This window comes from Stutzerimonas nosocomialis, from assembly GCF_005876855.1.
GTDB lineage: Bacteria > Pseudomonadota > Gammaproteobacteria > Pseudomonadales > Pseudomonadaceae > Stutzerimonas > Stutzerimonas nosocomialis.
This window is the reverse complement of sequence record NZ_QLAE01000008.1, coordinates 112320-160761: the sequence shown is the minus strand read 5'-3', so window position 1 is coordinate 160761 and position 48442 is coordinate 112320. Positions and strand designations below refer to the sequence as shown.

At 66.2% G+C, this 48442-nt stretch carries 41 protein-coding genes (1 of these 41 running past the window's edge); 17 read left to right on the top strand and 24 right to left on the bottom strand.

Annotated features, from left to right (window positions below):
• Positions 1-107: 107 nt before the first annotated feature.
• The 10 genes from DN824_RS07450 to DN824_RS07405 all read right to left on the bottom strand — a co-directional run bounded on the left by DN824_RS07450 (position 108) and on the right by DN824_RS07405 (position 12907).
• Entirely contained in the window at positions 108-437 is a 330-nt protein-coding gene (locus tag DN824_RS07450; RefSeq protein ID WP_138407716.1) for a PA3694 family proteiin, read from the bottom strand.
• Positions 438-476: 39 nt separating this feature from the next.
• On the bottom strand, positions 477-1772 hold the full coding sequence (locus DN824_RS07445) for a flavohemoglobin expression-modulating QEGLA motif protein (RefSeq protein ID WP_138407715.1): 1296 nt from the start codon (positions 1770-1772) through the stop codon (positions 477-479).
• A gap of 116 nt (positions 1773-1888) precedes the next feature.
• Positions 1889-3388, bottom strand: coding sequence for a lysine--tRNA ligase (gene lysS, locus DN824_RS07440; RefSeq protein WP_138407714.1), 1500 nt, complete (start codon positions 3386-3388; stop codon positions 1889-1891).
• A gap of 115 nt (positions 3389-3503) precedes the next feature.
• Positions 3504-4599 (bottom strand): peptide chain release factor 2 gene (gene prfB, locus DN824_RS07435; RefSeq protein WP_138407713.1). Its coding sequence is split into 2 segments (ribosomal slippage): positions 3504-4526 and positions 4528-4599, totalling 1095 coding nucleotides; the frame shifts between segments, so codons are not numbered across the junction.
• A gap of 94 nt (positions 4600-4693) precedes the next feature.
• Positions 4694-6352, bottom strand: coding sequence for a GMC family oxidoreductase (locus DN824_RS07430; RefSeq protein ID WP_138407712.1), 1659 nt, complete (start codon positions 6350-6352; stop codon positions 4694-4696).
• A 56-nt stretch (positions 6353-6408) separates the two neighbouring features.
• The gene (locus tag DN824_RS07425) at positions 6409-7140 is read right to left on the bottom strand and encodes a tellurite resistance TerB family protein (RefSeq protein ID WP_138407711.1); all 732 of its coding nucleotides are present in this window, start codon (positions 7138-7140) and stop codon (positions 6409-6411) included.
• Positions 7141-7167: 27 nt separating this feature from the next.
• On the bottom strand, positions 7168-8277 hold the full coding sequence (locus DN824_RS07420) for an NADH:flavin oxidoreductase/NADH oxidase (RefSeq protein WP_138407710.1): 1110 nt from the start codon (positions 8275-8277) through the stop codon (positions 7168-7170).
• Between the two features lie 125 nt (positions 8278-8402).
• Positions 8403-10499 (bottom strand): molybdopterin oxidoreductase family protein, encoded by a 2097-nt coding sequence (locus DN824_RS07415; protein WP_138407709.1) that lies wholly within the window; start codon positions 10497-10499, stop codon positions 8403-8405.
• Between the two features lie 133 nt (positions 10500-10632).
• A complete protein-coding gene (gene recJ, locus DN824_RS07410; RefSeq protein WP_138407708.1) occupies positions 10633-12348 on the bottom strand; it encodes a single-stranded-DNA-specific exonuclease RecJ in 1716 nt (571 codons plus the stop codon).
• Between the two features lie 31 nt (positions 12349-12379).
• The gene (locus DN824_RS07405; RefSeq protein WP_138407707.1) at positions 12380-12907 is read right to left on the bottom strand and encodes a winged helix DNA-binding protein; all 528 of its coding nucleotides are present in this window, start codon (positions 12905-12907) and stop codon (positions 12380-12382) included.
• A 192-nt stretch (positions 12908-13099) separates the two neighbouring features.
• Here DN824_RS07405 and DN824_RS07400 point away from each other — a divergent pair, with 192 nt between their 5' ends.
• The 5 genes from DN824_RS07400 (at position 13100) to DN824_RS07380 (ending at position 17607) form a co-directional block, all read left to right on the top strand.
• Positions 13100-13846, top strand: coding sequence for a 5-oxoprolinase subunit PxpA (locus DN824_RS07400; protein ID WP_138407706.1), 747 nt, complete (start codon positions 13100-13102; stop codon positions 13844-13846).
• Entirely contained in the window at positions 13843-14547 is a 705-nt protein-coding gene (pxpB, locus tag DN824_RS07395) for a 5-oxoprolinase subunit PxpB (RefSeq protein WP_138407705.1), read from the top strand. Before DN824_RS07400 ends, pxpB begins: the two co-directional genes overlap by 4 nt.
• The gene (locus DN824_RS07390; protein ID WP_138407704.1) at positions 14544-15476 is read left to right on the top strand and encodes a 5-oxoprolinase subunit C family protein; all 933 of its coding nucleotides are present in this window, start codon (positions 14544-14546) and stop codon (positions 15474-15476) included. Before pxpB ends, DN824_RS07390 begins: the two co-directional genes overlap by 4 nt.
• A gap of 2 nt (positions 15477-15478) precedes the next feature.
• On the top strand, positions 15479-16276 hold the full coding sequence (locus DN824_RS07385; RefSeq protein WP_138407703.1) for a putative hydro-lyase: 798 nt from the start codon (positions 15479-15481) through the stop codon (positions 16274-16276).
• Positions 16277-16383: 107 nt separating this feature from the next.
• Complete coding sequence (locus tag DN824_RS07380) at positions 16384-17607, top strand: NRAMP family divalent metal transporter (RefSeq protein ID WP_138407702.1); 1224 nt, start codon at positions 16384-16386, stop codon at positions 17605-17607.
• Between the two features lie 30 nt (positions 17608-17637).
• Here the strand turns inward: DN824_RS07380 and DN824_RS07375 are convergent, their stop codons facing one another.
• Positions 17638-18180, bottom strand: a complete 543-nt coding sequence (locus DN824_RS07375) for a YaeQ family protein (protein ID WP_138407701.1) — start codon at positions 18178-18180, stop codon at positions 17638-17640.
• A gap of 148 nt (positions 18181-18328) precedes the next feature.
• Between DN824_RS07375 and DN824_RS07370 the strand changes: the two genes are divergently transcribed.
• Positions 18329-18547: a bacterioferritin-associated ferredoxin gene (locus DN824_RS07370; protein WP_138407700.1), complete on the top strand. Its 219-nt coding sequence runs from the start codon at positions 18329-18331 to the stop codon at positions 18545-18547.
• A gap of 199 nt (positions 18548-18746) precedes the next feature.
• Positions 18747-19217 (top strand): bacterioferritin, encoded by a 471-nt coding sequence (gene bfr, locus DN824_RS07365; protein ID WP_138407699.1) that lies wholly within the window; start codon positions 18747-18749, stop codon positions 19215-19217.
• A gap of 60 nt (positions 19218-19277) precedes the next feature.
• On the opposite strand, the gene grxD is transcribed toward bfr, so the two are convergent.
• Positions 19278-19604 (bottom strand): Grx4 family monothiol glutaredoxin, encoded by a 327-nt coding sequence (grxD, locus tag DN824_RS07360; protein WP_138407698.1) that lies wholly within the window; start codon positions 19602-19604, stop codon positions 19278-19280.
• Positions 19605-19923: 319 nt separating this feature from the next.
• On the opposite strand from grxD, the gene argF reads away from it, so the two are divergent.
• Both argF and DN824_RS07350 read left to right on the top strand, forming a co-directional pair.
• Entirely contained in the window at positions 19924-20844 is a 921-nt protein-coding gene (gene argF / locus DN824_RS07355) for an ornithine carbamoyltransferase (RefSeq protein WP_138407697.1), read from the top strand.
• Complete coding sequence (locus DN824_RS07350; RefSeq protein ID WP_138407696.1) at positions 20841-21947, top strand: ABC transporter ATP-binding protein; 1107 nt, start codon at positions 20841-20843, stop codon at positions 21945-21947. Before argF ends, DN824_RS07350 begins: the two co-directional genes overlap by 4 nt.
• Positions 21948-21951: 4 nt before the next feature.
• On the opposite strand, the gene tadA is transcribed toward DN824_RS07350, so the two are convergent.
• The 5 genes from tadA to guaB all read right to left on the bottom strand — a co-directional run bounded on the left by tadA (position 21952) and on the right by guaB (position 29442).
• The gene (gene tadA, locus DN824_RS07345) at positions 21952-22437 is read right to left on the bottom strand and encodes a tRNA adenosine(34) deaminase TadA (RefSeq protein ID WP_138407695.1); all 486 of its coding nucleotides are present in this window, start codon (positions 22435-22437) and stop codon (positions 21952-21954) included.
• A 37-nt stretch (positions 22438-22474) separates the two neighbouring features.
• Positions 22475-23842, bottom strand: a complete 1368-nt coding sequence (locus tag DN824_RS07340) for a multicopper oxidase family protein (RefSeq protein WP_138407694.1) — start codon at positions 23840-23842, stop codon at positions 22475-22477.
• 190 nt (positions 23843-24032) lie between these two features.
• Positions 24033-25997, bottom strand: a complete 1965-nt coding sequence (gene betT / locus DN824_RS07335) for a choline BCCT transporter BetT (protein WP_138407693.1) — start codon at positions 25995-25997, stop codon at positions 24033-24035.
• Positions 25998-26274: 277 nt separating this feature from the next.
• Positions 26275-27855: a glutamine-hydrolyzing GMP synthase gene (gene guaA, locus DN824_RS07330; RefSeq protein ID WP_138407692.1), complete on the bottom strand. Its 1581-nt coding sequence runs from the start codon at positions 27853-27855 to the stop codon at positions 26275-26277.
• A gap of 117 nt (positions 27856-27972) precedes the next feature.
• Complete coding sequence (gene guaB, locus DN824_RS07325) at positions 27973-29442, bottom strand: IMP dehydrogenase (RefSeq protein WP_138407691.1); 1470 nt, start codon at positions 29440-29442, stop codon at positions 27973-27975.
• Positions 29443-29654: 212 nt separating this feature from the next.
• On the opposite strand from guaB, the gene xseA reads away from it, so the two are divergent.
• The 3 genes from xseA (at position 29655) to DN824_RS07310 (ending at position 33447) form a co-directional block, all read left to right on the top strand.
• Positions 29655-31031 (top strand): exodeoxyribonuclease VII large subunit, encoded by a 1377-nt coding sequence (xseA, locus tag DN824_RS07320; RefSeq protein WP_138407690.1) that lies wholly within the window; start codon positions 29655-29657, stop codon positions 31029-31031.
• Positions 31032-31130: 99 nt separating this feature from the next.
• Positions 31131-31958: a M23 family metallopeptidase gene (locus tag DN824_RS07315; RefSeq protein ID WP_138407689.1), complete on the top strand. Its 828-nt coding sequence runs from the start codon at positions 31131-31133 to the stop codon at positions 31956-31958.
• A gap of 199 nt (positions 31959-32157) precedes the next feature.
• On the top strand, positions 32158-33447 hold the full coding sequence (locus DN824_RS07310; protein ID WP_138407688.1) for a mechanosensitive ion channel family protein: 1290 nt from the start codon (positions 32158-32160) through the stop codon (positions 33445-33447).
• 44 nt (positions 33448-33491) lie between these two features.
• Here the strand turns inward: DN824_RS07310 and DN824_RS07305 are convergent, their stop codons facing one another.
• Together DN824_RS07305 and DN824_RS07300 are read right to left on the bottom strand one after the other, a co-directional pair.
• Positions 33492-35639 carry a TonB-dependent copper receptor gene (locus tag DN824_RS07305; RefSeq protein WP_138407687.1) on the bottom strand — a complete coding sequence of 716 codons (2148 nt, stop codon included), beginning with the start codon at positions 35637-35639 and terminating at the stop codon, positions 33492-33494.
• 55 nt (positions 35640-35694) lie between these two features.
• Positions 35695-36063, bottom strand: coding sequence for a DUF2946 domain-containing protein (locus tag DN824_RS07300; protein WP_138407686.1), 369 nt, complete (start codon positions 36061-36063; stop codon positions 35695-35697).
• 317 nt (positions 36064-36380) lie between these two features.
• Between DN824_RS07300 and leuA the strand changes: the two genes are divergently transcribed.
• The 4 genes from leuA (at position 36381) to DN824_RS07280 (ending at position 41768) form a co-directional block, all read left to right on the top strand.
• Positions 36381-38051: a 2-isopropylmalate synthase gene (leuA, locus tag DN824_RS07295; protein ID WP_138407685.1), complete on the top strand. Its 1671-nt coding sequence runs from the start codon at positions 36381-36383 to the stop codon at positions 38049-38051.
• Positions 38052-38364: 313 nt separating this feature from the next.
• Positions 38365-39408, top strand: a complete 1044-nt coding sequence (locus tag DN824_RS07290) for a methyl-accepting chemotaxis protein (RefSeq protein WP_138407684.1) — start codon at positions 38365-38367, stop codon at positions 39406-39408.
• A 201-nt stretch (positions 39409-39609) separates the two neighbouring features.
• On the top strand, positions 39610-40413 hold the full coding sequence (locus DN824_RS07285) for a 50S ribosomal protein L11 methyltransferase (RefSeq protein ID WP_138407683.1): 804 nt from the start codon (positions 39610-39612) through the stop codon (positions 40411-40413).
• Positions 40410-41768: an APC family permease gene (locus DN824_RS07280; protein WP_138407682.1), complete on the top strand. Its 1359-nt coding sequence runs from the start codon at positions 40410-40412 to the stop codon at positions 41766-41768. The genes DN824_RS07285 and DN824_RS07280 overlap by 4 nt, the downstream gene beginning before the upstream one ends.
• Positions 41769-41772: 4 nt before the next feature.
• Here DN824_RS07280 and DN824_RS07275 read toward each other — a convergent pair whose 3' ends face one another.
• Positions 41773-42558: an amidohydrolase gene (locus DN824_RS07275; protein WP_138407681.1), complete on the bottom strand. Its 786-nt coding sequence runs from the start codon at positions 42556-42558 to the stop codon at positions 41773-41775.
• Positions 42555-43703 (bottom strand): pyridoxal phosphate-dependent aminotransferase, encoded by a 1149-nt coding sequence (locus DN824_RS07270; protein ID WP_138407680.1) that lies wholly within the window; start codon positions 43701-43703, stop codon positions 42555-42557. Before DN824_RS07270 ends, DN824_RS07275 begins: the two co-directional genes overlap by 4 nt.
• A 184-nt stretch (positions 43704-43887) precedes the next feature.
• On the opposite strand from DN824_RS07270, the gene cysE reads away from it, so the two are divergent.
• Positions 43888-44682, top strand: a complete 795-nt coding sequence (gene cysE, locus DN824_RS07265) for a serine O-acetyltransferase (RefSeq protein WP_138407679.1) — start codon at positions 43888-43890, stop codon at positions 44680-44682.
• 742 nt (positions 44683-45424) lie between these two features.
• Here the strand turns inward: cysE and der are convergent.
• The 3 genes from der to DN824_RS07250 all read right to left on the bottom strand — a co-directional run.
• On the bottom strand, positions 45425-46906 hold the full coding sequence (der, locus tag DN824_RS07260) for a ribosome biogenesis GTPase Der (protein WP_138407678.1): 1482 nt from the start codon (positions 46904-46906) through the stop codon (positions 45425-45427).
• A 95-nt stretch (positions 46907-47001) separates the two neighbouring features.
• Positions 47002-48147 (bottom strand): outer membrane protein assembly factor BamB, encoded by a 1146-nt coding sequence (gene bamB / locus DN824_RS07255; RefSeq protein WP_138407677.1) that lies wholly within the window; start codon positions 48145-48147, stop codon positions 47002-47004.
• Positions 48148-48151: 4 nt separating this feature from the next.
• Positions 48152-48442, bottom strand: partial view of a YfgM family protein gene (locus DN824_RS07250; RefSeq protein ID WP_138407676.1) — the 3' portion only. 351 nt of this gene lie beyond the right edge of the window; only the last 291 of its 642 coding nucleotides appear in the window; its start codon lies beyond the right edge, outside the window; it ends in the stop codon at positions 48152-48154.

Genomic DNA, 48442 nt, shown 5'->3' with positions numbered 1-48442 from the left:
TCTTGACCACGAGCTTTTGATCGCAGGGCTACCCGATCACCCGTCCAGCAACCGGAGTCCGATCCAGTCCGCCCTGCACGGGCACGACCCCGCGCGTTCGATCAGCGTCAGGGCTGCTCGGCTGCCGCCGGAATTCCTTGCTCTATGCAACGAACCGCACGCTTGCGCTTGTCCACCAGCACGCCGGTCAGGCCCTTCTGCTCGGTGTCGAACAGCACCAGGACGCCGTCGATGCACTGCGCCACCTGCGGCGACGGATTCAGCGACACCCGGTAGTCCTCCCCCGGCACCGTCTTGAGCATCGTGTAGTCGTTGAGCAGCAACGCATCTTCCGGACGCGACAGGTACAGGTAGCCGTAGTACCAGAGCACCATGACGGTGCCGATGACGGTGCCGACGGCGGTGAGGATCAGGGGGATGGGGCTTCGTTCGCTCATGCGGGGTTCCGGTTGCGGGTCGGCCATGGGCCGGTCGGATCAGAGAATGTTGGAGTAGTCGGCCTCGATGCGGTCGAGACTCAGGTGATTGAGGAAGTTGGAAAAGCACATCCAGGCCGACAGCGCGTTGAGGTCCTGGAACTGCTGGGGCAGGTACTTGGGCGGCACCACCATGCCTTCGTCCACCAGCTGGCGCAGCGTGCGCATGTCCTCGAGGGTGGTCTTGCCGCAGAACAGCAGCGGAATCTGTTCCAGCCTTCCCTTGCGCACGGCCAGCTGGATGTAGTTGTAGACCATGATGAAACCCTTCAGGTAGGACAGGTCCTTGGTGAAGGGCAGGCCATCGGGTATCGAGCCACGGAATACACGGCTGGCGTTGCCATAGCTGTCGTCGTCCGAATAGCCCTGCTCACGGAAGAAGCCGAACACGTCGAGGAAGTCGGCGCCCTCCTCGGCCATGTGGATCGCCCGCGTGCGATTGGTGAGCTTGCGCAGGCGCGTCGGGTAGGACGCGAAGGCGATCACCTCCATCAGGATCGCCAGGCCTTCCTGGGTCACGGTCGACGACGGCGGCCCCTTGGCCAGGAAGGTGCAGATCGGCTGGTTCTGCCCGTTGAGGGTGGTGCCGACGTGCACCAGCCCCTCATGAACTTCCAGGGCCCGGACGTCGCGCGGGTTGAACATCGCATCGCTGCGGATCTTGATGTAGTCGGCGCCGGCAGCGGCATCGGCAAGAATGCCGTCGGACTCGAACACCCGGATCACGCCCTCGCCTTCGCCGAACACCGCATCGAGGCGCGACTGCAGCAGCACCACGGCTTGCTTGGCGGTCACCGTCTTGGGTTCGTCCTTGAGGTCGCTGCGATCGGCGATGTTGTTCAGGTAGTCCGACAGCATCAGCCCGAGGTCGGCCAGGGTCGGATCGCCGGCATGGAAGGCATCGGAGGCCGCGCCGTAAAGCTCCTGGGAGATCATGCCGAAGTCGGCCGTGCCGCGCGCCTCGAGCATGCGGATCACCATGCGGTATTCCTTGCACATGCGCCGCATGATCTGCCCCACCGGACTGAACTGGCCGAGCTGACGGGTGATGTCCCGCTCGATGTCCTGGAATTCCTGCTTTTTCGCGCCGGAATCGAATGCCAGCGGTCGCCCGTTGTAATAGTCGCGGTCGACCTGGGGAAGCTCCCGGCATCCGCTGTCGAAGAAACGCTGGCGAACGCCCTCGTCCCACTTGACCGCATCGAGGACCCGCACGGGCGTCTGGGCCTCGACGATGCGATCGGACAGCGCACGCACGATGCTCTGGTATTCGTCCAGGTTGTTACGGGTGTTCATCCAAACCTCGCCAGCGATGAGCCGTACCTGTCAGGTTACACGAGCGACCCGCTCGCGTCGGGGAGCAGTTCGCCATTGACGATGCGCGCCCGGACCTGAGTCCGGGCGCGACGCCGTCACTCGGGGCGCATGTGCGGGAAGAGGATCACGTCGCGAATCGAGGGAGAGTTGGTCAGCAGCATCACCAGGCGGTCGATACCGATGCCCTCGCCCGCGGTGGGCGGCATGCCGTATTCCAGCGCGCGCACGAAGTCGGCATCGAAGTGCATGGCCTCGTCGTCGCCGGCGTCCTTTTCACGAACCTGGGCGTGGAAGCGCTCGGCCTGGTCTTCGGCATCGTTCAGCTCGGAGTAGGCGTTGGCGATCTCGCGGCCGCCGATGAACAGCTCGAAGCGGTCGGTCACGCTCGGATCGTCGTCGCTGCGACGGGCCAGCGGCGAGACCTCGAACGGGTAACGGGTGATGAAGGTCGGCTGCTCCAGCTTGTGCTCGACCAGCTCCTCGAAAATCATCACCTGCAGCTTGCCCAGGCCTTCGTGACCGAGCACCTTGGCGCCCGCCTTCTTGGCGATGGCACGGGAGGTCTCGACATCCTGCAGGTCGGCGGCGCTGATCTCGAGGTTGAACTTCAGGATCGCGTCGAACACCGACAGGCGCGCGAAGGGCTCGCCAAAATGGAAGACCTTGTCGCCATAGGGCACGTCGGTGGTCCCGAGCACCAGCTGCGCGAGCTCGCGGAACAGCTCCTCGGTCAGGTCCATGTTGTCTTCGTAGTCGGCGTAGGCCTGGTAGAACTCGAGCATGGTGAACTCGGGGTTGTGCCGGGTCGAAACGCCTTCGTTACGGAAGTTGCGGTTGATCTCGAAGACTTTCTCGAAGCCGCCGACCACCAGGCGCTTGAGGTAGAGCTCGGGCGCGATGCGCAGGAACATCGGCAGGTCCAGCGCGTTGTGATGGGTCTCGAACGGCTTGGCCGCGGCGCCGCCGGGAATGGTCTGCAGCATCGGCGTCTCGACTTCGAGGAAGTCGCGCTCGTTGAGGAACTTGCGGATGTGAGCGATCACCTGGGAGCGCACACGGAAGGTGTGGCGGGTTTCCTCGTTGACGATCAGGTCGACGTAGCGCTGGCGGTAGCGCTGCTCGGTATCGGTCAGGCCGTGGTGCTTGTCCGGCAGCGGGCGCAGCGACTTGGTCAGCAGGCGCACGTCGGTCATCTCGACGTAGAGGTCGCCCTTGCCCGAACGCGCCAGGGTGCCTTCGGCGGCGATGATGTCGCCCAGGTCCCAGTGCTTGATGGCTTCCAGGGTTTCGGCCGGCAGCGTCTTGCGGTTGACGTAGACCTGGATGCGCCCGGTCATGTCCTGCAGGACCATGAAGGCGCCGCGGTTGAGCATGATGCGCCCGGCGACCTTCACCGGGATTGCCGCTTCAGCCAGCTCTTCCTTGGTCTTGTCCGCGTATTTCTGCTGCAGGTCGTTGCAGTAGCTGTCGCGGCGGAAGTCATTGGGGAAGGCATTGCCCTGCTCGCGCGCGGCAGCAAGTTTTTCCTTGCGCTGGGCGATCAGCTTGTTTTCTTCCTCTTGGATGGCGTGCTGGTTCAGCGGTTGTTCGCTCATATCGGGTCGTCCCGGTCAAATCATCTTCGTAAAGGATTGCACAAGCCCCGGGCGGCACGCCTCGGGGATGAGGCTACCGCGCGCGTGGCTTGCAGCTTGAGGCTTGCCGCTGCGCTCAAAGTCCCTGTTTCAGGCTGGCTTCGAGGTACTCGTCGATGTCCCCGTCCAGCACCTTGTCGCAATCGCTGCGTTCGACGCCGGTACGCAGGTCCTTGATGCGCGACTGGTCGAGCACGTAGGAACGGATCTGGTGACCCCAGCCGATATCCGACTTGGAGTCTTCCAGCGCCTGGGACGCGGCGTTGCGCTTCTGCATCTCCAGCTCGTACAACTTGGCCCGCAGCATCTTCATCGCGGTGTCCTTGTTGGCGTGCTGGGAGCGCTCGTTCTGGCAGGCCACCACGGTGTTGGTCGGCACGTGGGTGATACGCACCGCCGAGTCGGTGGTGTTGACGTGCTGGCCACCGGCGCCCGAGGAGCGGTAGGTGTCGATGCGCAGATCGGACGGGTTGATCTCGATCTCGATGTTGTCGTCGATTTCCGGCGACACGAACACCGCGGTGAACGAGGTGTGACGGCGGTTGCCGGAATCGAACGGGCTCTTGCGGACCAGGCGGTGCACGCCGATCTCGGTGCGCAGCCAGCCGAAGGCGTATTCGCCCTTGATGTGCAGGGTCGCGCCCTTGATGCCGGCGACCTCGCCTTCGGACAACTCGATGATGGTGGCGTCGAAGCCGTGCTTGTCGGCCCAGCGCAGGTACATGCGCAGCAGCATGTTGGCCCAGTCCTGGGCCTCGGTGCCGCCGGAACCGGCCTGGATGTCGAGGTAGGCGTTGTTGGGGTCCATCTCGCCGCTGAACATGCGGCGGAATTCCAGCCCTTCGAGGATGCCGCGCAAGCGGTCGAGTTCGGCGGCCACGTCGTCCACCGCGCTCTGGTCGTTTTCCTCGACGGCCATCTCCAGCAGATCGCGCGAATCGGCCAGGCTGCCGGTGAGGTCGTCGATGGTTTCGACGATCTGCGCCAGGGTGGCGCGCTCACGGCCCAGGTTCTGGGCGTAGTCAGGATTGTTCCAGACGTTGGGGTCTTCGAGTTCGCGGTTTACTTCGACGAGACGATCATGCTTCTGATCGTAGTCAAAGATACCCCCGAATTGACTGGGTGCGGTCGGAGAGGTCCTTGATGCTGTTGAGGATCGGGTTGATTTCCATAGGTGGGCAGCTCTCAATCGGACGTTGCGAAAAGCCGACGATTATAGCGCAGCAGAAAGCCCCTGACAGCCCGCCAGGGACGATCCGAGGGGCGTCAGTGCGCCGCTGCCGTTTCCTTCTGCGGGACCGACTCGACCGCGGAGGCAGCGGCCTTGGCCCGCTGAGTACCGAGAATCAGGTCGGCGGCCTTCTCGGCGATCATCAGCACCGGCGAGCAGGTATTGCCCGAGACGATGTTCGGCATGATCGAGGCATCCACCACGCGCAGCCCGGCGATGCCATGGACCCGCAGCTCGGCATCCACCACGGCGTCGGCGCCCTGCCCCATCTTGCAGGTGCCGGCGGGATGGAAGATGGTCGTGCCGATCTCGCGCGCGGCCTCGTGCAGTTCAGCCTCGCTCTGGTAGTCGGGCCCCGGCTTGTATTCCTCGGGCCGGTAGCGCGCCAGGGCCGGCGCGGCGACGATCCGACGCGTCAGGCGGATGGCATCGGCCGCGACCTGCAGATCGCGCTCGTCGCTCAGGTAGTTGGGCTGGATCGACGGCGCGACCTGCGGATCGGCCGAGCGGATTTCCACGCGGCCACGGCTGTACGGCCGCAGGTTGCAGACCGAGGCGGTGAAGGCCGGGAAGCTGTGCAGTGGGTCGCCGAACTTGTCCAGCGACAGCGGCTGCACGTGGTATTGCAGGTTCGCCGAGGGCTGCGACGGATCGGAGCGGGCGAAGGCGCCGAGCTGGCTGGGCGCCATGGCGAGCGGCCCGCTGCGGCTGGCCAGGTAGCGCACCCCCATGCCCATCTTGCCCCACAGCGTCGAGGCCAGCTGGTTGAGGGTCGAGACGCCGCTGATCTTGTACACCAGGCGCAGCTGCAGGTGATCCTGCAGGTTGCCGCCGACACCGTTCAGCTCGTGACGCACCCCGATCCCGAGCCGTTCCAGCAGGGGCCTGGGACCGATGCCCGAGCGCTGCAGGAGCGTCGGCGAGCCTATCGAGCCTGCGCACAGCAGCACTTCGCGGCGCGCCCGCACCTCCTGCAGCACGCCATCGCGCCGCAGCGACAGCCCGACCGCCCGATCATCCTCCAGCAGAACCCGCTCCACCTCGGCATGGGTCCAGACCACCAGGTTGCCGCGCTTGCTCACCGGTCGCAGAAAGGCCTTGGAAGCGTTCCAGCGGATGCCGCTGCGCTGGTTGACCTGAAAGTAGCCGCAGCCTTCGTTGTCGCCGCCGTTGAAGTCGTCGACGCTGGCGATGCCGCTCTCACGCGCGGCGTCGCGAAAGGCATCGAGGATGTCCCACGACAGGCGCTGCTGCTCGACGCGCCACTCGCCCTCGCCGCCATGGAATTCGCTGCCGCCGCCATGATGGTTCTGGGTGCGCTTGAACAGCGGCAGCACGTCCTTCCAGGCCCAGCCGGGGTTGCCCGCCTCGGCCCAGAGGTCGTAATCGCGGGCCTGCCCGCGCATGTAGATCATGCCGTTGATCGACGAACAGCCGCCCAGCACCTTGCCGCGCGGATACCTGAGCGCGCGCCCGTTCAGGCCGGGCTCGCTTTCGGTGTTGAAACACCAGTCGGTACGCGGATTGCCGATGCAGTAGAGGTACCCCACCGGAATGTGGATCCAGGGATAGTTGTCGCGCCCGCCCGCCTCCAGCAGCAGTACCCGCACTCCCGGGTCGGCCGACAGCCGGTTGGCCAACAGACAGCCCGCCGGGCCGGCCCCAACGATCAGGTAATCGAACTGCTCCACCATGTGCGGGTACTCCACGTCTTGTTGTTATCGTCCTGCGTAGCGACCTCAGCTGCCGGTCAGGCGCCGTCCGTCCGGGCCTGGCTCTCCAGCTCGGCCTTCAGGCCCGGCTCCAGCTTGAGCGCGCGCGCCAGCTCGTCGAGATAGGCGCGCTCCATGAACTGCTCCTCGTCCACCGCCAGCAGGCTGGCCAGGTACATTTCGGCGGCAAGCTCCGGCGTGGTCGCCGCGCTGGCCACCTCCTGGGGGCTGAGCGGCTTGTTCAACTCGCCTTCGAGCCACCGGCGCAACTCGGCGTCGTCGGTCAGCTTGGCCATCTCCGCCTCGATCAGCTGACGCTCGCGATCGTCGACGTGGCCGTCGGCCTTGGCCGCTGCCACCAGGGCCTTGAGGATCGCCTGGCTGTGTCCTTCCACCTCGTCCGGCGGAAGGCGGTCGAGGGTCCGGGGCTCGGGAGCAGCCGTGTTGCCCTGCTGCGCCTGCCAGTTGTTATAGGCCTTGTAGGCCAATACCCCGAGCGCCGCCAGCCCGCCATAGGTCGTAGCCTTGCCGCCGAAACGGCGCGCCTTGCGGTTGCCCAGCAGCAGGCCCATGGCGCCGGCCGCAAGCGCACTGTTGCCACCACCGGACAGCAGGCTGCCGAGCCCTCCGCCACCGGCTCCGGACAGCATGTCGCCCAGCGTGCCGCCTCCGGAAACGCCCCCGCCGCCGGGGACCTGCTGCTTCTGTTTCTGCTGCAGCATCGACTGGCCGGATTTGAGGAGCTGATCGAGTAAGCCGCTCGTTTTCATGAGGAATCTCGCTTTGGCAGGTGGATGTCAGTCCTGCTGCGCCATGACCTGGCGAACAGGCGTATCGCGATGCGCGGCCCGCACGTACTGCGCCGGCCAGGGCACCGAGCGCTCGCCCAGGTACTCCGCCGCATGCAGCGGCCAGTACGGGTCGCGCAGCAGTTCGCGGGCGAGCAGGATCAGGTCGGCCTGGCCGGTGCGCAGGATGTGCTCGGCCTGCACCGCCTCGGTGATCATGCCCACGGTGCCGGTCGCGATGTCCGCCTCGCGCCGCACCCGCTCGGCGAACTGCGTCTGGTAGCCGGGGCCGACGGGAATCTCGGCATTGGCCGCGGTGCCGCCGGAGGACACGTCGATGAGGTCCACGCCCAGCTGCCTGAGGCGGCGCGCCAGCTCCACCGTCTCGTCAGGGTTCCAGCCATCGGCGACCCAGTCGGTCGCCGAGAGCCGCACGAACAGGGGCAACTCCTCGGGCCACACGCCGCGCACCGCTTCGGTGACTTCCAGCAGCAGGCGGATGCGGTTGTCGAACGAGCCGCCGTAGCGGTCCTGGCGCTGGTTGGAAAGTGGCGACAGGAACTGGTGCAGCAGGTAGCCATGGGCGGCATGCACTTCCGCGACCTTGAACCCGGCGGCCAGCGAACGCTCGGCAGCCCGCACGAAGGCCTGGACGATCGCCCCGATCCCCGCCTCGTCGAGCGCCGTGGGCAGCGCATGTTCGGGATCGAAGGCGATCGACGACGGCCCGACCGGCGTCCAGCCGCCGGCGGCCACCGGAACGCTGCCGTGCTTGCGCAGCCAGGGCTGCCAGGTGCTCGCCTTGCGCCCGGCGTGGGCCAGCTGCACGCCGGCGAACGCGCCCTGATGCTCGATGAAACGGGTGATGCGGCGCAGCGGCTCGACGTGATCGTCGGACCAGATGCCCAGGTCCTCCGGCGAAATCCGCCCCTCCGCCGTGACCGCCGTCGCCTCGACGATGACCAGCCCGGCGCCTCCCACCGCGCGGCTGCCCAGGTGGACCAGGTGCCAGTCGTTGGCCATGCCCGCCTTGGCCGAGTACTGGCACATCGGCGAAACGGCGATGCGGTTGGGCAAGGTGAGCTGGCGCAGGGTCAGGGGCTGGAAAAGCAGGGACATGGCGAACCTCGACTGCAATGAATGCCGGTTGGACACCCTTGAGTACAGACTGTTTCGCCAAACCCGCCATCCAACCCGCACCGTGGCGCCGACGGAAGGGCGCTATCGGCCGCCAGCGGCCGGGCTCAGGCCGCCTCGACCTGCACCGGTACGCCGTTGAGCGCGGCATTGCCCGACAGGGCGTCGAGCTGGCGCTCGTCGGTCAGGTCGTTGGCGCTGGCACCGGGCTGGGCCCGGGCGATCGCCAGTTGCACCCCGGGCCGCCCGTGGCCCCAGCCGTGCGGCAGGCTGACCACGCCGGGCATCATGTCCTCGCTGGCCAGCACCTCGACCTCGATCTCCCCGACCCGCGAGCGGACCTTGACCCGCTGGCCGTCCAGCAGGCCGCGCCGGCTCAGGTCCTGCGGATGCATCAGCAGCTGGTGGCGGGGCTTTCCCTTCACCAGGCGGTGATAGTTGTGCATCCAGGAGTTGTTGCTGCGCACGTGCCGCCGCCCGATCAGCAGCAGCTGGTCCGCCGGGGCCGGGGTCGCCTCGGCAAAACGCGGCAGGTCGGCGAGCAGCTGCGCGGGCGCGGCGTCTATCTGCCGGTCGGCGGTTTTCAGGCGCGCCTCGAGGTTGGGACGAAGCGGCCCCAGGTCGAGGCCGTGGGGATGGTCGCGAAGCACGGCGAGGCTCAGCCGGCGCTCGGAGCGCTCGCCGTGGGGCCCCTGGCGCAGGGCGAAGTCGATCATCTGCTCCGGCGGCAGGGTCGGCTTGAGCTCGACGCCCGTCCGCGCCGCGAACGCCCTGGCCAGCCCGACGAAGATCTCCCAGTCGTGCAGCGCGCCCTCGGGCCGGGCGAATACCGGCGGGTTGAAGCGGGTGACGTTGCGCACCGCCAGCAGGTTGAAGGTGCTGTCGTAGTGATCGTGCTCCAGCGGCGCGGTCGGCGGCAGGATCAGGTCGGCGTGGCGGGTCGTTTCGTTTATGTAGAAATCCACGCTGAGCATGAACTCGAGGCCGGCGAGCGCCTGCTCCAGACGCTGCCCGTTGGGCGTCGACAGCACCGGGTTGCCGGCCACGGTCACCAGCGCCCTCACCTGCCCCTCGCCCGGGGTGAGCATCTCCTCGGCCAGTGCCGAGACCGGCAGCTCGCCGCCGTACTCCGGCAGCCCGGACACCCGGCTTTTCCAGCGATCGAAATGACCGCCCGAGGTGGCCTCGACCAGATCCACCGCAGGTTCGGTGCAGAGCGCCCCGCCGACCCGGTCGAGGTTGCCGGTGACCAGATTGATCAGCTGCACCAACCACTGGCAGAGGGTGCCGAACGCCTGGGTCGAGACGCCCATGCGCCCGTAGCAGACGGCCTTGTCGGCGGCGGCGAAATCGCGTGCCAGCTGGCGGATGACGGCCGCGTCGATGCCGCAACGCGAACTCATCGCCTCGGCGCTGAACGGTGCGATGGCGTCGCGCACCGCCTCCAGCCCGGTGACCGGCAGCGGGCTGGCCCGGGTCAGGCCCTCCTCGAACAGTGTATTGAGCAGCCCGAACAGCAGCGCCGCATCCTGGCCGGGACGGACGAACAGATGCTGGTCGGCGATCGCCGCCGTCTCGCTGCGCCGCGGGTCGACCACCACCAGCTTGCCGCCGCGCCCCTGGATGGCCCTGAGGCGCTTTTCGACGTCCGGCACGGTCATAATGCTGCCGTTGGAGGCCAGGGGGTTGCCGCCCAGGATCAGCATGAAATCGGTGTGGTCGATGTCCGGGATCGGGATCAGCAGCCCGTGGCCGTACATCAGGTGACTGGTCAGGTGATGGGGCAACTGGTCGACCGAGGTCGCCGAATAGCGGTTGCGCGTTTTCAGCAGGCCGAGAAAGTAGTTGCTGTGGGTCATCAACCCGTAGTTGTGAACGCTCGGGTTGCCCTGATAGACGGCCACAGCATTGTTGCCGTGGCGCTCGCGGATTCCGGCCAGCCGCTCGGCGACCAGCGCGAAGGCTTCGTCCCAGCCGATCGCCTGCCACTGCTCGCCGTCGCGCCGCATGGGTTGGCGCAGGCGGTCCGGATCGTTCTGGATGTCCTGCAGGGCGACCGCCTTGGGGCAGATGTGGCCACGGCTGAAGCTGTCCAGCGCATCGCCCTTGATCGAGAGAATCGCCTCGCCGCGGGTTTCGATGGCCAGTCCGCAGATCGCTTCGCACAGGTGACAGGCGCGGTAGTGAGTGGTCGTGTCGTTCATCACGGGGTCCGCCGATCGTTCTTGTAGTCCCGCCACTCTAGGCCTGCGGCGGAGGACTCACAATCGAAGACGGCGCGGGCAAATGCCCGCCGATTCAGCGCGCCGATGGTGCATCGCCGGCGCCGCGCCGGACTCAGCGCGCGGCGATGTGGGCGACCAGCAACTGCACGCTTTCGCGGCCGCGGTACTCGTTGACGTCGAGCTTGTAGGCGAGCTCGACCCAGCGTACCGACGCGTTGGGCCAGATGTCCCGGTCGATGTTGAAAGCGATGCCGTCGAGGCTCAGCGAACCGCATTCGCTCTTGAGCACCAGCTTCAGGTGCTTGTCCCCGACCAGACGCTGCTGGACCAACTGGAACACGCCATGGAACAGCGGCTCGGGGAAGTGCTGCCCCCAGGGGCCGGCGTGACGCAGCGCCCTGGCCAGCTCCAGGTGGAATTCCTCCACGCTGAGCTGCCCATCGGTGAGCAGGCGCCCGGTCAGGTCGTCTTCGCACAGCTGGCGACGGACCTCGGCGTCGAAGGCTGCGGCAAAGGCGCCGAAGTTGGCCTGGGGCAGCGACAGCCCGGCGGCCATGGCATGCCCGCCGAACTTGCTGATCAGCCCCGGATGACGCGCCGCGACGGCATCGAGCGCATCGCGAATGTGAAACCCCGGCACCGAGCGGGCCGAGCCCTTGAGCACGCCGTCACCGGCATCGGCGAAGGCGATGGTCGGACGGTGGTAGCGCTCCTTCAGGCGCGAGGCGAGGATGCCGATCACGCCCTGGTGCCACTCGGCGTCGAACAGGCACAGGCCGAACGGCAGGTCTTCGAGCGGCAGGTCCTTGAGCTGGGCGAGCGCCTCGCGCTGCATGCCCTGCTCGATGGCCTTGCGGTCCTGGTTGAGCTGGTCGAGCTGAACGGCCATGTCGCGCGCCAGCGCCTCGTCCTCGCAAAGCAGGCATTCGATGCCCAGGGACATGTCGTCCAGACGGCCCGCCGCGTTCAGGCGCGGCCCGATGATGAAGCCAAGGTCGGTGGAGGTGATGCGCTGATGATCGCGACCGGCCACTTCGAGAATCGCCCGCAGGCCGGCGCGCGCGCGCCCAGCCCGAATGCGCGCCAGGCCCTGGTGGACGAGGATGCGGTTGTTGGCATCGAGCGGCACCACGTCGGCCACGCTGCCCAGCGCGACCAGGTCGAGCAGCCCGGCGAGGTTCGGCTCGGTCCAGCCGTTGCGGCTGAACCAGCCGCGTTCGCGCAGGCGCGCCCGCAGCGCCAGCAACACGTAGAAGATCACCCCGACGCCGGCGATGCACTTGCTCGGAAAGCGGCATTCGGGCTGGTTCGGGTTGACGATGGCGTCGGCGGCCGGCAGCTCCGGGCCAGGCAGGTGATGGTCGGTGACCAGCACCTTGAGCCCCGCCGCCTTGGCCGCCGCCACGCCCTCGACGCTGGAAATGCCGTTGTCCACCGTCACCAGCAGGCCCGGCTGGCGCTCCAGGGCGACGGCGACGATTTCCGGCGTCAGCCCGTAGCCGTATTCGAAACGGTTGGGCACCAGGTAATCGACATGGGCCGCGCCGAGTTGGCGAAGCCCCAGCACGCCCACCGCGCTGGCCGTCGCGCCATCGGCGTCGAAGTCGCCAACGAAGAGAATCCGCTGGCGGCTCTCCAGCGCCTCGGCCAGCAATTCGACCGCCGCGTCGATGCCCTTGAGCTGGCCGTACGGGATCAGCCGCGCCAGCCCCTTGTCCAGCTCTTGCGCCGAGCGGACCCCGCGGGCGGCATACAGCCGTTGCAACAGCGGCGGCAGGTCACCCAGATCCGGCAGGGTTTCGGGTAACGGGCGGGGTTCGATACGCATGGTCGGTTCCGGTGGCTAGCGGTACAGCGGTTCAGAGCGAGGTGGCGGCGCGCGCGGCCTGGTCGTAGAGGCCCGACATCGCGCGCAACAGTCCGGCGAGACGATGGACCTCGTCGGGATCGACGTTGAGGTTCTCGAACGAGGCGATCAGGCATTCACGGCGGATGTCGGCGTATTCCTTGCAGAGCTCCCGACCCTTGTCGGTGGTGCGGTAATACATTTCCTTGCCCTGCTTCTCACCCTCCACCAGGCCGAGCTTGGCAAGTTTCTTCAGCGCATAGGTCACGGTGTGGGTGTCTTCTATATTGAGGACGAGGCAGATGTCCGCCTGGCGCTTGGCACGCCCGCGACTGGTCAGGTTATGCAGCACCATCACGTCGAGTGCGTTCATTTCCACTGCGCCGGAGGCTTTCATGCAGCGCTCCATCCAGCGCATCAGCGCGTTGCTGGCGACGATGATGCCGTATTCGAGCTCGGACAGTTCCTGGGATTGTTCGGCGAGATGCGCCGACGCGACGATCGGCGAGCGCAATGGGCGGGGAGTTTTCACATCGACCATGAGCGGTTCCATGACGTGGGGGCGATGGCGCGACCTGAGCCGCACGCTGGAATGGGCGCCAAGCATACCGCAATGCACCCCTGCGGTGCGCCGCGACGACTCATCAGAAAATCATCAATAAATCGTTGATATTTTATTATCGTCCACGCATTCTCCGCCGCAACGTGCGACGAATAAAAGAGAGGATCCGCCATGAACCTGCTCCTGAACTGCGACATCGGCGAAAGCTTCGGTGCCTGGACGATGGGCCTGGACGCCGAAGTGATGCCCTTCATCGACTGCGCCAACGTCGCCTGTGGCTTCCACGCGTCCGACCCGCAGATCATGCGCCGCACCGTGGCGCTGGCCGCGCAGCACAACGTTCGCATCGGCGCACACCCCGCCTATCCGGACCTGGTCGGCTTCGGTCGCCGCTCGATGGCCTGCAGCCCGTCGGAAGTGGAGAACATGCTGCTCTACCAGATCGGCGCGCTCGACGGCATCTGCCGCGCCGAGGGCACCCGCGTCAGCTACGTCAAACCCCACGGCGCGCTCTACAACGACATGATGCGCCAGCCCGACCTGCTGCGCGCGGTGATGCGCGCCATCAAGGCCTATGACGCGACCCTGCCGCTGATGCTGATGTCCACGCGGGACAATGGCGCCAGCCAGGCACTGGCGGCGGAACTGGGCATCACCCTGTGGTTCGAGGTCTTCGCCGACCGCGCCTACGACGCCGCCGGCATGCTGGTGTCGCGCAGCCTGCCCGGCGCCGTGCACCACGACGCCGAGACAGTGGCCGCCCAGGCCCTGACGCTGGCCAAGGGCGAGCCGCTCACCGCCAGCGACGGCAGCGCCCTGGTGCTGCAGGCCGACACCCTGTGCGTCCACGGCGACAACGCCGGTTCCATCGCCGCCGTGCAGCGCATCCGTCAGGCGTTGCAGGAGCTGGCTGCGTGACGCCGCGCATCGAAGTGGTCGGCGTCGACAGCCTGATGCTGCGTCTGTTCGACCAGATCGACGAAGGCAACATGCCCTGGATGCTGGCTGCGACCCTGCGCGTGCGCGAGGCCTTCGGGCCGGCCCTGCGCGACCTCGTGCCCTCCTACACCACGCTGCTGCTGCACTACGACCTGACGCTGATGGACGACCGCCAGGCCCGCCAGCGCATCACTGACGCCTTCGAAGGCTTGCAACCGAGCGCCGGAACCAGCGCCCGCCAGCATGAGATCCCGGTCTGGTACGACCCGAGCGTCGGCCCCGAACTCGAACCGCTGGGCAAGCGCAGCGGGCTGGGCGCGGCCGGCGTGATCGAGCGCCACAGTTCGCACACCTACCAGGTCTTCGCCCTGGGCTTCGCGCCCGGCTTCGCCTTCATGGGGCTGGTCGACGAGATCCTCGCCAGCCCGCGCCTGCAGACGCCACGCAAGCAGGTGCCTGCCGGCAGCCTGGGCATCGCCGATCGCCAGACCGCCATCTACCCGCTGGTTTCGCCGGGCGGCTGGAACCTGATCGGCCGCAGCCCGACCCGGCTGTTCGACCGTGAGCTCGACGGCTACAGCCTCTGGCAACCGGGCGATCGGGTACGCTTCATCCCCATCGACCGCGCCGAGTTCCTCCGCCTGGGCGGCGACGACACGCCCTTCGAGGTGACCCCATGAGCCTTGTGATCGAACGCGCCGGCGCCATGGCCAGCCTTCAGGACGGCGGCCGCAGCGGCGTGCGCCACCTGGGCGTGACCCAGGGCGGCGCGGCCGACTGGGTTTCCCAGGCCTGGGCCAATTGGCTGCTCGGCAACCCGCTGCAGGCCGCGACCATCGAAATCACCCTGGGCAACTTCAGCGTTCGCGCCGAAACCGACAGCTGTCTGGCGATCTGCGGCGCCGACCTCAAGGCGACCCTGGACGATCGGCCGATCGCCCCGGGACGCAGCTTCGCCATCCGCAAGGGCCAGCTGTTGAGCTTCGCCCAGCCCCGCGAAGGCGTTCGAGCCTATCTCGCGGCGCCCGGCGGCTTTCTGGCCACAGCCGTGCTGGGCAGTTGCGCCACCGTTCGCCGTGAGCAGCTCGGCGGCCTGCACGGCGATGGCCGCCCGCTCGAAACCGGCGATCGTCTGCGCTGGAGTGGCGCGCCCCCGGCGCCGCGCGAACTGCCGCCAGGGCAGCTGCGCTCGCTGTCTCCGAGCGGCCCGCTGGCGGTGGTGCTGGGCGCGCAGATCGGCGATTTCAGCGGCCAGAGCCTGTTCGATGTCTTCAACGCCGACTGGACCGTGGACCAGCGCGCCGACCGCATGGGCGTCCGCCTGCTCGGCCCGGTGCTGCGCAGCGCGCGGGAGTCGATGATTTCCGAAGGCGTTCCGCTCGGTGCCATCCAGGTGCCGCCCGACGGTCAGCCCATCGTGCTGCTCAACGACCGACAGACCATCGGCGGCTACCCCCGCCTCGGCGCCCTCACGCCGCTGGCCGTCGCCCAACTGGCCCAGTGCATGCCTGGCACCGTGCTGCGGCTCAAGCCCATGGCCCTGGAAAGCGCCCAGCGCGAGCAGCGTCGGCTGCTGGCCACCTGGCAACAGACCACAGCGGAGCGATGAGCATGGACCTGACACCCTACCGAGACCTGCCCCCGGCCGCGCTGCGCGAGCGGATTCGCCGCGGCGAATTCGACGGCCCGACCGCCGGGCTGGCCAACGGCTACGCCCAGGCCAACCTGATGATCGTGCGCCGCGAACTGGCCTACGACTTCCTGCTGTTCTGCCAGCGCAACCCCAAGCCCTGCCCGCTGCTGGACGTCACCGACCCGGGCAGTTTCGAGCCTCGGCATGCCGCGCCAGGCGCCGATATCCGCACGGACTTTCCGCGCTATCGCCTCTACCGCAACGGCGAACTCGAGCAGGAGGTGCAGGACATCACGCCCTTCTGGGAAGACGACATGGTGGCCTTCCTCATCGGCTGCAGCTTCAGCTTCGAAGGCGCGCTGATGGCCAACGGCGTGCCGGTCAGGCACATCGAGGACGGCCACAACGTCCCGATGTACCGCACCAACATCGCCTGCCAGCCCGCCGGTCGCCTGAGCGGGCCGATGGTGGTGAGCATGCGCCCGATGCCGGCCGACAAGGTGGTGCGCGCCGTGCAGGTCACCTCGCGCTTTCCTTCGGTGCACGGCGCGCCGGTGCATGTCGGCGACCCGCGGCTGCTGGGGATCGAGGATCTGGCCAAGCCGGATTTCGGCGACCCCTCCCGCCTGCGCGAAGGCGAAGTCCCGGTGTTCTGGGCCTGCGGCGTGACCCCTCAGGCCGTGGCGATGCAGGCCAGGCCCGAGCTGGTCATCACCCACGCGCCAGGGCACATGTTCATTACCGACCTGAGGGACGAACAGCTGGGCGTGATCTGACCCGGCACGGTTTCACGCGTTACCAACAAGAACGATCTTTGCCGGGCATCCACTGCGCGGCTGCATTTCCCTACCTGCCCCAACGCCAAGAAAAAAGAAGGTATCCAATGCAACCCACACACACCGCAAGCGCCACACCGGCGTCGCAACGCAATGTCCTGCGCGGCGCGATATTCATCATGGCGACGTCCTCGATCGGGCCCGCCTTTCTGACCCAGACGTCGCTGTTCACCGAGAAGTATCTGGCCAGCTTCGCCTTCGCCATCGTCATTTCGCTGCTCATCGACATCGGCGCCCAGCTCAACATCTGGCGCGTCATCACCGTGGCCAACCTGCGCGGCCAGGATGTCGCCAACCGGGTACTGCCGGGCGTCGGCCATCTGATCTCGGGGTTCATCGTGCTCGGCGGCATCGCCTTCAACATCGGCAACATCGGGGGCGCGGGCCTGGCGATGAACGTGATCTTCGGCGTGCCGCCGGTGATCGGCTCGCTGATCGCCGCCGTGCTGATCATCGGCATCTTCCTGCTGCGCAACGCCAAGGGCGTGATGGATTCGGTGATGCAGGTGCTCGGCCTGATCATGCTGTGCATGATCGGCTACGCCATGCTGCAGTCGAGCCCGCCGCTGCTCGAAGCCGTCAACCGCAGCTTCAACCCCGACGATCCGCTGATCCTGCTGCTGCCCATCGTGACGCTGGTCGGCGGTACCGTCGGCGGCTACATCTCCTTTTCCGGCGGGCATCGTCTGGTGGAGGCCGGCATCACCGGCGTGCAGAACGTCGGCGCCGTGACCCGCGCCGCGGTCACCGGCATCGCCACCACCGGCGTGGTGCGCATCTGCCTGTTCCTCGCCGCGCTCGGCGTGGTCAGCCAGGGGCTCGCGCTGGATGCCGGCAACCCGGCCGCCTCGGTGTTCTCCCATTCGATGGGCACCATCGGCTACAAGATGTTCGGCGTGGTGCTGCTGGCCGCGTCGGTGTCGTCGGTGATCGGCGCCGCCTATACCAGCGTGACCTTCATGTACTCGCTGCATGAAGCCATCCAGCGCAACAACCAGCGCATGGTGATCGCCTTCATCGTCTGCTCGACGCTGATCTACAGCCTGGTCGGCCAGCCGGTGAAGGTGCTCGTCGTGGCGGGGACCCTGAACGCCCTGGTGCTGCCGCTGGCGCTGGCGTGCATCCTCTGGGCATCCCGGAAGCCGAGCATCGTCGGCAACGAGTACCGTCATCCGACCTGGATGCTGGTCTTCGGCCTGCTGGCCATGGCGGCCACGGCGGTGGGCGTGGTGATGTCGTTCAACGCCTTCGTGCAGTTCTGGCAGTCCTGACGCCGGCCCTTCCCTGCCCTTCGGCGGGCGCTAGCCGCGCTCGCCGATCAGCCACTCCAGCGGCACTTCGTGCTGGCCGCGCTCATCGGTGATAAACAGTGCGCCGTCGCTGATCATCACACTCCAGCTGACCGACCGTGGCAGGTCCTGCGCCACGGTTTCCAGCGCCTCCTGCTGCACCGCCACCACGTTGATCTTCTTCAGGCTGCGCACGCTGTCCAGCACCTTGGTCTGCCAGACCCGCAGATTGCCGTAGGCCACCAGGCTGAAGCGCTCGGCGCGCCGCGAACACCAGGTGATCCGCTCGGCATCGGGCTGCCCGACCTCGATCCAGTGCAGCACGCGGTCATCCAGGCTCTTTTCCCACAGCGCCGGCTCGTCGACGTCCGACAGGCCGCGCCCGAAGGCCAGCTGCTCGTCGTACCAGAGGACATAGGCGATCAACCGCGCCACCAACCGCTCCTCGGTCTCCGACGGATGCCGGGCGACGGTGAAACGCAGGTCCTGGTAGACGTTGCGATCGATGTCGGTGAGGTTGATCTCGACTTTATAAGGCGTGGCTTGCAGAGCCATGGCGGGCATCCCGGCGAAGAAAGGCGCAGAGTCTACAGAAATAATCGCCCCGCCGGAGCGGCTCGAAAACAGACCAAACGGAGTTTTGACAATCATTCTCATTCTGATTAGTATCCCTCGCATCCAGCAAACGTAGCGAGTGCCCTGAATGTACGTCTGTCTTTGCCAAGGTGTTACCGACCGTCAGATCAGGGAAGCGATCTACGAAGGATGTTGCAGCTACAAGGAGGTTCGGGCCGCTACCGGCGTAGCCTCCCAGTGCGGAAAATGCGCATGCGTCGCGAAGGAAGTGGTTCGCTCCACCCTGAGCGCGACCCAGACCGCCAACGCAGCCCTTGGCTATGCCGCGACCTTCGTGCCCGCCTGAGCTGAAAGATTTTTGAAGAACCGGACCCCAGAGTCCGGTTTTTTTATGCCGTCAATTCAAGGGCTTAGCCTGCAAGTGCAGAGGCGAAACATTCTTATTCGGTTTAACTGCTTTAAATTCAAGGACTTAGGTTTGACAGACGTTGTTCGTATAGCCAGACTTCGCCCATGAACCCACCCATCGACACAGGGGCCCGAACATGAAAGGCGACAAGTTGGTTATCCAGCATCTCAACAAGATCCTCGGCAACGAGCTGGTCGCGATCAACCAGTACTTCCTGCATGCACGCATGTACGAGGACTGGGGGCTCACCAAGCTCGGCAAGCACGAATACGACGAATCCATCGACGAGATGAAGCATGCCGACAAGCTGATCAAGCGCATCCTCTTCCTCGAGGGCCTGCCCAACCTGCAGGAACTGGGCAAGCTGCTGATCGGCGAGCACACCCGCGAGATGCTCGAGTGCGACCTGCAACTGGAGCAGAAAGGCATCCCGGACCTCAAGGTGGCCATCGCCTACTGCGAAAGCGTTGGCGACTACGGTAGCCGCGAACTGCTCGAAGACATCCTCGAATCCGAGGAAGAGCACATCGACTGGCTGGAGACCCAGCTGGGACTGATCGACAAGGTGGGCCTGGAAAACTACCTGCAGTCGCAGATGGATGCCTGACATCCGGCACCCGCGATAAAAAAAGCCCCGCTTCTGCGGGGCTTTTTCATGGCTGACCGATCAGGCGTCGGCCTTGTTCACGGCGGCCTTGATCAGGGGCTGCAGCTCACCTTTTTCGAACATCTCGGTGAGGATGTCGCTGCCGCCGACCAGCTCGCCGTCGACCCACAGCTGCGGGAAGGTCGGCCAGTTGGCGTACTTGGGCAGGTTCGCGCGGATCTCGGGGTTCTGCAGGATGTCGACATAGGCGAACTTCTCGCCACAGCCCATCACCACCTGGGAAGCACGTGCGGAAAAGCCGCACTGCGGGGCGTTCGGCGAACCTTTCATGTACAGCAGCACCGGGTTGTTGGCGATCTGCTCTTTGATGGTTTCGATGATATCCATGGGGGGGCACCTCGGCTAGATACGGTTGCCGGCCATTGTACCGAAAGCGCCCGCAAAAGCCGAGTCAGAGGGTCGGCCATTACCGCGACGGATGGACGCCCAAGCGCCTGTTTTCACGCCGATCACGCCCTTTCCGAGCGCCCGAATCCCCGTCAACGCTGGGCTTTGGGGCCTATTTGCGCCGCTTGCGTGTTTACCGATAAGATCTCGGGCTTTCCCCGCTTAGTCGCTGACCCGCGCGACCTTCTGTCGCCGGTCTCGCCCGTTTTTCCCGGAAAAACCCAACGGGCCCGCGACGATGGCAACAAAGGTAGTCGATATGAGCGCAAGGCACTTTCTTTCACTGATGGACTGCACGCCGCAGGAGTTGTCCAGCCTGATTCGTCGCGGCATCGAGCTGAAGGAGCTGCGCGAGCGCGGCGTGTTGTTCGAACCCTTGAAGAACCGTGTGCTGGGGATGATCTTCGAGAAAGCCTCGACCCGCACCCGCCTCTCCTTCGAAGCCGGCATGATCCAGCTCGGCGGCCAGGCCATCTTCCTCTCCCCGCGCGACACCCAGCTCGGCCGCGGCGAGCCGATCAGCGACTCGGCGATCGTCATGTCGAGCATGCTCGATGCGGTGATGATCCGCACCTTCGCCCACAGCAACCTGACCGAATTCGCCGCCCACTCCCGCGTTTCGGTGATCAACGGACTGTCCGACGACCTCCACCCCTGCCAGCTGATGGCCGACATGCAGACCTTCCATGAACACCGCGGCAGCATCGCCGGCAAGACGGTGGCCTGGATCGGCGACGGCAACAACATGTGCAACACCTATATAGAAGCGGCGATGCAGTTCGACTTCCAGCTGCGCATCGCCTGCCCTGAAGGGTACGAGCCCGACGCGACCCTGCTCGAGGCGGCCGGCGAGCGCCTCACGCTGCTGCGCGATCCGCGCGAAGCGGTTGCCGGTGCCCACCTGGTGAGCACCGACGTCTGGGCATCGATGGGCCAGGAAGAGGAAGCCCAGGCGCGCCTGGCGCTGTTCCGTCCGTACCAGGTCACCCGGGCGCTGCTCGACCTTGCGGCCGAGAACGTCCTGTTCATGCACTGCCTGCCGGCCCACCGTGGCGAAGAAGTCAGCCACGACCTGCTGGACGACCCCCGCTCGGTCGCCTGGGACCAGGCCGAGAACCGGCTGCACGTGCAGAAGGCGCTGCTCGAGTTTCTGGTCGAGCCGGCCTACCACCACGCATGAATGCACAACCGCTCCTCAGCCTGCGCCAGCTCGCCTGCGGCTACGGCGGCCAGCGGGTCGTGGAGCAGCTGAATCTCCAGCTCGAGCGCGGCGACATCGGCTGCCTGCTGGGGCCGTCGGGATGCGGCAAGACCACCACCCTGCGAGCCATCGCCGGGTTCGAGCCGGTCCACGAAGGTGAAATCCAGCTCGCCGACCGGGTCATCTCGCGCAGCGGCTTCACGCTGGCGCCGGAGCGGCGGCGCGTCGGTATGGTCTTTCAGGACTACGCGCTGTTTCCCCACCTCAACGTCGCCGACAACGTCGCGTTCGGCATTCGCAAGCATCCCCACGCCCGGCGCATCGTCACCGAACTGCTGGACCTGGTGCACCTCGCGCCCCTGAGCAAGCGCTACCCCCACGAGCTCTCCGGCGGCCAGCAGCAGCGCGTGGCGCTGGCCCGGGCGCTGGCCCCGGAACCGGACCTGCTGCTGCTCGACGAGCCCTTCTCCAACCTCGATGGCGAACTGCGCCGGCGCCTGAGCCACGAAGTGCGGGACATCCTCAAGCTCCGGGGCACCAGCGCCATTCTCGTGACCCATGATCAGGAAGAGGCGTTTTCCGTGAGCGACCAGGTCGGGGTCTTCCGCGACGGGCGCCTCGAGCAGTGGGATACGCCCTACAACCTCTACCACGAACCGGCGACCCCCTTCGTCGCGAGCTTCGTCGGTCAGGGTTACTTCATCCGCGGTCAGTTGATCGCCCCGCAGAAGGTGCAGACCGAGCTCGGCGTGATCCAGGGCAATCGTGCCTTCGACTGGCCGACCGGCAGCTCGGTGGACGTGCTGTTGCGCCCGGACGACATCGTCTACGCACCGGAAAGCCCGCTGAAGGCGGCCATCGTCGGCAAGACCTTCCTCGGCGCCTCCACCCTCTACCGCCTGCAACTCCCAACCGGCAACCAGCTGGAGGGGATCTTCCCCAGCCATGCCGACTACCGGACGGGCGAGCACGTCGGCATAAGGGTCGCCGCGGATCATCTGGTGGTGTTCCCCGCGATGGGCAGCGTAGCCGCCCACGAGACGCTGCCCGACGCCGGCTTGCGCCGCTTCAGCAGCATCTGAACGATTAACCCTTCTCCAGCCGCCGCTGGCGGAAGAAGTCGCTGAGCAGCGCACCGCACGCCTCCCCCAGCACGCCACCCTCGACCATGACCCGGTGATTGAGATGGGTCTGTTCGAAGAAACGGCCCCGGCTGATCGCCGCGCCGGCCTTCGGTTCGACCGCGCCGAACACCACCCGCCCGATGCGCGCATGCACGATCAGCCCGGCGCACATACTGCAGGGTTCCAGGGTCACGTACAGCGTGCTGCCGGGAAGCCGGTAGTTCTGTGCCGACTCGGCGGCGGCCCGGATCGCGACCATCTCGGCATGGGCGCTGGGATCGTGGCGCAGGATCGGGCAATTGAACCCCCGCCCGATGACGACACCGTCGCGCACGACCACCGCCCCCACCGGCACCTCGCCGAAGGACGCCCCCTCGGCGGCGAGCGCCATGGCTTCGCGCATGAAGTCTTCGTCGCGGCTTCGGTCGATGATCTGGAGCTTCTTCATGGATGCGTTTCGGTCGGAGAGTGAGGAACAGCGGCGTTCAGGCCACTTCGATGGCGGCCATCAGGCCGGTTTCCATGTGGTCGATGACGTGACAGTGCAGCATCCAGACGCCGGGGTTGTCCGCCACCAGCGCCACCCGGGCCGTCTCGTTCTTGCCAAGCAGGAAGGTATCGGTGAAATACGGCTCGATCTGGCGCCGGTTGGAGCCGATCACCTTGAAGCTCATGCCGTGCAGATGGATGGGATGCTGATACTGGCTCAGGTTGCGAAACTCGAGGATGTAATGCCCGTCCTTCTTCAGCCTCGCGATCGGCCGGTCGGCGCAGGTCTTGTCGTTGATGTCCCAGGCCTCGCCATTGATCTGCCAGAACTGGTGTGCACCGCCCTGCTCGACGTTGCTGGAGACCGCGCCGGACCACTCGAAATTGAAGCGCAGCATCTCGGCACGCTGCAGATCAGGCTCGGCGACCGGATTGGCCGGCAGCGGTGCAGGCCACTCGCCCGGGGCATCCTCGCTGGCGACCGAACGGAGCGAGGCCAGGCGCATCGGACCGTTGCGCAGCGATAGCGACTGCCCGGCAGGCGGCACCCTGAGCGCCAGGTCCAGGCGCATGCCGGGGCCGAGCCAGTACTCCTTGCCCAACGGGCGAGGCGCGACCGGGTTGCCATCCAGTGCGTAGATGCGCGCCTCGCCGCCTGGCAGGTTGAGGCGGTAGGTCATGGTGTTGTCGACGTTGATCAGTCGCAGGCGGACCACCTGCCCGGCCGGCAGCTCGATGTCCGGCAGGTGGTGACCGTTGATGCTCGACAACAGGCCCAGGGTGCCCACGCGGGCCGCCTCGCGCGCAATGCTGAAGTCGGTGAAGGCGCCTTGCTTATCGACGTGCCAGTTCTTCAGGCACAGCGTGCGTTCATGGCGAAAGCCGCTGCCGTCGCGTTCCTCGACGATCAGCGGGCCGACCAGACCCCGGCCGAGCTGCTCGGCGCTGGTCGTATGGGGGTGATACCAGAAGCTGCCGGCGTCATGGACCCGGAAGCGATAGTCGAAGTGCTCCCCGGGCAACACCGGCAACTGCGAAACGTACGGCACCCCGTCCATCTCCAGCGGCAGACGAATCCCGTGCCAGTGGATGGTGGTCGGCTCAGGCAGCTGGTTGACGAACCTCACCCGCAACCAGTCGCCCTGGCGCGCGCGCAGTTCCAGGCCCGGGGCCTGGCCGCCGTAGGCCCAGGCGGGCGTGACATGCCCGGCCACCAGCTCGACATCCAGCGGCGCGGCGATCAGCTCGTAATCGTGGGTCACGCTCGACCCGGTGCGGCCCAGCCAGTAGCGCGCGCCGCCGGCAAGCCCGACCACGCCGAGCCCTGCCAGGCCGGCCAACAACTGTCTACGCGAGAAATTCATGGGTCAGCTCCTGCATGGCTTCACTGCCCCATCAGGCGTGTGCGCCGCCCTCTCTGGCGGAGAGCTGCCGCAGCGTTTTCGAAGCCGGGCATTTTCCCATGTCGGGCCGGCTTTGTGGAGCGCTGCGGCAAATGGCCCTGCCGCAGGCGCGAGGTCGGCCCCTGCGGCGGCGTTCAGGCGCGCTCCGGACTCAGCGCACCATGTGCAGGTAGTGGCGATGGCGTTCGTACTGGTCGAGTATGTCGCCGATCACGCCGTCGCGGCTCCAGCCCATGATGTCGTAGTCCTGCCCGCCTTCGCGGAGGTACACCTCGGCGCGGAAGTACTTGCGCTCTTCCTGGTCGGCTTCGGTATCGCGCATCACGAAACTGGGCTGCACGAAGGCGCGCGGGCGCACCTCGTAAAGGAAATCCAGGTGATCGCCGTGGGCGACCTCCAGGCTCGCGCGCCCGTCCTCGCCTTCGCTCAGGCGCACGTCGAACCCCTGCTTGCGCAGCTCCTCGGCGACCGCCTCGAAGGCAGGCTGCACCACCTCGCCAATGAAGCGGGTGACGTGGGCGCGGCGCGGCATCATCACCATGCTGCGCAGACGCCGCTGCCAGCCCTCGGCGCTGCGCCCTTCGGGCCGCGACAGGGCGATGGACTGGTAGCGGATCCCACGCTTGGTGGCGTCCAGCTTGAGCGCCTTGAACAACCCCCAGATCGACATCAGCAGGATCACCGAGAACGGCAGCGCACTGGCGATGGTCGCGGTCTGCAGCGCGGTCAGCCCATCGGCGAGCAGCAGCGCGATGGCGACCACCCCCATCAGGGACGACCAGAAGATGCGCTGCCAGACCGGCGTGTGGCTCTGCCCGCCGGAGGCCAGCAGGTCGACCACCAGGGCGCCGGAGTCGGCGGACGTGACGAAGAACACCACCACCATCGCGATGGCGACCATCGAGATGACACCACTCAAGGGGAACTGCTCGAGAAACGCGAACAACGCCAGCGAGCTGTCCTGATCCACGGTTTCGGCAAGGCTCTGCAGCCCCTCGACCAGAATCAGATGCAGCGCGGTGTCGCCGAAAACCGTCATCCACAGCAAGGTGAACCCGGCGGGCACCAGCAGCACGCCGCTGACGAATTCGCGAATGGTGCGGCCACGGGAGATGCGCGCGATGAACATGCCCACGAACGGCGACCAGGCGATCCACCAGCCCCAGTAGAACAGCGTCCAGCCGCCGATCCAGTCGGTCGGCTCGTAGGCGTAAAGGTTGAACGTCTTGTTGACGATCTCCGACAGGTAGGCACCGGTGTTCTGCACGTAGGCCTGCAGCAGGAACACCGTCGGCCCCAGCACCAGCACGAACACCAAGAGGATCAGCGCGAGGATCAGATTGCCTTCCGACAGCAGGCGGATGCCCTTGTCCAGCCCGCTCGCCACCGAGATGGTCGCCAGCAGACAGGTCGCGACGATCAGCCCGACCTGCACCGTGACGCCCACCGGCAAGCCGAACAGGTGGTTCAGGCCGCTGTTGATCTGCGAGACGCCCAGCCCCAGCGAGGTCGCGACGCCCAGCACGGTGCCGATGATCGCGAAGATGTCCACCGCGTGGCCGATCGGGCCGTGGATACGATCCCCTATCAGCGGATAGAGCGCCGAGCGCAGCGTCAGCGGCAACCCGTGGCGATAGCTGAAAAAGGCCAGCACCAGCGCCACGATGGCGTAGATCGACCAGGCGTGCAGACCCCAGTGGAAGAAAGTGATCTTCATCGCCTCCCGGGCCGCTGACACGGTTTCCGGCGTGCCCACCGGCGGCGAGACGAAGTGCATGACCGGCTCGGCCACGCCGAAGAACATCAGCCCGATCCCCATACCGGCCGAGAACAGCATGGCGAACCAGGTGTAGTTGCGGTAATCCGGCTCGCTGTGGTCCGGCCCGAGCTTGATGTCGCCGTAGCGGCTGACGGCGAGAAACACCACCGACACCAGAATGATGGCCACGGTGAGGATGTAGAACCAGCTGACGTTGGCGATGATCCAGGCCTGGATGACCCCGAAGACACTCTGGGCGATCTCCGGTGCGATCACGGCGAACAGCACCAGCGCGAGGATCAGCGCGCCCGAAGTGTAGAAGACCGGTGGATTGATGGTACGAGGCGACGGCGCCATACGAGAAGGCTCCTTTGCAGAGTTCTAGCGGGGTACGAAACCCTCGGGAATTCTAGTCCGACCGCCCGACGGGCTGAGGATTCAGCCACGAAGCGATCGACCAGAGCGTGCGATCCGCGGATGCAGGCATCGGAATCGGAGACGTCGGGCATGCGCGTATGCATGTCCGGCGGGGCTGAGAGGTCAGCCGAAGGCATCGCCACGGCGATGCCGGAGAGGGCCCGTGGCCCTCAAGCAGGCAGGCCGCCCCTGGAGGGCGACCTGTTGAGTGACGGGGTCACTCCCACTCGATCGTTGCCGGCGGCTTGCTCGAGACGTCGTAGGTGACGCGCGAGATGCCTTCGATCTCGTTGATGATGCGGTTGGAGACCTTTTCCAGCAGCTCGTACGGCAGATGTGCCCAGCGTGCGGTCATGAAGTCGATGGTCTCGACCGCGCGCAGCGCGACGACCCAGGCGTAGCGGCGGCCATCGCCCACCACGCCGACGGATTTCACCGGCTGGAACACCACGAACGCCTGGCTCACCTTGTGGTACCAGTCCGCCTTGCGCAGCTCGCTGATGAAGATGTCGTCGGCGCGGCGCAGCAGGTCCGCGTATTCCTTCTTCACTTCGCCGAGGATCCGCACGCCCAGGCCCGGGCCCGGGAAGGGGTGGCGGTAGACCATGTCGTAGGGCAGGCCCAGTTCGAGGCCGATCTTGCGCACCTCGTCCTTGAACAGCTCGCGCAGCGGCTCGACCAGCTTGAGGTTCATCTCCTCCGGCAGGCCGCCGACGTTGTGGTGCGACTTGATCACGTGGGCCTTGCCGCTCTTGGCACCGGCCGACTCGATGACGTCGGGGTAGATGGTGCCCTGGGCCAGGTACTTGATGTTGTGCAGCTTGCTCGCCTCGGCATCGAACACGTCGATGAAGGTGCGGCCGATGATCTTGCGCTTCTTTTCCGGGTCCGCCTCGCCTTCGAGGTTGTTCAGGAACTGGGCTTCGGCATCGGCGCGGATCACCTTGACGCCCATGTTCTCGGCGAACATGGCCATCACCTGGTCGCCCTCGTGCAGGCGCAGCAGGCCGTTGTCGACGAATACGCAGGTCAGCTGATCGCCGATGGCCTTGTGCAGCAGCGCGGCGACGACCGACGAGTCCACGCCGCCGGAGAGCCCCAGCAGCACGTTGTCGCTGCCGACCTGCTCGCGCACCTGGCGCACGGCATCGTCGACGATGTTGGACGGCGTCCACAAGGCTTCGCAGCCGCAGATCTCGAGAATGAAGCGCGACAGGATGCGCCCGCCCTGGCGCGTATGGGTCACTTCCGGGTGGAACTGCACGCCGTAGTAGCCGCGCTCGTCGTCGCCCATCGCGGCGATCGGGCAGCTCGGGGTGCTGGCCAGGATGTGGAAGCCTGCCGGGATGTCGGTGACCTTGTCGCCGTGGCTCATCCACACGTCGAGGCCGAACATGCCGTCGTCGTCCATGTGGTCTTCGATACCGTCGAACAGGCGCGACTTGCCGACCAGATCGACGCGGGCATAACCGAATTCACGCACATCCGAGCCCTGCACACGTCCGCCGAGCTGTTCGGACATGGTCTGCATGCCGTAGCAGATGCCGAACAGCGGGACCCCGAGGTCGAACACCGCCTGCCGCGCGCGCGGGCTGTTGGCCTCATGGACGGACTCCGGACCGCCGGCGAGGATGATCCCGCGCGGGTTGAACGCACGGATGTCCTCGTCGCTCATGTCGAACGGATGCAGCTCGCAATACACGCCGATTTCGCGCACGCGGCGGGCGATCAGCTGGGTGTACTGGGAACCGAAATCCAGAATCAGGATGCGGTGAGCGTGAATGTCTTGCTGGGACATGGAGCTTTCCTTCGGAAAGAGCTTGAAGCTGAAAGCCAGAAGCTGGAAGCAGAGGCCCGAAGTCTCGACTTCAGGCTTCCAGCTTCCAGCTTCCAGCCGCTGTTGGCTTAGGCTAGATCAACCGACCCGGTAGTTCGGCGCTTCCTTGGTGATCTGCACGTCATGCACGTGAGACTCGGCCATGCCGGCGCCAGTGATGCGGACGAACTGAGGACGGGTACGCATGTCGTCGATGGTGGCGCTGCCGGTGTAGCCCATGGAGGCCCGCAGGCCGCCCATCAGCTGGTGAATGATCGCCGACAGAGCGCCCTTGTAAGGCACGCGACCTTCGATGCCCTCGGGAACCAGCTTCTCGGCACCGGCGGAAGAGTCCTGGAAATAACGATCGGAGGAACCCTGCGCCTGGGACATCGCGCCGAGCGAACCCATGCCGCGGTAGGCCTTGTAGGAGCGCCCCTGGAACAGCTCGACCTCGCCCGGCGCCTCTTCGGTACCGGCGAACATGGAGCCCATCATCACCGCGTTGGCGCCCGCGACGATGGCCTTGGACAGGTCACCGGAGAAGCGGATGCCGCCGTCGGCGATCATCGGGACACCGGTGCCTTCCAGCGCCGCGGAGACATTGGCGATGGCGGAGATCTGCGGAACGCCGACACCGGCGACGATGCGGGTGGTGCAGATGGAGCCCGGGCCGATGCCGACCTTGACCGCGTCGGCGCCGGCCTTCACCAGGTCCAGCGCGGCTTCGGCCGTGGCGATGTTGCCGCCGATGACCTGCACCTGCGGGAAGTTTTCCTTGACCCAGCGAACGCGGTCGAGGACGCCCTTGGAGTGGCCGTGGGCGGTGTCGACGACGATCACGTCAACGCCCGCCGCGGCCAGTGCGGCGACGCGGTCTTCGGTATCGGCACCGGTTCCGACCGCCGCGCCGACGCGCAGGCGGCCCTGCTCGTCCTTGGATGCCAGCGGATAGGTCTTGGCTTTTTCGATGTCGCGGAAGGTGACCAGCCCGCGCAGGTGGAAGTTGCCGTCGACCACCAGCATCTTCTCGATGCGGTGCTCGTAGAGCTTGGCCTTGATCTGTTCCAGACCGGTGCCTTCCTCGACGGTGACCAGCTCTTCGCGGGGCGTCATGATCGCCGCGACGGAATCGCCGGTGTTCGGCGTGAAGCGAAGGTCACGGCCGGTGACGATGCCGACCAGCTCCTTGCCGGACACCACCGGGAAGCCGGAGAAGCCCAGTTCCTGCGCCTTGCGCAGCAGATCGCTGATCTTGGTTTCGGGTGTCACGGTGACCGGATCATGAACGATGGCCGTTTCGTGGCGCTTGACCTTGCGCACCTCGGCGGCCTGCTGCTCGACGTTCATGTTCTTGTGGATGATGCCGATGCCGCCTTCCTGCGCCATGGCGATGGCCAGACGCGCCTCGGTGACGGTGTCCATCGCTGCGGAGACCAGCGGAATGTTGAGTTCGATGCCACGGGTCAGGCGGGTCTTGAGGCTGACATCCTTCGGCAGGACCTCGGAATATCCCGGGATCAGGAGAACATCGTCAAAAGTCAGGGCTTCTTGGCTGATACGCAGCATGGCGGGGGCTCCCAGGCGGGAAAAAGGAAGCGCGGCATTATACCGAGCAGGGCCGTCGGCCTCAATGCAGTTTTCCGAACACGCTTTCGGCGCCCTGGCAACAGCCGGCTCGCCCGCTCGATGCCAGGGCGCCGAAAGCGCTCGATACCCCGTCCGGCCGGCAGACCTCGAGGACGCTGCGCGCGGCCTGTGGTTTCCCTTATCATGCGCCCATGCTCAACGATCCCTTCCAGCGCCTGAATCTCGACCGCGAGGTCCTCACCGTCAGCCAACTCAACGGGCGCGCCCGCGTGCTGCTCGAGGACGTGTTCGCCCAGGTCTGGGTCGAGGGCGAGCTGTCCAACCTGGCCAAGCCGGCGTCGGGCCACGTCTATTTCACCCTCAAGGACGGCCAGGCCCAGGTTCGCTGCGCGCTGTTCCGCCAGAACGCCTTGCGGGTGCGCCAGGCCCTGCGCGATGGGCTCGCGGTGCGGGTACGCGGCAAGGTCTCGCTGTTCGAGGGCCGCGGCGATTACCAGCTGATCCTCGACAGCGTCGAGCCGGCCGGCGATGGCGCGCTGCGCCTGGCGTTCGAAGCGCTCAAGACCAAGCTCGCCGCCGAGGGTCTGTTCGCCAGCGAACGCAAGCTGCCCCTGCCCGCTCACCCGCAACGCATCGGCATCGTCAGCTCGCCCACCGGCGCGGTGATACGCGACATCATCTCGGTGTTTCGCCGGAGGGCGCCCCAGGTCGCGCTCACCCTGATTCCCACCGCGGTGCAGGGGCGCGAGGCCACCTCGCAGATCGTCCGCGCGCTGGCCCTGGCCGACGCGCAGGGTTTCGACGCACTGATCCTCGCCCGCGGCGGCGGATCGCTGGAAGACCTCTGGTGCTTCAATGAGGAAGCGGTCGCACGCGCGGTCGATGCCTGCGTGACGCCGATCGTCAGCGCCGTCGGCCACGAGACCGATGTGTCGATCGCCGACTTCGTCGCCGACGTGCGCGCGCCCACGCCTTCGGCGGCCGCTGAACTGCTCGCGCCACACAGCGCCGACCTGCGCCAGCGCCTGGAAGGCCTGCGTCAACGCCTGCTGCTGCGCATGCGCGACCGTCTGCAGCGCGAAGCCGCCTGCCTGGAAAGCCTGACGCGACGCCTGCGCCACCCCGGCGAACGCCTGCTGCAGCAGTCCCAGCGCGTCGATGACCTGGAGCAGCGCCTGGCCCGCGCTATCGATCGCCGGCTGTGCGTCGGACACGAGCGGCTCGCACGCCTGGAGACGCGACTGGCCGCCCAGCACCCGGGGCGCACGCTGAATTTGCTGCGCCAGCGCCTGGAGCATCTGGCCAACCGCCTGCCACGGGCCATGAACGACTCGCTCAAGGGCCGCCGCCAGCGCCTCGCAGGCCTGGGCCAGACGCTCAACGTGGTCAGCCCGCTGGCCACCCTCGGACGCGGCTACAGCATCCTGCTCGACGAGCACGGCCATGCGATCCGCAGCGCCAGCCAGACGCATCCCGGGCAGCGGCTGCAGGCCAGGCTCGGAGAGGGCCGGCTCCAGGTGCGCGTCGAAGACAACCACCTCGAACCGGTCACGCTGCCCCTGCTGTGAACCGGCAGCACCCGTCGCGAGCCACGCTGCGACGCAGTGTCCTTCCCCGTCGGGGCCGTTTTGCGCGAGGATAGCCGCTCACCCATTGCGGATGATCCCATGCTGCGCGCCCTGACCCTCTCGCTTGCCCTGCTCCTCGCCCTGCCCGCCCACGCCGAGGGCTTCATCACCCGCCTGCTGAACAAGCCCTTTCCCGGCGGCGTCGCGGTGATCGGCGTCGGTGACGCCGACAGCAGCGCACCCTCGGTCTATTTCGACGGACGTCCGGTGCTGGTGGTCAAGGAGGAAGGCAAACGCTGGATCGCGATCGTCGGCCTGCCGCTCAAGACCAAGCCGGGCGAGCACTTCATCGACACGCCGCAGGGACGCACCGCGTTCCAGGTCGGCAGCCGCGATTATCACGAGCAACACATCACCCTCAAGGATCAGCGCAAGGTCACGCCGAACCCGGACGATCTCAAGCGCATCGAGCGGGAACTGGACGAGCAGACCCGCGCCTATCGCCAGTTCAGCAAGACGCAGCCGAGCAATCTGCTGTTCGACAAGCCGGTGAACGGCCCGCTGACCAGCCCGTTCGGCCTGCGCCGGTTCTTCAACGGCGAGGAGCGCAATCCGCATTCCGGCCTGGATTTCTCCGCCAAGACCGGCACGCCGATCAAGGCGCCCGCCAACGGCAAGGTGATTCTGGTCGGCGACTACTTCTTCAACGGCAAGACGGTCTTTCTCGACCATGGGCAGGGGCTGATCAGCATGTTCTGCCACCTCTCGGCGATCGACGTGAAGGTCGGCGACCGCATCGCGCGCGGTGGCGTGGTCGGCAAGGTCGGCGCCACCGGCCGCGCCACCGGCCCGCACCTGCACTGGAACGTCAGCCTCAACGACGCACGGGTCGACCCGTCGATCTTCATCGGGAAGTTCGAACGCTAGGCGCCAACGGCGCATCCGCGGCCCACGCGCGCCATTCGGACCGCCCGCCCCATCGGCGGCAGAACGGCACGCCTTGGGCAATCGCCTTTGAAAGGATGAAAGCGCACCCCTACCATGGGCGGACATTTCGCCGGCCCGCCGACAACCGAGGCGCTGCCGGTGCCCCTCGACCGACATGGAGAATCTCGTGCAGGAACAGATGACACCCTGGCTTGAGTGGCTCAGGACCTACCCCGAACTTCAGACCCTGGTGGCCTGCGTCGCGCTGATCGCGACCGCCTGGCTGGCCAACTGGATCGTCAAGCGGATCCTGGTGCGGGGGCTGTACCGGATCCTTCGCCATACGCGTGAGACGGGCCTGCAGGATTTCGGCATCATCCGCCGCCTTTCGAACATCGTGCCGGCGCTGGTGCTGTCGGTCGGGGTCACCGCCGTGCCAGGCCTGCCCGATGCGGCCGTGACCGTCGTACGCAACGTCTGCGGCGGCTTCATCGTGCTGACCATCGCCCTGGCGCTCGGGGCGCTGCTGGACATCATCAACCTGGTCTACCAGCGTCGCACGGACGCCCACCTGCATCCGATCAAGGGCTACCTGCAGGTCATCAAGATCGTGCTGTATGTGATCGCGACCATTCTCATCATCGCCACCCTGATCGACCGCTCGCCGCTGATCCTGCTCTCCGGCCTGGGTGCGATGGCCGCCGTGCTGATGCTGATCTTTCAGGACACCATCCTGTCGCTGGTCGCCAGCGTGCAGATTTCGTCCAACGACATCGTTCGTGTCGGCGACTGGATCGAGATGCCGCAGCTGAACGCCGACGGCGACGTCATCGACATCGCGCTGCACACGGTGAAGGTGCAGAACTGGGACAAGACCATCACCAACATCCCGACCAAGCGATTCATCAGCGACTCGTTCAAGAACTGGCGCGGCATGCAGCAAAGTGGCGGGCGCCGCATCAAGCGCAGCCTGTACCTCGATCAGCACAGCGTGCATTTTCTCGATGCCGAGGAGCGCAAGCGGTTGCATCGCTTCAGCCTGCTGGAGGATTACCTGGTCACCAAGAGCCAGGAGATCGACGACTGGAACGCCAGGCTCGCCGAACGCGGCCGGGAGCCGGTCAATACCCGTCGAGTGACCAACATCGGCACCTTCAGGGCCTATGTCGAGCATTACCTGCGCAACCATCAGGGCATCCACCAGGGCATGACGCTGATGGTCAGGCAATTGAGCCCGACCGCCGACGGGCTGCCGCTGGAAATCTACTGCTTCACCAACACGGTAGCCTGGACGCAGTACGAGGCGATCCAGTCGGACATCTTCGACCACCTGCTGGCGATCCTGCCGGAGTTCGGTTTGCGCGTGTTCCAGCACCCGAGCGGGGCCGACATGCGTCACTGGGGCGAGTCGATCACGCAGCGCGGTGCGCCGGCATTGGCGCATGAGCAGGAACGTCCGTTCGAAGCAGGCCCCGATCGAACCGCCTGATTCGAAAGGAGCGGGGTGCCCCGCTCCTGCTACCGCTGCTCCACTCAGAAGCTCATATCGACCCGCGCCCAGTAGGTGCGGCCGGGCTCGTCGATGCGGGTGTCGGCGGGGAAACCGAAGCCTGCGTCGCCAGCCAGGTTCAGGTGCTCGCTGTAGTGCTTGTCGAACAGGTTGTCGACACCGGCACTGAGCTTGACCTGCCTGGTCACCTGATAGGCGCTGTTGAGCGAGAACACGCCGAAGCCGGCGCTGTCATCCAGATCCTGGCCCACCACGTTGCCGCGCCCTTCGGCGATGCGGCTCTGCTCATCGACCAGGCGCCATAACGCACCCACGCTCCAGTCATCACGCTGATAGGACAGGCCCAGACGTGCTTCCAGCGGCGGCATCTGTGGCAAGGCCTCGCCATCGGAACTGTTCTTGCCCCAGGCGTAGGCCAGGCTGGCATCCGCCTTCCAGTTGTCGGTGAAGGCATAGCCCATCCCCAGCTCACCGCCCATGATGCGCGCGTCCACATTGTCGGCACGGGTGCCCATGCCACGGTAGTCGAACAGGATGTAGTCGCGGATCTGGCCGGCATAGGCCGAAGCCCAGGCCTGCAGGGCTTCGCCCTGGTACTGGATGCCGATATCGAGCTGAGTGGTCTTTTCCGGCCTGATGCCGTCGAAGGCGTTATCCGAACCCGCGGGACCGTTGAGGCCGGCAGAGAACAGCTCCCAGTAATCGGGGAAACGCTGCACATGGCCGATACCGGCATAGACGGTGGTCGGCGGGCCATCGAGGTCATGCTCGTACCGCACGAAGCCGCTGGGCAGCGTCTCTGCACGGGTCTTGCCGGCGGTCGGATTGGGAATCGGCATGCCCATGCCCATCATGCTGCTGAAGCTGGGTCGGAAGTCCTTGGCCGAGGCGCGATCCAGACGCGCACCTAAGATCAGCCGATCACGCTCGGCCAGGCTCCAGGTCGCCTCGGCGAAAGCGCCGTAGCTGTGCATCACGGCGTCCTTGTCCCAGGAGTAGCGGTCGGCGTCGATGTAGGGCATCCCCATCATGCCGCCCGTGGAGCTGCGCTGGCGGTGCTCGCTACGCTGGGCATCGATTCCCGTGATCAGCTCGACCTCCTCCCACGTCCAGGTCGCGGCCAGGCGGGCGCCGAGGGTACGGCGATCGACCTGCGCCGCCATCGGCCCACTCATCATGCTGGTCGGGTCCGGTACGCGCAGGCGGAAGTTGTCCATGATGTGGTCGGCGTAGTTGTAGTAAACCTTGGCCTCCACCTTGTCGAGCACGCCGCCCAGGTTGCTGCGTTCGATGCGCAACCCAAGGCTTTCCCGCGCGAACTGCGAGCCATCCATGCCGCGGCCGCCATAACGGGCCTCACCATCGCCACGACCGGCGGTGAGTTCGATCAGCGTATCCGCATCCGGCGTCCAGCCCAGCGCCACGTCACCGTTCCATTTGTCCCAGCGCGAGGGGATGGTACGGCCGTCACCATTTTCGTAGTCGTCCGAACGCGAGCGGTTGCCGATCACCCGCAGGTAGCCCTGCTGATCGCCAACCGCACCGTCGATCACCCGGTCGAAGCGACCATTGGAGCCAACCAGCACGCTGGCATGCAGACGCGCCCCGAGTTCGCCGAAACGCTCCGGCTCACGGTCGAAGCGCACCACCCCAGCCGAGGCACCCGGCCCCCAGATCACCGTCTGCGGGCCTTTGGTCACGGTCAGCACATCATAGGTTTCCGGGGAAATGTAGGAGCTGGGGGCATCCATCCGCCCCGGGCAGGCGCCGATCATCTGGCCGCCGTCGGTGAGCAACATCAGACGCGAACCAAACAGCCCGCGCAGCACGGGGTCGCCATTGCTGCCACCGCTGCGAATGGCGGAGAACCCGGGGATGGTCTTGAGGTAATCGGCCGCATCGCTGGCCGGCACGGGCTGGCGCGGGATCTTCGGGTCGGTCACCACCGTCAGTGGCGACTGCTGGGCGACGCCGGTGATGACCATCGGCGTCAGCTCGAGGGCGTCGGCGTGCCCGGAATGGTGGCCGGCATGGTCGTCCGCCAGCGCAGGGCCGGCGAGCATGCCCAGTAGCGCGGCGTGGGCGAGCTGCCAGCGCAGGCGGGACGGTTGCAGCGAAAAGCGATCGGCCAGGCACGAACGCGCCTGATAGACAGGTGTATTGCTGGACATAGGTCATTCCATTTCTGATTTTCGTACAGCCACGCTCGGGTGGCTGGCCCTGGGATCAGCAATGGATAAGTGGGGGCGCGCGCGGGTGGCCACTGCTGCGACGCGGGACCGGCGGCAGGGGGCTTTCGGGCAACGGCAGGAAAACGACCGGCGTGTGCCGCGGCAGGGCCAGATCGAGGGAAAGCGTGAGCGGCGGGTTGAGCGTCAGCAGCTCGCAATAGCCACAGAGTTCCAGGGCGGCCAGCCAGGCCGGCTCGCCGGCCGGCGCGTGCCGGTGCTGATGCTGGTCGTGCGCGGACGACGCATGCGCATGATGCCCCTCGGTCACCACCGCGGAAGCTGGCGTCCGGGCGACCTGCAACGCCGAATACAACGGACCGACATGGATCATCAGCATGGCGAACAGGCCAAGCCAGATGCTCATCGTCGATAGCCGTTTACCTGTCACCTATGCGTCCTTCAGCAAACCCGGGCGGCTCCTGCGCAAGTCCCGGAATGATCGCATGACCCGCTCGACCGTCACGCCGTGACATGAGGCCGCAATACGGGCCGAGCAAGCAAGCCTCAGTTTTTGCCCGCCTGGCAGCACGTCCTATCGCTTACGGAAGGATATTGGCACCATTCACCATTTTTTTATCGACTCTTGCACGAGCCAACCGGAAAGCAATAACTTCGCACCATAAATCATTGATTCAGGCGAGCAGAACAGCTGCTCGCCCACGGAACGCTCGGGAAAACGCCATGACCATGCTCAAGAATCCATCGCAAAAATATCGGGCCTTTCCGGTCATCCACCTGCCTGATCGGACCTGGCCGTCGAAGACGATCACCCAGGCCCCGATCTGGCTGAGCTCCGACCTTCGCGACGGCAACCAGTCGCTGATCGAGCCGATGGATGCGGCCAAGAAGATGCGCTTCTTCAAGACGCTGGTCCAGGTGGGCATCAAGGAAATCGAAGTGGGCTTCCCCTCCGCCTCGCAAACGGACTTCGACTTCGTCCGCGAACTGATCGAAGGCGGCCACATCCCGGACGACGTCACCATCCAGGTGCTCACCCAGGCGCGCGACGACCTGATCAGCCGGACCTTCGAGTCGCTCAAGGGCGCGAGGCAGGCCATCGTTCACTACTACAACGCCACCGCGCCGAGTTTCCGCCGCATCGTCTTCAACCAGGACAAGGCCGGCGTCGTGCAGATCGCGGTCAATGCCGCCCGGACCATCAGCCGCCTGGCCGCACAGGCGCCGGAAACCGACTGGCGCTTCGAGTACTCGCCCGAGGTCTTCAGCTCCACCGAGACCGATTTCGCCGTCGAGGTCTGCAATGCGGTGATCGACGTATTCCAGCCGACGCCGGCCCGCAAGCTGATCCTGAACCTGCCCGCGACCATCGAGGCGGCGACGCCGAACGTCTACGCCGACCAGATAGAGTATTTCGGTCGCCACATCGACAAGCGCGACAGCGTGATCATCAGCCTGCACACGCACAACGACCGTGGCACGGGCGTCGCGGCCAGCGAACTCGGCCTGATGGCCGGCGCCGATCGCGTCGAAGGCTGCCTGTTCGGCAACGGCGAGCGGACCGGCAACGTCGACCTGGTCACCCTGGCGTTGAACCTCTACACCCAGGGCGTGGACCCGCAGCTGGACTTTTCCGACATCGACGCGGTGCGCAAGGTGGTCGAGGAATGCAACCAGTTGCCCGTTCACCCGCGCCATCCCTACGTCGGCGACCTGGTCCACACGGCGTTCTCCGGCTCGCACCAAGATGCGATCCGCAAGGGCTTCGCCCAGCAGAAGGACGACCAGATCTGGGAAGTGCCGTACTTGCCGATCGATCCGGCTGACATCGGCCGCGACTACGAGGCGGTGATCCGGGTCAACAGCCAGTCCGGCAAGGGCGGCATCACCTTCCTGCTCGAACAGGAATACGGCATCAGCCTGCCGCGCCGCATGCAGATCGAATTCAGCCAGGTCGTGCAGAGGGAAACCGACCGACTGGGCCTGGAAATGACCGCGGAGCAGATCTACAGCCTGCTCGAACGCGAATACCTGCAGGCCCATGTGCCCTACACCCTCAAGGGCCATCGCCTGCAGGAAGAAAACGGCACCAGCGCGGTCGACGTCGAAGTGCTCAACGCCGGCGAGACGCAGCATTGGCGCGGCATTGGCAAAGGCCCGTTGGAAGCCCTGGTGGCGGGGCTGCCGGCTGCGGTCGAGATCATGGACTACTCCGAGCACGCCATCGGCGCCGGCGCCAATGCCAAGGCCGCGGCCTACATCGAAATCCGCCTGGATGGCCAGCGCCCGCTGCACGGTGTGGGCATCGACGAGAACATCACCACGGCAAGCTTCCGCGCCCTGTTCAGCGCGCTCAACCGCGCCCTGCGCGAGGCCGGCGCCAAGGCCGCCTGACCCTGGCAGACGGACAGGGGCGCCCACCCCTGTCCGGCCCGCTCGGTCTCCCCGCGCTGCGCCCGCAAGCAGCCGTCACGCCCACCGATTCTGAGACATCCATCACACTGCGGCGAACGCGCCACGATGTCGGCCGGTGACGCCGCTCGCTACACTCGCCCAAGCGAACGCGCAGCCGCGACGAACGCCGTATCGATCCGCCGTCCAGTTCGGCCGATCGCTACATAATCAGGGCCGCTCAGCGTACCCATTTTTCCTTTTGCTCGATCCTGCCTCTACTTGCCCTCCTCCTTGCCTCAAGGTCAGAACCGCAATGATAGAGCCCGAACGCATCGTCGAATTGTCCAGAGACGTGGAAGTCCTGGCGGCGCGCGGCATTGCCGACATCCAGAAGATCACCCGCGAGACCAAGCTGCTGGCCATCAACGCCCTGATCGAAGCGGCCCATGCCGGCGCCTCGGGACGCGGCTTCTCGATCGTCGCCGAAGAGGTCAAGTCGATCTCGGAGCGGGTGATGGGCATTGCCGACGGGCTCTCGGCCAACCTGCGTTCGGCGGTCAGCGAGTTGTCGCAGGTCGGCCAGAGCATGTGCTTCGAGGTGCGCGGCCAGCGCCTGGCCGATCTTGCGCTGCACATGATCGAAATCATCGACCGCAACCTCTATGAGCGCTCCTGCGACGTGCGCTGGTGGGCGACCGACGCGTCGCTGGTCCGCGCCCTGGAAAGCCTCGACCCGGCCACCTGCGCCGAAGCGGGACGGCGCCTCGGGGTCATTCTCGACAGCTACACCGTCTACCTGGACATCTGGATAGCCGACCGCCAGGGCAAGGTCATCGCCTGTGGAAGGCCCGGCGCCCATCCCCAGGTACTGGGCGCTCGGGTGGCCGACGCCCCCTGGTTCCGCGAGGCGCTGCGCCACCCGAGTGGCGACCGCTACCACTGTTCGTCCGTGATGCGCGAGCCGCTGCTCGGCAACGCCGTCACCTGTCCCTTCAGTGCCGCGGTGCGGGCCAAGGGCAAGAGCAACGGCGAGGTCCTCGGGGTGATCGGCGTGTTCTTCGACTGGCAGACCCAGGCCAACGCCGTCATCCAGGGCGTGCGCCTGAGCGACGAGGAGCGCCCTCGCAGCCGCTGCGTGCTGATCGATGCCGATCACCGTCTCATCGCCAGCTCCGATCCCAGGGCCGTGCTGGGCGATCCCGTCCGGATCGAGACCGCCCGCGAACAGGCCAGCGGCTACCGCACGGTGAACCAGCGATCGATCCAGGCCTGGGCCCTTACGCCAGGCTTCGAAACCTATCCCGGCATGGGCTGGTACGGCGTGATCGAACAATCGCTACCCGAAGAGACGCGCTAGTGGCGGCGTGCTTTTACATGGCGTTACAAGCTAGCCGATCGCGTATCGACGCCCGCCAACCGGGCCTTGCCGGGTAAGCGTCCGGCGTCGCCGGAAAAATTTTCCCGGGCGTGCCCAGAACCTTGAAGCGGCGCATGGGTCCGGACATTAGCGCCCCGTCCAACCCGTGCGGGGACCGAACTTGCCAAGGGAGTTACACCCATGTCGCTCGCGTCCGTTCGCCGTCCTGCCTTTCTGACCGCTCTACCCTTGCTGTTGCTTTCCGCCCTGTTGCCCGCCCACGCCCAGAACGCACCGCAACTCGATGTTCCTTACGTGCCGACGCCCGACCATGTCGTGGCGCGCATGCTGGAGATGGCGAACGTGAATTCGGACGACACCGTCATCGACCTCGGCTCGGGCGACGGTCGCATCGCCATCGCGGCGGTACGCGATCGCGGCGCTCGCTCGGCCCTGGGGATCGACCTGGACCCCGAGCGCATCCGTGAAGCCGAGGCCAATGCCGAAGCCGCCGGCGTATCGGACAAGGTCAGCTTCGAACAGGGCGACCTGTTCAAGAAGGACATTTCCGAGGCCACGGTGCTGACCATGTACCTCTTGCCGCGGGTCAACCTACGCCTGCGCCCAGTCATCCTCGACACGCTCAAGCCAGGCACCCGGGTGGTGTCCCATGCCTTCAGCATGGACGAGTGGCAGGCCGATCGCAGCGACTACATCGGCGGCAGCTACGTCTACCTCTGGATAGTGCCGGCCAAGGTCGACGGCCGCTGGGAGGTCAACGACGGCAATGGCAACTTCACCCTCGACCTGCAGCAGCAATTCCAGCAGGTCGAAGGCACCGCCCAGGCCGGTGGGCTGCAGAACGCGGTGACCGGCAGCCTGGAAGGCGAAGTCCTGCGCTTCAACGTGGGCGGCAAGCTCTACATGGGCAAGGTCGAGGGTGATCGCATCACCGCCCTCTCTGGCGAAGGAGCCGTCTCCAACTGGAGCGCGCGCCGCACTTGAGCACGGGCCCTCAAACCCAGCCCCCGCACAGCGGCGGGCTGTCCGTCCTGGATGGCGTCGCCGTGCTGGTGGGCGTCGTGGTCGGCGTCGGCATCTTCGGCTTTCCGCCCCTGGTCGCCCAGCACGCTGACAGCACGGCGATGTACATCGGCTTCTGGCTCGCCGGCGGCCTGCTCATGCTGGTCGGCGCGCTCTGCTATGCCGAACTCGGCGCGACCTTTCCGGACGAAGGCGGCGAATATCACTACCTGAGCAAGGCCTGGGGACGGCAGCTGGGGCTGATGTTCGCCTGGGCCCGCGGCACCGTCATCCAGACGGGCGCCATCGCCGCGGTGGCGTTCATCTATGGCGACTACGCGCAGCGACTGATACCGCTCGGCGACTATGGCGCAGCCCTGCACGCGGCGCTCGCGGTGGTGCTGCTGACCACGCTCAACATCCTGGGCACTCGCGAATCCAAGCGTATCCAGGTCATCCTGAGCAGCCTGACTGTGCTGGCGCTGACCAGCGTGATGCTGGCCGGCCTGCTCTCTTCCGCGCAGGCCGAACCGGTGGTCGCCGCTCAGCCGACCGGGGACGGGATCAGCGTCGGCATGCTGGGCATGGGCATGGTGTTCGTATTGCTGACCTATGGCGGCTGGAACGAGGCGGCCTACCTGTCGGGCGAATTGCAAGACCCGGGCCGTAACATGAGCCGGGTGCTGCTGCTGGGCACGCTGGTGGTGACGACGCTCTACCTGCTGGCCAACGTGGCCTTCCTGCAGATATTCGGCCTGCAGGCGCTCAGCCAGTCGACCGCCGTGGGCGCCGACCTGATGGACCTGGTGGCGGGCAACTGGGCCGCCCTGGCGCTGAGCCTGCTGATCTGCTTCACCGCCCTGAGCACCATCAACGCGACGATCCTGACCGGAGCCCGTGTGTACTACGCGCTGGGACGCGACGTTCCGCAGCTGAGCATGCTCGGCGCCTGGAACGAGCGCGGCTCGACGCCGGTGCGCGCGCTGCTGGTCCAGGGCGCCATCACGTTGCTGCTGATCCTGTTCGGCGCCCTGAGCCAGAGCGGCGTGGAGGCGATGGTCGCGTACACCGCGCCGGTGTTCTGGTTCTTCATGTGCATGACGGCGCTGTCGCTGCTGCGCCTGCGCAAGCTGCAACCGAACGTGCCGCGTCCCTTCCGCGTGCCGCTTTACCCGCTGCTGCCGCTGATCTTCGCCTGCTGCTGCCTGGGGCTGTTCGTCTCGAGCACGCTCTATGCGGGCCTGGGCGCCCTGCTCGGGCTGCTGGTGCTGGTGCTCGGCCTGCCGCTGTTGCTGCTCAGACGCCAGGCGCTGGTGGCCAAAACCGTCGAAAGCTGAAGGCCTACAGGCTCAGCTCGAAGTCATCGGCATCCTGATGCGCAGGGAAGCGCTCGCGATGCTCCGCCAGGTCGGCCGCCGACAACCTGACCCGGAACACGCCCTCGCCATCCCGCCCCTCGAGCAGCGCTTGGCCGTGGAAATCCAGGACCTGGCTGTCGCCGCTGTAGGCATGCCCCTTGCCGTCCTCGCCGATCCGGTTGACGGCGGCCACGTAGCAGAGGTTCTCGATGGCCCGGGCCGGTAGCAGGCGGTTCCAGTGCTGCCGGCGCGCCGCCGGCCAGTTGGCGGTGTACAGCAACAGGTCGGTGCCGCTCGCATCGCGGCTCCACACCGGAAAGCGCAGGTCGTAGCAGATCAGCGGCCGCACCCGCCAGCCCTTGAGCTCGAACACCGCCTGGCGGCTGCCCGCACTGTAGTGCTTGTGCTCGCCCGCCATGCGGAACAGATGGCGCTTGTCGTAGTGCAACAGCTGGCCGTCGGGCTGCGCCCAGAGCAGGCGATTTCGATGAAAACCGGCCTGATCGCGAACGATCAGGCTGCCGCAGACGACGGCCTCCAGCGCCGCCGCCTGCTCGCGCAGCCACTGCGCGGTGGGGCCATCCTCCGCCTCCGCCAGGTGCTCGGAGTGCATCGAGAATCCGGTGGTGAACATTTCCGGCAGCACCACCAGGTCGGCACCCCGCGCTTGCTGCAGCAGGCGCTGGAAGTGGTCGCGGTTGGCGGCGGCGTCCTGCCAGACGAGGCTCGTCTGGACGAGCGCGATATCGAGATCGGGGCGTGCGGTCATAGGACGGCTAACCTCTCGGCGGCCTGGCGCAACGTATCTTCGCGCTTGGCGAAGCAGAACCGGACCAGCCTCAGCCCTTGCGGAGGGCTCTGGTAGAACACCGAGATGGGGATGGTCGCCACGCCGTGCTCGCGGGTCATCCACTGGGCCATCTCGACATCGTCCAGGTCCGGCCTGATCGCCGAGTAGTCGGCCAGCTGGAAATAGGTTCCGGCCGCGCGGGTGAAGGCGAAACGTGATCCGGCCAGCAGGTCGCAGAACAGGTCCCGCTTGGCCTGGTAGAAGGCCGGCAGCTCGTCTACATGTTCCGGATGCTCGGCCATGAAGTCGGCAAGGGCATGCTGCAGCGGCGTCACGCCACAGAAGCTGACGTACTGGTGGACCTTGCGCAGCTCGGCGGTCAGGGCCGGCGGCGCGATGACGTAGCCGGTCTTCCAGCCCGTCACGTGGTAGGTCTTGCCGAACGAACTCACCACGAAGGCGCGGCGATACAGCTCCTCGTGGCCGAGCACGCTGGCATGGCTGGCGCCGTCGAACACCAGGTGCTCGTAGACCTCGTCACTGAGCAGGTAGATGTCCCGTCCACGAATCAGCTCGGCCAGCCGGTCCAGCTCGGCGCGGCCGATCAGCGTGCCGCTCGGGTTGTGCGGGCTGTTGAGAATGATCATCCGCGTGCGCGGCGACAGCGCCTCGCCGAGCTGCTGCCAGTCGATGGCGAACGACGGGGGCGTCAGGGCGAGGTGCACGCAGCGCCCTCCGGCCAGCTCGGTCGCAGGCTCGTAGCTGTCATAGCAGGGGTCGAAGACGATGACCTCGTCGCCCGGACGGATCACCGCGTGGATGGCGCAGAAGATCGCCTGGGTGGCGCCGGGCGTGACGGTCACCTCGTCACCGGCGCTGACTGTTCGCCCATGGAGCCTGGCGACCTTGTCCGCGATCTGCTCGCGCAGCGCCGGCAGACCCGGCATCGGCGCGTACTGGTTGTGGCCGCTCATGACATGGCGCGCCACGGCTTCGCGCAGCGCGTCGGGCCCATCGAAGTCGGGAAAACCCTGGGACAGGTTCAACGCCCCGGTCTGCGCCGCGAGCTGGGACATCGTGGTGAAGATGGTGGTGCCGACATTGGGTAATTTGCTGATGAGCATGACAGCCTTCCGACAGGCCTGCCGGGCGGGGATGCGGCAGGGACAAGCAGGATAGCCGATCACCGCGGCCCGATACGAGCATCCGGGAGAGGCCCACTCCTTCCCGAAAGCGTTGGGCTGATACGGTTGTATCGACAAGCCCCTGGCCTTTACCCTGCGCCCCAATCTCCATCGGGAATTCGCCATGTCAATGCATACCGCCAGCGCCTCGTGGAATGCCCTGCGCAGCCAGACGGAACGGGCCATGGATAGCGAGCCGACGCTGGCCGCCGTCTTCCGGCAAGCCATCATCGAACAGCCGGATTTCGGTTGCGCCCTCGCCCATCGAGTCGGCCGCACCCTGGCGGACACCCCCGAGCAACAGCAGACGCTGGCCGAGCGCTTCGCCCACATTCACCGCCAGGCCCCGGCACTGACCGACTCGGCCTGGCGCGACCTGCAGGCAATCGTCAGCCGCGACCCGGCGTTCGCCACAGCGCTGGAAGTGTTCCTGTTCTCCAAGGGGTTCCTGGCGCTGCAGGCGTACCGTATCAGCCATCATCTGCATGGCCAGGGCGAACGCCTGTTGGCGATGTTCATCCAGGCGCGCTGCAACGAACGCCTGGCCATCGATATCAACCCCGCCAGTCGGATCGGCAGCGGCATCATGCTCGACCACGGCACGGGCATCGTCATCGGTGAAACGGCCGTCATAGGCGATGATGTGTCCATCCTGCAGGGCGTGACGCTGGGCGGCACCGGCAAGGAAGGCGGCGATCGTCATCCCAAGGTACGCAGCGGGGTGATGATCGGCGCGGGCGCGAAGATCCTCGGCAATATCGAGATCGGCGAAGGCGCCAAGGTGGGTGCGGGAAGCATCGTGTTGCATCCCGTTCAGCCGCATACGACGGTTGTGGGTAACCCGGCGCGCCCGGTCGGCAAGCCGAAGCACGCTCGACCGGCCTTGGATATGGACCAGTCGTTTGACGAGCAAGGCTGAGAGCCTACTCGCGATCTGTAGCGTTGAAAAAAGCGGTTCGTCAGGATGACTCCGGATACGAAGATTGATGTCGAACGGAGTCGTCTGGTTCAGGCTTGCGCCTCGATGTCTGAAGCGATTGCCGAGTGTGCTGACACCCTTGGTTTCGGCCCGCCGGCCGATTCACTTTCTCTTGCCTGGCCAAGAGAAAGCAGCCAAAGAGAAAGCCACCGCCGACATCCGGGTCTGGCCTGCGGCCAGACTTCCCGCCGCTCCGAGGGCCCGCGTCCCTGCCCCTTCGTTCCTCACCGGCGTCCTCGTGTCCCCCTGCGCAGCACCTCCAATCGGCCTCCTGCCGGGAACGGGTCCGCGTCGCCTGGAAGATCAATGATGTTGCTTTTGGCTTTGCTTTTTTGCACGAACCAACAGGCGCCACCAACCGCCCCGTTCAGGAGGGTGAGCGGAACCGTTGTGTAAGGGAGCGAGGACTAGGCGTCCCCGCTTAAAGCGCCGGGGACGCCCTGTATGCCGTCCCCTGGAGCAATGGTGGAGCGAAGCGCAGGGCCGGATGCAGGGGCAAGCGTTTTTGGTTATTTTTTTCGCGACTGAAAAAGGTGACTCGACCCGCAGGGCGAAACCAAACTATCAGACGGCTCGATAGGGCCCAATGAAATCAAAACGTTCATTCAGCACCCCATATCGCCAGTCCGGTATCGGACAACCCTGTCCTCCATGAAACGCGAAGAACCTTGACAGGGAACGCTTAGCGCTTCTTGTCGCGGCGCTTCTTGTCGGCCTTCTTGTGGTGCGACATGAGGCGGCGCTTCTTGTTCACCTGGCGGTCGGTCAGGGTGTTCTTCTTGCCCTCGAAGGGGTTCTCCCCGCCCTTGTACTCGATGCGGATCGGCGTACCGACCAGCTTGAGCACCCGCCGATAGGTGTTTTCCAGGTAGCGGGAATAGGACTTGGGTACCGCATCCACCTGGTTGCCGTGGATGACGATCAGCGGCGGGTTGGCTCCGCCCAGGTGCGCATAGCGCAGCTTGATCCGGCGTCCGTTGACCAGCGGCGGCTGGTGCTCCTGCACCGCGTCCTCGAGGATCTGCGTGAGGCGGCTGGTCGGCCAGCGGGTGATCGCCGACTTGAACGAAGCCTGCACCGACTTGTACAGATGCCCGACCCCGGTGCCGTGCTTGGCGGAAATGAAGTGGATGTCGGCAAAGTCGACGAAGAACAGCCGGCGTTCCAGCTCGGTCTTCACGTAGTCGCGCTCGCCCGGCTCCATGCCGTCCCACTTGTTCAGCGCGATGACCAGCGCGCGCCCGGTTTCCAGCACGAAGCCGAGCAGGTTCAGGTCGTGCTCGACCACGCCTTCGCGCGCATCCATCACGAAGATCACCACGTTGGCGTCCTGGATCGCCTGCAGCGTCTTGACCACGGAGAACTTTTCCACCGCCTCGAAGATCTTGCCGCGACGGCGCACGCCGGCGGTATCGATCAGGGTGTATTTCTCGTCGTCGCGCTCGAAAGGGATGTAGATGCTGTCGCGGGTGGTACCGGCCTGGTCATAGACGATCACCCGCTCCTCGCCGAGCATGCGGTTGACCAGGGTCGACTTGCCGACGTTGGGCCGGCCGATGATGGCGATCTTGATGCCGTCCTTCTCGCTCGGCCCGGGAATCCGCGAAAGCTCCTGGCCTTCGGCGACCTCTTCTTCGCCCTCGCCTTCGGCACCCGGCTGCGACTCTTCGTCCTTGGGGAAGATCCCCAGGGCCGCTTCCAGCATGTGGCTGATGCCGCGCCCGTGGGCCGCGGCGATCGGCAGCGCGTCGCCCAGGCCCAGCGGGCTGAACTCGGCGCGGGCGATGTCGGGGTCGACGCTGTCGACCTTGTTGGCGACCAGGAAGCTGCGCTTGTTCCGCTTGCGCAGGTGCTCGGCGATCATCTGGTCGGCGGCGGTCAGTCCAGCCCGCGAGTCGACCATGAACAGGACCGCATCGGCTTCCTCGATCGCCTGCAGCGACTGCTCGGCCATCTTCGCGTCGATGCCTTCCTCGTCACCGGAAATACCGCCGGTGTCGATGACGATGTAGGTGCGACCCTGCCATTTGGCCTCGCCGTACTGGCGATCACGGGTCAGGCCGGCATATTCGGCGACGATGGCATCGCGGCTCTTGGTCAGCCGGTTGAACAGGGTGGACTTGCCGACGTTCGGACGGCCCACCAGGGCGATAACGGGAACCATGCGGCTCTCCAACTCGATATTTCAGAAAACACAACGGCCGCTGCAAGGCAGCGGCCGGCTATTGAACCCTGAGGCGGCAGCGATCTGGCTGCCGATCAGTCACTCTGGCGGATGGTCAGCGCTACCAGCTTGCCATCGTTGCCGTAGGCATACAGCCAGTCGCCGGACACCACCGGGCGGACCCGCACGCCAGCGCTTTCGACCCGGGTGCGGGCGACGAAACGGCCATCGACCTGACTCAGGAAGTGCAGATAGCCTTCGAAGTCGCCGACCACCACATAACTCGACAGCACCTCCGGCGTCGACAGCTGGCGGCGCGCCAGGTCTTCGTTGCGCCACAGGACGCTGGTCGAACGCTCGTCGATGCTCTCGACGGTGCCATTGGCCAGGCTCAGGTAAACGCTGCCGTAACCCAGGGCCACGCCACCGGAGCTCGATGCCTCGCGCTGCCACAGTATACGGCCGCTTTCCAGCTCCAGCGCGGCGACGCGCCCCTGGTAGGTGACCACGTAAAGCGTGCCGCCGGACAGCAGCAGGCCGCCGTCGATATCGACCACGCGTTCGAGTTCGGTACGCCCCTGGGGTACAGCCACCCGCTGCTCCCAGACCGGCAGGCCACCGCGGGTATCCAGCGCGACGACACGGCCGCTGGAAAGACCGGCGACCGCCAGCTGGTTGGTGAGCACCGGCGCCCCGGTGCCACGCAGGGTGAGCACTGCGGGCGAGCTTTCATAGGCCCAACGCTGGGTCCCGGTATCCATTTCCAGCGCGACCAGACGATCGTCCTGGGTCTGGGCGACGACGATGTCGCCGTTGATGGCCGGAGCAGCGAGCACTTCGCTGCCGACGTGGCTGCGCCAGCGCTCTTCGCCGCTGGCGGCATCCAGCGCAATGACATCACCCTTGAGGGTGCCGACCAGGATCAACCCGTAGCCGGCGCCTACGCCGCCGGACACCGGCTCGTCCAGATCCTTGCGCCACTCCACCTTGCCGGTGAAGCGATCCAGCGACACCACGCGCCCGCGAACATCGCTGGCGAAGATCTGGTCGCCGTAGACGACCGGGGCCAGCAGGTTGTAGGTCTTGCCCTGCCCCTTGCCGACCGAGCGGCTCCACTGCTGGTCGAGACGGATTTCGGCATCGAACTTCTGCAGTTCGGCGGGCTCGGGCTCCTTGCTGCTACTGCTGCAGCCGGCAGCCAGCACCACGAGGGACAACAGCGCGGCAATCTTCCAACGCATCACGTCATGCCTCCCCTTTGGCCAGGTCATCGAGCTTGAGCTGCAGCCCGCCGACGGCGGCATCCTGGGACAGGGACTGCTTGGCCTTGCTATAGGCAGCAAAGGCATCATCGGTGCGACCGAGCTGGACCAGCAGGTCGCCACGCAATTCCTCGCGGCTCGCCGCAAAGGCCTTCTCGGCCTCGCCGTCGAGCAGCTTCAAGGCTTCATCGGCCTTGTCCTGGGCGGACAGGACACGGGCCAGGCGTTGACGGGCCAGCTCTTCGATGGTCTTGTCGGCCGGCTTGTCCAGCAC

Coding starts and splice junctions, on each gene's coding strand:
- DN824_RS07430 (WP_138407712.1), bottom strand. CDS start 6,352: ATGGTGGAGCAGTTCGATTACCTGATCGTTGGGGCCGGCCCGGCGGGC.
- DN824_RS07270 (WP_138407680.1), bottom strand. CDS start 43,703: ATGCTCATCAGCAAATTACCCAATGTCGGCACCACCATCTTCACCACG.
- leuA (WP_138407685.1), top strand. CDS start 36,381: ATGACCATGCTCAAGAATCCATCGCAAAAATATCGGGCCTTTCCGGTC.
- DN824_RS07375 (WP_138407701.1), bottom strand. CDS start 18,180: ATGGCTCTGCAAGCCACGCCTTATAAAGTCGAGATCAACCTCACCGAC.
- DN824_RS07400 (WP_138407706.1), top strand. CDS start 13,100: ATGAACCTGCTCCTGAACTGCGACATCGGCGAAAGCTTCGGTGCCTGG.
- cysE (WP_138407679.1), top strand. CDS start 43,888: ATGTCAATGCATACCGCCAGCGCCTCGTGGAATGCCCTGCGCAGCCAG.
- lysS (WP_138407714.1), bottom strand. CDS start 3,388: ATGAGCGAACAACCGCTGAACCAGCACGCCATCCAAGAGGAAGAAAAC.
- DN824_RS07315 (WP_138407689.1), top strand. CDS start 31,131: ATGCTGCGCGCCCTGACCCTCTCGCTTGCCCTGCTCCTCGCCCTGCCC.
- grxD (WP_138407698.1), bottom strand. CDS start 19,604: ATGGATATCATCGAAACCATCAAAGAGCAGATCGCCAACAACCCGGTG.
- der (WP_138407678.1), bottom strand. CDS start 46,906: ATGGTTCCCGTTATCGCCCTGGTGGGCCGTCCGAACGTCGGCAAGTCC.
- DN824_RS07310 (WP_138407688.1), top strand. CDS start 32,158: ATGACACCCTGGCTTGAGTGGCTCAGGACCTACCCCGAACTTCAGACC.
- DN824_RS07290 (WP_138407684.1), top strand. CDS start 38,365: ATGATAGAGCCCGAACGCATCGTCGAATTGTCCAGAGACGTGGAAGTC.
- argF (WP_138407697.1), top strand. CDS start 19,924: ATGAGCGCAAGGCACTTTCTTTCACTGATGGACTGCACGCCGCAGGAG.
- DN824_RS07425 (WP_138407711.1), bottom strand. CDS start 7,140: ATGAAAACGAGCGGCTTACTCGATCAGCTCCTCAAATCCGGCCAGTCG.
- guaB (WP_138407691.1), bottom strand. CDS start 29,442: ATGCTGCGTATCAGCCAAGAAGCCCTGACTTTTGACGATGTTCTCCTG.
- xseA (WP_138407690.1), top strand. CDS start 29,655: ATGCTCAACGATCCCTTCCAGCGCCTGAATCTCGACCGCGAGGTCCTC.
- DN824_RS07380 (WP_138407702.1), top strand. CDS start 16,384: ATGCAACCCACACACACCGCAAGCGCCACACCGGCGTCGCAACGCAAT.
- DN824_RS07370 (WP_138407700.1), top strand. CDS start 18,329: ATGTACGTCTGTCTTTGCCAAGGTGTTACCGACCGTCAGATCAGGGAA.
- DN824_RS07450 (WP_138407716.1), bottom strand. CDS start 437: ATGAGCGAACGAAGCCCCATCCCCCTGATCCTCACCGCCGTCGGCACC.
- betT (WP_138407693.1), bottom strand. CDS start 25,997: ATGGCGCCGTCGCCTCGTACCATCAATCCACCGGTCTTCTACACTTCG.
- bfr (WP_138407699.1), top strand. CDS start 18,747: ATGAAAGGCGACAAGTTGGTTATCCAGCATCTCAACAAGATCCTCGGC.
- recJ (WP_138407708.1), bottom strand. CDS start 12,348: ATGCGTATCGAACCCCGCCCGTTACCCGAAACCCTGCCGGATCTGGGT.
- DN824_RS07385 (WP_138407703.1), top strand. CDS start 15,479: ATGGACCTGACACCCTACCGAGACCTGCCCCCGGCCGCGCTGCGCGAG.
- DN824_RS07350 (WP_138407696.1), top strand. CDS start 20,841: ATGAATGCACAACCGCTCCTCAGCCTGCGCCAGCTCGCCTGCGGCTAC.
- DN824_RS07300 (WP_138407686.1), bottom strand. CDS start 36,063: ATGAGCATCTGGCTTGGCCTGTTCGCCATGCTGATGATCCATGTCGGT.
- DN824_RS07275 (WP_138407681.1), bottom strand. CDS start 42,558: ATGACCGCACGCCCCGATCTCGATATCGCGCTCGTCCAGACGAGCCTC.
- DN824_RS07340 (WP_138407694.1), bottom strand. CDS start 23,842: ATGAATTTCTCGCGTAGACAGTTGTTGGCCGGCCTGGCAGGGCTCGGC.
- DN824_RS07305 (WP_138407687.1), bottom strand. CDS start 35,639: ATGTCCAGCAATACACCTGTCTATCAGGCGCGTTCGTGCCTGGCCGAT.
- tadA (WP_138407695.1), bottom strand. CDS start 22,437: ATGAAGAAGCTCCAGATCATCGACCGAAGCCGCGACGAAGACTTCATG.
- DN824_RS07405 (WP_138407707.1), bottom strand. CDS start 12,907: ATGGTCGATGTGAAAACTCCCCGCCCATTGCGCTCGCCGATCGTCGCG.
- DN824_RS07445 (WP_138407715.1), bottom strand. CDS start 1,772: ATGAACACCCGTAACAACCTGGACGAATACCAGAGCATCGTGCGTGCG.
- guaA (WP_138407692.1), bottom strand. CDS start 27,855: ATGTCCCAGCAAGACATTCACGCTCACCGCATCCTGATTCTGGATTTC.
- DN824_RS07390 (WP_138407704.1), top strand. CDS start 14,544: ATGAGCCTTGTGATCGAACGCGCCGGCGCCATGGCCAGCCTTCAGGAC.
- DN824_RS07285 (WP_138407683.1), top strand. CDS start 39,610: ATGTCGCTCGCGTCCGTTCGCCGTCCTGCCTTTCTGACCGCTCTACCC.
- bamB (WP_138407677.1), bottom strand. CDS start 48,147: ATGCGTTGGAAGATTGCCGCGCTGTTGTCCCTCGTGGTGCTGGCTGCC.
- DN824_RS07420 (WP_138407710.1), bottom strand. CDS start 8,277: ATGTCCCTGCTTTTCCAGCCCCTGACCCTGCGCCAGCTCACCTTGCCC.
- DN824_RS07415 (WP_138407709.1), bottom strand. CDS start 10,499: ATGAACGACACGACCACTCACTACCGCGCCTGTCACCTGTGCGAAGCG.